Annotated in this window: 51 protein-coding genes and 2 pseudogenes (1 of these 53 running past the window's edge); 29 read left to right on the forward strand and 24 right to left on the reverse strand. The window is 44.9% G+C overall.

The genetic code is table 11. The features are described 5' to 3' along the window. The 11 genes and pseudogenes from TW84_RS24510 to cyoE form a co-directional block, all read left to right on the forward strand. A pseudogene (locus TW84_RS24510) lies at positions 1-609 on the forward strand (Tricorn protease domain-containing protein); the annotation flags it as partial. Beyond that, complete coding sequence (locus TW84_RS01945) at positions 606-5,351, forward strand: OmpA family protein (RefSeq protein ID WP_045973997.1); 4,746 nt, start codon at positions 606-608, stop codon at positions 5,349-5,351. The pseudogene TW84_RS24510 and the gene TW84_RS01945, both read left to right, overlap by 4 nt. A 505-nt stretch (positions 5,352-5,856) precedes the next feature. Continuing rightward, positions 5,857-6,411 (forward strand): GNAT family N-acetyltransferase, encoded by a 555-nt coding sequence (locus TW84_RS01950; RefSeq protein WP_045974074.1) that lies wholly within the window; start codon positions 5,857-5,859, stop codon positions 6,409-6,411. A gap of 41 nt (positions 6,412-6,452) precedes the next feature. Continuing rightward, entirely contained in the window at positions 6,453-6,968 is a 516-nt protein-coding gene (locus tag TW84_RS01955; protein WP_084720173.1) for a GNAT family N-acetyltransferase, read from the forward strand. 351 nt (positions 6,969-7,319) lie between these two features. After that, on the forward strand, positions 7,320-8,855 hold the full coding sequence (locus tag TW84_RS01960) for a methyl-accepting chemotaxis protein (protein ID WP_045973998.1): 1,536 nt from the start codon (positions 7,320-7,322) through the stop codon (positions 8,853-8,855). A gap of 22 nt (positions 8,856-8,877) precedes the next feature. Continuing rightward, a complete protein-coding gene (locus TW84_RS01965) occupies positions 8,878-9,606 on the forward strand; it encodes a transporter substrate-binding domain-containing protein (RefSeq protein ID WP_045973999.1) in 729 nt (242 codons plus the stop codon). A gap of 701 nt (positions 9,607-10,307) precedes the next feature. Beyond that, positions 10,308-11,195 carry a ubiquinol oxidase subunit II gene (gene cyoA / locus TW84_RS01970; RefSeq protein ID WP_084720174.1) on the forward strand — a complete coding sequence of 296 codons (888 nt, stop codon included), beginning with the start codon at positions 10,308-10,310 and terminating at the stop codon, positions 11,193-11,195. Next, on the forward strand, positions 11,195-13,231 hold the full coding sequence (gene cyoB, locus TW84_RS01975) for a cytochrome o ubiquinol oxidase subunit I (RefSeq protein ID WP_045974000.1): 2,037 nt from the start codon (positions 11,195-11,197) through the stop codon (positions 13,229-13,231). Before cyoA ends, cyoB begins: the two co-directional genes overlap by 1 nt. Next, positions 13,221-13,817 (forward strand): cytochrome o ubiquinol oxidase subunit III, encoded by a 597-nt coding sequence (gene cyoC / locus TW84_RS01980; RefSeq protein ID WP_045974001.1) that lies wholly within the window; start codon positions 13,221-13,223, stop codon positions 13,815-13,817. Before cyoB ends, cyoC begins: the two co-directional genes overlap by 11 nt. Further along, on the forward strand, positions 13,817-14,128 hold the full coding sequence (gene cyoD / locus TW84_RS01985) for a cytochrome o ubiquinol oxidase subunit IV (RefSeq protein WP_045974002.1): 312 nt from the start codon (positions 13,817-13,819) through the stop codon (positions 14,126-14,128). Before cyoC ends, cyoD begins: the two co-directional genes overlap by 1 nt. Before the next feature lie 8 nt (positions 14,129-14,136). Beyond that, a complete protein-coding gene (gene cyoE, locus TW84_RS01990) occupies positions 14,137-15,003 on the forward strand; it encodes a heme o synthase (RefSeq protein ID WP_045974003.1) in 867 nt (288 codons plus the stop codon). Between the two features lie 106 nt (positions 15,004-15,109). Here cyoE and TW84_RS01995 read toward each other — a convergent pair whose 3' ends face one another. The 8 genes from TW84_RS01995 to TW84_RS02035 all read right to left on the reverse strand — a co-directional run bounded on the left by TW84_RS01995 (position 15,110) and on the right by TW84_RS02035 (position 21,720). Beyond that, positions 15,110-15,586, reverse strand: a complete 477-nt coding sequence (locus TW84_RS01995) for a hypothetical protein (RefSeq protein ID WP_045974004.1) — start codon at positions 15,584-15,586, stop codon at positions 15,110-15,112. A 2-nt stretch (positions 15,587-15,588) separates the two neighbouring features. Beyond that, a complete protein-coding gene (locus TW84_RS02000; RefSeq protein ID WP_045974005.1) occupies positions 15,589-16,476 on the reverse strand; it encodes a hypothetical protein in 888 nt (295 codons plus the stop codon). 24 nt (positions 16,477-16,500) lie between these two features. After that, positions 16,501-18,042, reverse strand: coding sequence for a hypothetical protein (locus TW84_RS23705; protein ID WP_052707873.1), 1,542 nt, complete (start codon positions 18,040-18,042; stop codon positions 16,501-16,503). Between the two features lie 2 nt (positions 18,043-18,044). Then, positions 18,045-18,461 carry a hypothetical protein gene (locus TW84_RS02010; protein ID WP_045974006.1) on the reverse strand — a complete coding sequence of 139 codons (417 nt, stop codon included), beginning with the start codon at positions 18,459-18,461 and terminating at the stop codon, positions 18,045-18,047. 33 nt (positions 18,462-18,494) lie between these two features. Continuing rightward, positions 18,495-18,917, reverse strand: a complete 423-nt coding sequence (locus TW84_RS02015; protein ID WP_045974007.1) for a hypothetical protein — start codon at positions 18,915-18,917, stop codon at positions 18,495-18,497. A 322-nt stretch (positions 18,918-19,239) separates the two neighbouring features. After that, the gene (locus TW84_RS02025; RefSeq protein WP_045974009.1) at positions 19,240-19,800 is read right to left on the reverse strand and encodes a lysozyme inhibitor LprI family protein; all 561 of its coding nucleotides are present in this window, start codon (positions 19,798-19,800) and stop codon (positions 19,240-19,242) included. Positions 19,801-19,863: 63 nt separating this feature from the next. Further along, positions 19,864-20,604: a hypothetical protein gene (locus TW84_RS02030; protein ID WP_045974010.1), complete on the reverse strand. Its 741-nt coding sequence runs from the start codon at positions 20,602-20,604 to the stop codon at positions 19,864-19,866. Positions 20,605-20,682: 78 nt separating this feature from the next. After that, positions 20,683-21,720, reverse strand: a complete 1,038-nt coding sequence (locus TW84_RS02035; RefSeq protein ID WP_157633992.1) for a hypothetical protein — start codon at positions 21,718-21,720, stop codon at positions 20,683-20,685. A 419-nt stretch (positions 21,721-22,139) separates the two neighbouring features. Here TW84_RS02035 and TW84_RS25250 point away from each other — a divergent pair. From TW84_RS25250 to TW84_RS02050, 4 genes and pseudogenes are all read left to right on the forward strand, one after another. Further along, positions 22,140-22,346: pseudogene (locus TW84_RS25250) on the forward strand (AAA family ATPase); the annotation flags it as partial. A 323-nt stretch (positions 22,347-22,669) separates the two neighbouring features. Further along, positions 22,670-23,251, forward strand: a complete 582-nt coding sequence (locus TW84_RS25010) for an AAA family ATPase (protein ID WP_338061749.1) — start codon at positions 22,670-22,672, stop codon at positions 23,249-23,251. Between the two features lie 135 nt (positions 23,252-23,386). Continuing rightward, positions 23,387-24,142: an MBL fold metallo-hydrolase gene (locus TW84_RS02045; protein ID WP_045974012.1), complete on the forward strand. Its 756-nt coding sequence runs from the start codon at positions 23,387-23,389 to the stop codon at positions 24,140-24,142. Between the two features lie 118 nt (positions 24,143-24,260). Then, positions 24,261-25,628 carry an alkaline phosphatase family protein gene (locus TW84_RS02050; RefSeq protein ID WP_045974013.1) on the forward strand — a complete coding sequence of 456 codons (1,368 nt, stop codon included), beginning with the start codon at positions 24,261-24,263 and terminating at the stop codon, positions 25,626-25,628. A 66-nt stretch (positions 25,629-25,694) separates the two neighbouring features. On the opposite strand, the gene TW84_RS02055 is transcribed toward TW84_RS02050, so the two are convergent. After that, positions 25,695-26,582, reverse strand: coding sequence for a LysR family transcriptional regulator (locus TW84_RS02055; RefSeq protein WP_045974014.1), 888 nt, complete (start codon positions 26,580-26,582; stop codon positions 25,695-25,697). Between the two features lie 255 nt (positions 26,583-26,837). On the opposite strand from TW84_RS02055, the gene TW84_RS02060 reads away from it, so the two are divergent. Next, positions 26,838-28,286: a coniferyl aldehyde dehydrogenase gene (locus TW84_RS02060; RefSeq protein ID WP_045974015.1), complete on the forward strand. Its 1,449-nt coding sequence runs from the start codon at positions 26,838-26,840 to the stop codon at positions 28,284-28,286. A gap of 31 nt (positions 28,287-28,317) precedes the next feature. On the opposite strand, the gene TW84_RS02065 is transcribed toward TW84_RS02060, so the two are convergent. Together TW84_RS02065 and TW84_RS02070 are read right to left on the reverse strand one after the other, a co-directional pair. Then, a complete protein-coding gene (locus TW84_RS02065; protein ID WP_045974016.1) occupies positions 28,318-29,721 on the reverse strand; it encodes a sensor histidine kinase in 1,404 nt (467 codons plus the stop codon). Beyond that, positions 29,705-30,379 (reverse strand): response regulator, encoded by a 675-nt coding sequence (locus tag TW84_RS02070; RefSeq protein WP_045974017.1) that lies wholly within the window; start codon positions 30,377-30,379, stop codon positions 29,705-29,707. The genes TW84_RS02065 and TW84_RS02070 overlap by 17 nt, the downstream gene beginning before the upstream one ends. Before the next feature lie 171 nt (positions 30,380-30,550). Here TW84_RS02070 and TW84_RS02075 point away from each other — a divergent pair, with 171 nt between their 5' ends. Next, positions 30,551-31,051, forward strand: a complete 501-nt coding sequence (locus TW84_RS02075; RefSeq protein ID WP_045974018.1) for a GlcG/HbpS family heme-binding protein — start codon at positions 30,551-30,553, stop codon at positions 31,049-31,051. Between the two features lie 72 nt (positions 31,052-31,123). On the opposite strand, the gene TW84_RS02080 is transcribed toward TW84_RS02075, so the two are convergent. The 4 genes from TW84_RS02080 to uraH form a co-directional block, all read right to left on the reverse strand. Continuing rightward, the gene (locus TW84_RS02080) at positions 31,124-32,278 is read right to left on the reverse strand and encodes a winged helix-turn-helix domain-containing protein (RefSeq protein ID WP_045974019.1); all 1,155 of its coding nucleotides are present in this window, start codon (positions 32,276-32,278) and stop codon (positions 31,124-31,126) included. A gap of 154 nt (positions 32,279-32,432) precedes the next feature. Then, a complete protein-coding gene (locus tag TW84_RS02085) occupies positions 32,433-33,284 on the reverse strand; it encodes an alpha/beta fold hydrolase (RefSeq protein WP_045974020.1) in 852 nt (283 codons plus the stop codon). A gap of 399 nt (positions 33,285-33,683) precedes the next feature. Continuing rightward, positions 33,684-35,027: an NCS2 family permease gene (locus TW84_RS02090; protein WP_045974021.1), complete on the reverse strand. Its 1,344-nt coding sequence runs from the start codon at positions 35,025-35,027 to the stop codon at positions 33,684-33,686. Between the two features lie 131 nt (positions 35,028-35,158). Beyond that, positions 35,159-35,512 (reverse strand): hydroxyisourate hydrolase, encoded by a 354-nt coding sequence (uraH, locus tag TW84_RS02095; protein ID WP_045974022.1) that lies wholly within the window; start codon positions 35,510-35,512, stop codon positions 35,159-35,161. Between the two features lie 352 nt (positions 35,513-35,864). Between uraH and puuE the strand changes: the two genes are divergently transcribed. From puuE to TW84_RS02125, 6 genes are all read left to right on the forward strand, one after another. Further along, positions 35,865-36,788 carry an allantoinase PuuE gene (gene puuE / locus TW84_RS02100; RefSeq protein WP_045974023.1) on the forward strand — a complete coding sequence of 308 codons (924 nt, stop codon included), beginning with the start codon at positions 35,865-35,867 and terminating at the stop codon, positions 36,786-36,788. 1 nt (position 36,789) lies between these two features. Then, the gene (gene uraD, locus TW84_RS02105) at positions 36,790-37,305 is read left to right on the forward strand and encodes a 2-oxo-4-hydroxy-4-carboxy-5-ureidoimidazoline decarboxylase (RefSeq protein WP_045974024.1); all 516 of its coding nucleotides are present in this window, start codon (positions 36,790-36,792) and stop codon (positions 37,303-37,305) included. Between the two features lie 96 nt (positions 37,306-37,401). Further along, a complete protein-coding gene (alc, locus tag TW84_RS02110; RefSeq protein ID WP_045974025.1) occupies positions 37,402-38,388 on the forward strand; it encodes an allantoicase in 987 nt (328 codons plus the stop codon). A gap of 14 nt (positions 38,389-38,402) precedes the next feature. Beyond that, entirely contained in the window at positions 38,403-38,966 is a 564-nt protein-coding gene (locus TW84_RS02115; RefSeq protein WP_045974026.1) for an ureidoglycolate lyase, read from the forward strand. A 66-nt stretch (positions 38,967-39,032) separates the two neighbouring features. Next, positions 39,033-40,328, forward strand: coding sequence for a urate hydroxylase PuuD (locus tag TW84_RS02120; RefSeq protein ID WP_045974027.1), 1,296 nt, complete (start codon positions 39,033-39,035; stop codon positions 40,326-40,328). Between the two features lie 331 nt (positions 40,329-40,659). After that, positions 40,660-42,582 carry a methyl-accepting chemotaxis protein gene (locus TW84_RS02125; RefSeq protein WP_045974028.1) on the forward strand — a complete coding sequence of 641 codons (1,923 nt, stop codon included), beginning with the start codon at positions 40,660-40,662 and terminating at the stop codon, positions 42,580-42,582. 38 nt (positions 42,583-42,620) lie between these two features. On the opposite strand, the gene TW84_RS02130 is transcribed toward TW84_RS02125, so the two are convergent. Then, positions 42,621-43,286, reverse strand: a complete 666-nt coding sequence (locus TW84_RS02130) for a glutathione S-transferase family protein (RefSeq protein WP_045974029.1) — start codon at positions 43,284-43,286, stop codon at positions 42,621-42,623. A 122-nt stretch (positions 43,287-43,408) separates the two neighbouring features. Between TW84_RS02130 and TW84_RS02135 the strand changes: the two genes are divergently transcribed. From TW84_RS02135 to TW84_RS02145, 3 genes are all read left to right on the forward strand, one after another. Continuing rightward, positions 43,409-43,861, forward strand: coding sequence for an Lrp/AsnC family transcriptional regulator (locus TW84_RS02135; protein WP_045974030.1), 453 nt, complete (start codon positions 43,409-43,411; stop codon positions 43,859-43,861). A 123-nt stretch (positions 43,862-43,984) separates the two neighbouring features. Next, positions 43,985-44,485 (forward strand): putative pterin-binding protein, encoded by a 501-nt coding sequence (locus TW84_RS02140; RefSeq protein WP_045974031.1) that lies wholly within the window; start codon positions 43,985-43,987, stop codon positions 44,483-44,485. A 5-nt stretch (positions 44,486-44,490) separates the two neighbouring features. Next, positions 44,491-46,593 carry an ATP-binding protein gene (locus TW84_RS02145; RefSeq protein WP_045974032.1) on the forward strand — a complete coding sequence of 701 codons (2,103 nt, stop codon included), beginning with the start codon at positions 44,491-44,493 and terminating at the stop codon, positions 46,591-46,593. Positions 46,594-46,609: 16 nt separating this feature from the next. Here the strand turns inward: TW84_RS02145 and TW84_RS02150 are convergent, their stop codons facing one another. From TW84_RS02150 to TW84_RS02175, 6 genes are all read right to left on the reverse strand, one after another. Continuing rightward, a complete protein-coding gene (locus TW84_RS02150) occupies positions 46,610-47,338 on the reverse strand; it encodes a class I SAM-dependent methyltransferase (RefSeq protein ID WP_045974033.1) in 729 nt (242 codons plus the stop codon). A gap of 198 nt (positions 47,339-47,536) precedes the next feature. Beyond that, on the reverse strand, positions 47,537-48,874 hold the full coding sequence (gene guaD / locus TW84_RS02155) for a guanine deaminase (protein ID WP_045974034.1): 1,338 nt from the start codon (positions 48,872-48,874) through the stop codon (positions 47,537-47,539). Positions 48,875-48,904: 30 nt separating this feature from the next. After that, positions 48,905-49,756, reverse strand: coding sequence for a xanthine dehydrogenase accessory protein XdhC (gene xdhC / locus TW84_RS02160; RefSeq protein ID WP_045974035.1), 852 nt, complete (start codon positions 49,754-49,756; stop codon positions 48,905-48,907). Between the two features lie 37 nt (positions 49,757-49,793). Next, the gene (gene xdhB, locus TW84_RS02165) at positions 49,794-52,184 is read right to left on the reverse strand and encodes a xanthine dehydrogenase molybdopterin binding subunit (protein ID WP_045974036.1); all 2,391 of its coding nucleotides are present in this window, start codon (positions 52,182-52,184) and stop codon (positions 49,794-49,796) included. Next, positions 52,177-53,622, reverse strand: coding sequence for a xanthine dehydrogenase small subunit (xdhA, locus tag TW84_RS02170; protein ID WP_045974037.1), 1,446 nt, complete (start codon positions 53,620-53,622; stop codon positions 52,177-52,179). Before xdhA ends, xdhB begins: the two co-directional genes overlap by 8 nt. A gap of 307 nt (positions 53,623-53,929) precedes the next feature. Beyond that, the gene (locus TW84_RS02175) at positions 53,930-54,661 is read right to left on the reverse strand and encodes a GntR family transcriptional regulator (protein WP_045974038.1); all 732 of its coding nucleotides are present in this window, start codon (positions 54,659-54,661) and stop codon (positions 53,930-53,932) included. Between the two features lie 389 nt (positions 54,662-55,050). Between TW84_RS02175 and TW84_RS02180 the strand changes: the two genes are divergently transcribed. Beyond that, positions 55,051-55,527 carry a peroxiredoxin gene (locus tag TW84_RS02180; protein ID WP_045974039.1) on the forward strand — a complete coding sequence of 159 codons (477 nt, stop codon included), beginning with the start codon at positions 55,051-55,053 and terminating at the stop codon, positions 55,525-55,527. Positions 55,528-55,663: 136 nt separating this feature from the next. Here the strand turns inward: TW84_RS02180 and TW84_RS02185 are convergent, their stop codons facing one another. Continuing rightward, positions 55,664-55,879 (reverse strand): TIGR02450 family Trp-rich protein, encoded by a 216-nt coding sequence (locus TW84_RS02185; RefSeq protein WP_045974040.1) that lies wholly within the window; start codon positions 55,877-55,879, stop codon positions 55,664-55,666. Positions 55,880-56,043: 164 nt separating this feature from the next. Between TW84_RS02185 and TW84_RS02190 the strand changes: the two genes are divergently transcribed. Continuing rightward, positions 56,044-56,439 (forward strand): hypothetical protein, encoded by a 396-nt coding sequence (locus TW84_RS02190; RefSeq protein ID WP_045974041.1) that lies wholly within the window; start codon positions 56,044-56,046, stop codon positions 56,437-56,439. 57 nt (positions 56,440-56,496) lie between these two features. Here TW84_RS02190 and TW84_RS02195 read toward each other — a convergent pair whose 3' ends face one another. Continuing rightward, positions 56,497-57,090: a helix-turn-helix domain-containing protein gene (locus TW84_RS02195; RefSeq protein ID WP_045974042.1), complete on the reverse strand. Its 594-nt coding sequence runs from the start codon at positions 57,088-57,090 to the stop codon at positions 56,497-56,499. Between the two features lie 348 nt (positions 57,091-57,438). Between TW84_RS02195 and TW84_RS02200 the strand changes: the two genes are divergently transcribed. Then, positions 57,439-57,671 carry the 5' portion of a hypothetical protein gene (locus TW84_RS02200; protein WP_045974043.1) on the forward strand. It continues 97 nt past the right edge of the window, so 233 of the gene's 330 nt are visible here — the first part of the coding sequence; its start codon is at positions 57,439-57,441; its stop codon lies off the right edge, out of view.

The following is a 57,671-nucleotide window of genomic DNA, read 5'->3' on the forward strand; positions in this document are numbered from 1 at the left end:
GAGCTGGGCCGCTCACGGGGCTATCCAGAATTTTTATGGGCTGAAGACAGTAGCTACCTCTACTATGTCGACCAATTTAAAGACTGGAAATACACCTTAAACAGCGGTGAAAAGCAGCAAGTCGATACCGAGTTTAATGAGTACGCGACGATTTATAATGGTCGACGTGTGGTGGCTAATGAGTTTGGTGTAGCTGTCTATGATGAGGCCAAAGACCAATTTCTATTTGGTGTTGGAGTTAACGCAGACGAGGATAATCTTCAAGATTATGAGTTTCATAAAAGAAGTATTAGTCCTAACGGAAACTATGTCTGGGGTGAAAGCCGAAAATACCGTTTTTTAATTGATGTGAAAAATCAAACGTTTCAATCGGAAGAAATTATCCCTCGAGCGATGGGAGAACTCCGCTATTTCGAGATACTGGGTAAAGATGCTAACTATATCCGAGATGGGGCTGCCAGAGTTCTTTTAAGTAAACTTTCTCCAGATAAAAAACTGGTTACCTATCAGAAATGGAAGCAAATAGGTACAGGCCACCTATCTCAAGGGTCTTCTCTGTATAACGCTTTTGCCAATAATGGCGATTTTGTTAAAGGAGAGACATTATGAGCACTTCTCCAGTCGATAAAGCCATCCCATTGCCAGCCAATTACTATCTATTTGGTGTCTATTTTAAAGGAAAGCTGGATCAGAAAACTAACAAAACAACATACCCAACCTGGCATGCTGAAACCAGCTTAATCGAGAACCAAGAGATCACCAATGTGCGCCCGCTGGCTCGGGTGCCGCTGTTAAATGTCACCGATAGTGACAAGCCCGAGCTTTGGGCCACCCGGCATGACTTTAAACTCAGCCAAATTAACAATGGTCAGCCCGATGAGCACGGGGTATATGAAGCGCTTAAACCCGAATCACCGATTCATGTGCTAGGTTCCCCGATCGCTAAGAGCGAACAACGCCAATATCGCTTTCGCTTTCCGCCGCTGCCACTGCTCGCTTCACTGGCAGATTTAAGCGCCAAAGAGCTTAGTGCCAAAATCACTCAGCTGGGCAATGCGTTAGGTAACAGTGAGGCCGAACTGACCCTAACCGCGATTAGCCCAGCTCAGCTTGCACCGCCCTATAGCCGCGATGCCAGCGGCCAACTAACGGCCGATCAGCAAGCCTACAATGCCTGGCACCAAACAGTAAGCGCTGCCAAGCAGCCGCTTGAAGGGTTTGTTTTACCGGTAGTTGCCAGTTGCGCGGTGGTGTTTTCAGATAAAGGCTACGCCGGTGCTCTCGTCAGCCTGTATAAGTTTCAGGTTACCAAACAAGCGGGCACCGAAGTGGGGGAATATGTGCCAATTGGTCCGAGTGTTCAAGCCGCGCTGCCGAAAAATGAACTGGCTGAGGATGCTAAGCAATACCCATGCGCACTATTTCATCTAGACCCGGCTGAGTTTGAAGAAGGGCTATACAGCATTAGGATAGAATTCAACCCTAATCTAATGAAAGAGATTCCCGATTTTATTAAACGGGCAAATATAGAAAGTTATCAAGACGGTGCTGATACCATTTACACTTATGAACTGCGTGAAAAAATCACCTTTTCTTCCCAAACCCCTCTAGGTCAGTTTGCCATTGTGAGCGGTGATATGATCTCTCTTGAAGAGTCGCTGATGTATCAGTATCCGCAGTACTTTACCCATATGAAGCACTACCTAACGGGTAACGCCCAAGGCCAAGCGGCCACGACCCCAGCGGCGCGCAGCATCGCCCTGCTTAAAGACATCCGCGATGCATCGGTGGAGCTCGGCGCGGGGTTAATGAGCGGCAGTTTGCAACAAACCTTAGGCGAGGACGGAAGACAAGCAGTACTGAACAATGTCTCCAAGCTGTATTGGGACGCGGTCAAATCGGAGCTGCCCGATGCAATGCAAGCGGCTGGTGAGCTCTATTATGGTGTCTACAGTACCAAAGAGGCGTTAGATAACTTACGCAGTTTGCAAAACCCTGCCACTGCCAATGTGGGTTTGAAAGCCCTGTTTACCGCTAAGGTGTTTGATCAACAAACCGCCTTGGCACAAGGCTTATCGTCGGCGATTGAATCTCGGCTGGGTGCACGACGCGTGGTCGCTGGTCGAGTCGTAGAGGCTTGGTTGAGTGGCGGAGCCACATTAGGCCTTAACGTGATAGGGACCATCGGCAGCGTTGCTGATTTGTACACCAAGGGCAAAACGGTTGTTGAAATGGCGCAAAAGGCCAAAGAGACCAAGCAAGACATAGGCGAAGTCGCTTATGACTATTTGGACAAGATCCCGGTTTGGAACACCAGCCGCGACTATCAGCAACAAAAGATCGAGCAAGCGCTGGAAAAAGCTAGAGCGGGCAACAGTGATATTGCCGCGACCATGGTCAATAACCGTCGTGGTGCAGGGATTAAAATTGAGTTTAGTTTTAACTCCCGAAAAAGTGAGCTTGAACACAATGAGCCGGTGTTTGTTGAGCTCGCCAGCGCCTTGGCTGAGGTGCTGGAAAGTGAGTCTAACTTAAGGGTTGAAATTGAAGGCCACGCCTGTCAGGTTGACAGCGAAGAAGCCAATATGAAGGTCGCGGCGGAGCGGGCTAATTATGCCAAGCAGCTACTGGAGAAATCCGATGTGTTTAAAGATAGGATCTCTCTGGCTGTGTTTGGTGAGAGTGAGCCGATCTATATCCCGAAAAAAGGCGAAAGCATCGATCGCAATAACCCTAATCTGCGCCAAAACCGTCGCGTAGAGATTCGCATCTATATGTCATCATTGGATGTGGTGTTTCACCCGAGCCGCTATGGTTCACAAGCGATGGAGCGCTCTCGGTTGGCGGTGGAAAGCGCCATGACGGACGAAGACAAAGCCGAAGTTGAGTTGCGCAAGGCAATCTTTGAAGGGGTTGTTGATGTTGCTTCTTACCTTCCCGTTATTGCTCCCGTCGCGCGAGGCGTTTTGCTAATTACAGAAGCCAATAAGGCACTGACCTCGGCGATTAAGTTCATCGACAATGCCTTTTTAGATTCCTTCTTTACCGATCTCAACCAAAAGCACGATGTGGTTCGAGAGTTAGAGCGTTTGTCTAAGATTCATATGGAGTTGTTGGCAAAGCTGCGCAATACCAATATTGACCTAGAGTTCAGCTGTCACACTTATAAAGAGTTGGTTGCCTACCTTGATAGTGAGAAGGCACAGAAAGAGTTGTTAAAACGCTACCAACTCAGAGCATTGGCGATGAACGGCTTGATATTACTCTTGGCCGATCTCGGGGTGAGAGCGAAGCACCGTTCTGACGAAAGATTTGAAAACTTGGTTGAACGATACCAAGTTCAGCAATACATCGAGCACTATATACTTAGCGACAATTGGTCTGTGAACACCATCAAGGGCACCACCTTAGCGGCCGACTGGAAAAATCGTTGTGACGATGAGTACTATGATAAGCTGCTTAAGAATATGCCCGATGGCAGCAGAGGCATGCCACTGCCAAGGCGAAGCGACGCTTTAGCGGGTTTTCACCCCTACAGTTATAGCCCCCTAGCCAGTGATTCAAAAGCCTCGGGTGCTTTCAACCGTGTGTTCCCGGTGCAAACCACCCTCTACGACCATGCTGAAGAGTCTTTGTTTAAACACTTTTCTCAGTCGTTTAACCCGCAAGTGTATGAATTGAAGCAAGAGGCTATCGGTTACTGTCGAGTATTGATTCAATCGGCGGCCCAAACACCACAAGATAAGCCTGCGTGGTTAACCTATCGGGATTGGATTCAACAAGCCGAGCATGCGCATATTGGCCCATACGACAAAGTCAAAGTGCAGATAATACTCAAATCGGAATACGATACACCGTGTATGGTGACCATAGGTTACGATAGGGTCGACGGCTACAATATTCAGGGCCCTGCATTCAGTGATTGGATGTTGCCGATGAAGGCCAGTGACTTTGAGCTGAATGATGATATTAAACGCTATTATCGTGATCACCAGTTGGATGATGACGGAGTGCTTATTGCGATAGAGCATACGCCTTGTTATCGCTTCGGTGAAGTGATGCTTGATGGGCTCAAACCCATCACATCAAAAGCGCGATTGTTGTTGACCGATACGCTGCTTGGGCCCCTGACCTCTGGTCCTCACGCCGCGTTTAACTACGGTGATTCCGATTCCTTTACCCGCTATGTGGGGGCGGGTGGCTTCAGAAATATGCGTTACTCTATGGCAATCAGACAAAAAGATGGCAAGAGTGCGTTTTATCTTCCTCTGGTTTTTGAGCAAGGCGAAGCGAACAATGAAGAAAACGAAATTCAGGTGGGTGTGCTCACCACAGAGAAAAAATCTGTCTTGCTGCAAACCCGTGTCGGTGACAAGCACCTCAAGCTACTTGAAAGGGATTTACTGCTAGAAAGTTTTACTCTGCGCAGCGAGGAAGGCAGCAAAAATACTATCCCTGTGCTTCATGGCATTAAACAGCAGGTGGTGGCTATCGAAACCCAAGTCTCTGGGTTGAACTTTTTCAATGAGCCTAAGTGGTATCAATCCGCCGACAATATTATGCGTGATGGATTCAGGTGGGGAAATCGAGGTAAAGAAGATCCAGCCTCAATCTACATGCTGCTGTTGGGTGAAAACCACGAAAAAGACACCTACCAACGCCTCGAGATGGATTGGAAATCGGTGAATATGTGTATGCAAATGGAGCTCGATGGTTATGATGAGAAGGTGAAAGGGCCGATCTATTTTACCAAGATGCATCATGTTGGAGGGTTTACACACCATGCGGGGCAGTGGGCATTTAGCGCCTCAGCCGAAGTAGATAGCCTTAACGAGATGCCTTCTCTGCAAGGGTTTTTAGATCAAGCGATTAAGCGCTTAAAGGCAGAGAATGATTTGTCTCGGGGTAAAGACTATGTGGTGTATTGCATGCGTTTCGAACTCGGGTATGTTTCTCCCACTGGGCTTAATCTCAAGGGCTTAAGGCCGTTTGGTCAAGTGATTCAACCGAGCAACTCTATCTATAATAGTGGTTCTCCTGAGCTGTCGGTGGCTCACCTTAAACAGGTCGGTTTAGTGGGAGGCGAAGATTACGACAAACACCGTGATTTGGTGATTTGTGTTCCTTCTCTTGCCGAGATCGGGACGGCCGATGAACACTATTTTGGCGACATGCCGTGGTTAGTCAGCAAAGAATCTTGCAGTGATGGCGTCGATAAATCGGCGGCAGAAATATGGAAGAAATACGATCAAGACAAGCGTAAGCAGTGGGTTAGGGATTGGATTGAGAAGCAACCCACCCTAGTACTAGCGCCTAAACCACTAGAAAAATCGTTGGACGACCCAAACTAACCCAGAGCGGGTTGGTGAGGTAGCCTAAAGCCATTTCTGCGAAGAAATGGCTTTTTTATTCAGCACTCGAGATACAGCAAAAGCCCTGCTGGTTACAACATCGGCTGTATTGTCTCATTTGGAATGCACATTGCTCGCAACGACTCCGTTTGGTTCTTCCTTTAAGCACCTTCTGCTGTTGCCACACAACTTGCGGGCCCGTGTTTATTGATAAGACTTCCTACCTGAGGCACGTTTTTAACTCAACGAACTCGTGTTGTTGCATAGCGTCTGATACTGTCGCTTATCCTTAGCTCGTCCGTTAATTCATGTTGAGAGGAAGATGATTTGATCGAACTGGTCACCAGTGTGTCGCTTTGGGAGTTAGTGAGGATAGAACGCATTGCGAAAGAACTAGAGAGCTAGAGAGCTAGAGAAATAAGCAAAAACTGGGTTTTATACCCAGCCAAGAGGGCTTCAAACTGAAGCTATAACCGATTTACTTGCGAAAAATACCCAGATGCAGATATCCATTGTTCAGGCTGAAACGGCTGACTTACCTGACTTTTTTACTTACCTTGAACGTCAACTTAGAGAAAACGGTGTCAATGGCACGCCACTTTTTCAACCTTTATCTCGTAATAACACGACTATTCCGACTCAAACACAGCAGAAGTTTATCGACGGAGTGGGTGCTGAGTTTTCAGATATTGGGTGGAGGCCACTGTGGCTCGCGAAGGACGTACAGGGGAAGATTTGCGGCCACATTGACCTTCGACGCTATATGGAAGCGTATTGCTCCCATCGGGTTAGGCTGGGGATGGGCGTAGAGAAAGAGTGCCGAAAAATGGGACTCGGCAGTCGGTTAATCCAATCTGTGCTCGAGTTTTGTCAGCACCACGAGCAGATCATCTGGCTTGATTTAAATGTGCTATCAGTCAATCTTGCCGCCAAAAATCTTTATCTCAAACATGGCTTTCAAATTGTTGGCGAAATGACGGATTATTATCGAATTGATCAAGAGTCTATTTCTGAGCTCACTATGACTCTTAACACTCAAGTAGGGCTTGGTGAACAATAGCTTCACACTGGTCATTTTTACACTGTAAACCAAGGTATGTAATGCAACCTAATATAGAAACACACAGATTAGTACTAAGACCCTTTCGTTTATCAGACAGCGAGAGGGTTGCGCTCTTAGCGGGAGAAAAAGTCATCGCTGAGATGACGGCGAATATTCCTCACCCTTACGAATCGAATATGGCAGTGGAATGGATCAAGACCCATTGTCATCATTTTGCCGAGCAAACGGCCGTGGTTTTTGCCATCACGATCAAAGGGTGTGATGACATCATCGGTGCTGTCAGCCTTCCAACACTCAGACAAGGTGTTGGCATTCTGGGTTATTGGTTAGGCACACCTTATTGGGGCAAAGGCATTGCGTTTGAAGCCTCCCAAGCCTTAATTGAGTATGCCAAACAGCACCTGAATCTGGTCGAGATTGAAGTTCAGCATTTAGTGTGTAACCAGCGTTCAAAATCTGTAATTGAAAAACTGGGGATTGAGTACCGCGAAGACCGGATGGTTGAGATACACGGTGAACAACGTAAGGTTTGTGTCTACCGTTCATTGGTATAGCTCAGTGATTGTATTCAGTCAGGGTAGGATTAGATAAGGAGGTTAGATGATTAGCCATATTGACCACATTGTTCTTACTGTCTCAGATATTCAAGCCTCGGTTTAATTCTTGACCCTGATAGCAACCTGATTGAAGTCAGTAGCTATTCATCTAGACAAACTGATCATTGACAAGTGAGTCTAGGCATAATCAGGCTTGTCAGTTTTTCTGTTCTGACATTCAATTTTTACCGAATGACGATCTTTATATATGAAATAATGTGATTAGCATCTCATTTAAAGTTTAATTTGATAATTGATTAATCACTTACTACTTTTTTATTAACTGCCGAAAATCATAAGGGGCAAGTTTTGAAAAGGTTAAAGGTAGTATTTTTAGTCCAAGTTATTGTCGCTTTGACGCTGGTATTGCTGGTCTCAGCATTTATTAAATATCAAAACTTCAAAGGTAACTTGCATCAAGAGCTAGTGATTAATGTGCAAAACACTAGCCAACGGATGTCAATCAGTTTACCAAAAGCGGTGTGGGATTTTGATTTAGATACGGCAAAAGTGGCGATGTCGGCAGAGTTGGATCTGCCCGAGATATCTGCGATCAAACTCATTGATGCGCAAGGCAGTGAGCTGTTGTTTCTCACCCAGACGGGAGAAGGTGAGGATAAACAACTGATTGACGTGACCGACAAGCAGGCCTACACCGATGAAAACAGCCAAACGACGCCTCTAACGTTTGTCGATTACGGTGAAGAGAATAGCGTCGGCGAAGTCACCGTCTATTACGATACCCACGCCATGGATGCCAAATTAGCGGACTCTTTGCAAACCAACATCATTGAGTTGCTTGTTCTCGATATCATTATATCTATCGTCATTATAGTTGTGCTTTCGATTACCGTATTAAGGCCGATCTCCCAATTAACGGAGGTGATCAAGGATTTAGCGTCAGGAGATGGTGACCTCACCAACAAACTTGCCCCGGCCAAATATCGAGAATTCGACGCTATTACCAACGGCATCAACAGTTTTACTGAGTCTTTGAGAGTTATCGTTCAAGATGTCAATCAATCCTCAGAAGCGTTAGGAGAGAAGGCGTCGGCAAATGGTGCAACGGCACGCGCCAATGCCGAAAAGCTGAGCTCTCAAGAACACCAACTCGCCACGGTGGCAGCAGCGGCTACGGAGTTGAACCAATCAGTGGCGACGGTTGCTGACACGGCGTCAGAAACCGCTGATCAAGCACAGGCCGCCACAGGTTTAGCCGCCAGTGTTAATGAGGCGATCGAAAACTCAGCCAACGACATCATCAATATGCGTGAGGAAATGAACCATGTGAATGCTGAGATGCACATATTGATTGAAGAGGGCGACAAGATCACAACAGTATTGAACGTGATCAACGATATCTCTGAGCAAACCAACCTGCTGGCGCTGAATGCTGCCATAGAGGCGGCTCGTGCTGGCGAGCAGGGACGAGGATTCGCTGTGGTGGCGGATGAGGTGCGTAACTTGGCAGTGAAAACTAGCCAGTCTACCGAGCAGATTCAAAAGAACATTACCGCGTTAGGCGTCGCAACCAAATCGGTTGAGGATGAACTGACTCGGATTGCAACCTTGCTGGAGTCTACCGCTTCACGGGTTAGCGATTCTCAAAGCTCGGTTAGTGAAGTACAGAGTTTGATCACGATTATCTCGGACCGCAGTGGACAGATTTCTCAGGCAACCGATGAACAAAGAATGGCTGTAGAGGAAATCAGCCAAGCGATTGTAGAAGCATCGGAAGCGACCAATGAAGTGTCTTCTGGCGCGACCCAAAATGCACAAAGAACAGAAGAAGTTCTGGGCTTAAGTCAGAGTATCGCCAGCCATATGGCGAAATTCCGTACATAAGTTGTTTCAAAGAGGATTTGTTATGAGAAATTTGCTTTTACTGGCTTTCACAGCCCTATTTTCAATAACTGGCTACACGGCAACGATTACCGCAGCGCAGGACCCTTGGGCACCTTTTGTGCAGAAAGATAGCGCCAGCCCCGGGGTGTCAGTTGAAATTATTACTGAGGCATTTAAATCTCAAGGTCATGATGTTGATTTTAAGATCATGCCTTGGACGCGTGCACTCAATGAAGTGAAAGGCGGACGTATAGATGTGTTAGTCGCGACGTGGTTTACCAACGAAAGGACGTCTTATCTGCATTATAGCGGCCCCTATTTGGAAAACTCGCTGAAGTTCATTAAACGTAAAGGCGATGACTTCGAATACAACGGTATGGATAGCTTGTCGGGCAAAACGGTCGGTATCATTCGTAACTACGGTTATGGCGATGACTTTCTTGGCGCTTCTAACTTCAAGAAACCGGAAGCGAATGATTTAGTCTCCAACGCAAAAAAACTTATGGCGAAGCGAATCGATTTGACCTTGGAAGATGAGCTAGTGGCTAAGTCCACCTTGTCTGGAGCGGGTATGAACCTCGATGATTTTGAGTTCACCAGCAATGCGCTTTCGGTCAACCCATTGCATGTCACATCAGGTTTAGCCAATCCCAAACATGCAGAGATTATCGATGCGTTCAACAAGGGTTTAGCGGAAATTAAGTCTAACGGTACGTTCGATAAGATTCTCGCCAAGTATGGGATCAAGTAACATTTTGCCTGCTAAAGCCTCAGCAACTGCTGAGGCTTTTTTGTTTTCAGTCGCCGCGTTAGGGTAGGCGGTTTAACTGGCGTATTGTCTGTGAATTTCCCCGTCAGCTTTGCCTAAACGCAGGGGCTGACTATCTCTTCAATACCTGAACTCATTTCGTTTGGCCTGTCAGTTGGGTCAAAGTTATTTCTCGACGGAATGATCGGTTCGATTAATTGTTTTATCTATGAATACCATTTAAAAAATACGTGATCTCCATTGTTTGACTTTGATCACGTTTTGAGGCTTTTAGATCGCGCTGATTGAGGTGGTGGAGGCCATTCAATCAACCTACATTTCTCTGAGTGACAAACCTATAGCTATCCCTTACTTTTCAGGGCTTTCTTCTGTGGCACGTGATTGGTGTTGTGGAAGGTAATCCGCTGCAAACTCACGGTTCAATTTCATAAATGAAAGGTTAGTTTCCAAGTTCGACAGATGAGCTTGATTGTCGATCTAAGCATAATGCCCAGAATGTAACATTGTATTTCAAAGTGTAACAATTAAACCACGTTAATAGCATGGTTTTTTACAGGGTATCTGTTGATGATCTGGCACTTTGATTTTCGATGTTGCACATGCTCAACACATAAACATTCTAATGACTATAACAACCGGCCTTCAGGCATTGCCCTGCAACCGGACAAACATCGAGAAAGTTAATGGAAGCCTCAAGATATAAACGCATCTTGTCGAGGGCAAGTTTGGTGATCGCCATTCTGCTGCTCTCAGGATGCAATTCTGCTTTGCTTGACCCGAAAGGGGCTATTGGTGTCCAGGAAAAAGAGCTGATTATTACTGCTCTGTTGCTGATGTTGATCGTTGTGATCCCCGTGATTCTGATGACGATTTACTTCGCCTACCGATACCGAGCGACCAACACCGACGAAGAGTATGCGCCCGAATGGGCTCATTCGACCAAGATCGAAGTGGTGGTATGGACGATTCCGATCATCATCATCGGGATTCTTGCCACCATTACATGGCGTTCAACGCATGAACTGGAGCCTTCTAAGCCTCTGGTAAGTGATGTGAAACCCATGACGATTGAAGTGGTGTCACTCGACTGGAAATGGTTGTTCATCTATCCAGAAGAACACATTGCAACGGTTAACTATGTTGCGTTTCCAAAAGATGTGCCAGTCAATTTCAAACTGACGTCAGACAACATTATGAACGCGTTCTTTATCCCACGCCTCGGGACGCAGATCTACGCGATGCCGGGCATGGTGACCAAGCTCAACCTGATTGCTAACCATGAAGGCGATTACAAAGGTTTTGCTTCTAACTATAGCGGCGAAGGTTTCTCGCAGATGAAGTTTACTGCGTCGGCTATGCCTGATCGCGCCGCATTCCTGAACTGGGTGCAGAAGGTCAAAGCCAGCCCAGATCGCATCGAAGACTGGGAGCAATTCCGCTCTCTGGCAGCGCCAAGTGTCGCTGAGCCAGTGACGCTGTTCTCCAGTGTTCCGCCGTTTTTGTTTACTGATGTCGTGACCCAGCATCCTGGTTCAATGAACTGTTTGCCTGAAAACCAAGGACAATCGTAATGTTTGGAAGATTAACTCTCGATTCAATTCCATACCACGAACCCATCATTGTCATCACCTTAGCGATTGTTGCTCTGGTTGGCTTGGCAGTGGTTGGCGCGGTGACCAAAGCAGGGAAATGGCAGTACCTGTGGAACGAATGGTTTACGTCAGTAGACCACAAAAAGCTTGGCTTTATGTATATCGCAGTTGCGATGGTAATGCTGATACGCGGATTTGCCGATGCGGTGATGATGCGCAGTCAGCAGTTACTATCTTCTGCAGGAGAAGCGGGTTACCTACCGCCTCATCACTATGACCAGATTTTCACCGCGCACGGTGTGATCATGATTTTCTTCGTCGCGATGCCTCTGGTGATCGGCCTGATGAACATCATTGTTCCATTGCAGATTGGTGCTCGTGATGTCGCCTTCCCCTATTTGAACAACCTCAGTTTCTGGTTGTTTATTGTTGGTGTGATTCTGACCAATATGTCGCTTGGTTTAGGTGAATTTGGTCGTACTGGCTGGTTAGCGTATCCGCCTCTGTCGGGGATAGATGCTAGCCCAGGAGTTGGGGTCGATTATTGGATATGGGCTTTGCAGATATCTGGTGTTGGTACCACGCTGACAGGGGTGAACTTCTTCGCCACCATCTTGCGTATGCGTACTCCGTCTATGCCAATGATGAAGATGCCAGTGTTCACTTGGGCGTCTCTATGTGCCAACATCCTTATCATCATCTCGTTCCCAATCCTAACAGTCACGATTGCTTTGCTGACACTGGATCGATACCTCGGATTCCATTTCTTCACCAATGATCTTGGCGGCAACGTGATGATGTACGTCAACTTGATTTGGGCATGGGGTCACCCTGAGGTGTATATCCTGATCCTGCCAATTTTTGGTGTGTTCTCGGAAGTGACCGCGACTTTCTCTCGCAAGAAATTGTTTGGGTACACTTCATTGGTGTGGGCAACGGTAGTGATTACTATTCTGGCGTTTGTCGTATGGCTGCACCACTTCTTCACTATGGGATCGGGTGCGAACGTTAACGCCTTCTTCGGTATCGCAACCATGATCATTTCCATCCCAACTGGGGTGAAGATTTTCAACTGGTTGTTCACCATGTACAAAGGCCGCATCCGCTTTACTACACCAATGATGTGGACGGTGGGCTTCCTGATCACCTTTACTGTCGGTGGTATGACAGGCGTATTGATGGCAGTTCCGGGTGCTGACTTTGTTCTTCACAACTCAGTATTCCTGATCGCGCACTTCCATAACGTCATCATCGGTGGTGTGGTGTTTGGTTGCTTTGCGGCAATCACTTACTGGTTCCCTAAAGCGACGGGTTTCACGATGAACGAAGCGTGGGGCAAGCGGGCCTTCTATCTTTGGATTGTCGGTTTCCTGATGGCTTTCCTGCCATTGTACGCATTGGGCTTTATGGGTATGACTCGTCGTTTGAGCCAAGACATTAACCCAGAGTATTTCCCTCTATTGGCTGTTGCGGCGGCAGGTACTGCTGTGATTGCGATGGGTGTGGTATGCCAGTTCATTCAAATTTACGTCAGTATCCGTGATCGCGAACAGAATCGTGATCTGACCGGTGACCCATGGGGTGGCCGTACCTTTGAATGGGCGACGTCTTCACCTCCGCCATTCTACAACTTTGCGCATTTACCAAAAGGCGACGAGCTAGACGCATTCTGGTATCAGAAGCAGAGCGGTGAGTTCGACCCAACCAAAGAAGTGGAATACGAACGCATCCATATGCCGAAGAACACGCCAACAGGTATTTATGTGTCTGCATGGGCGCTGGTATTTGGTTTTGCGATGATTTGGTACATCTGGTGGCTGGCAGCAGCGAGTTTCGTCGGCATCATCGTGACCTGTATTCAACATAGCTACAACGATGACGTGGACTACTACGTTGAAGTCGAAGAGATAAAAGCGATTGAAGCTGAGCGCCGTGCTCAGTTTGAAGAAGCGAATAAAAAACCTGTGCAAGATGATAATAAGAAAGACGATCTGGAGGTGACGTATGCAAGCTAACATCGCCTCTCACGATCATGATCACCACGATACCAGCGGCAACAAACTGTTTGGTTTCTGGGTTTACCTGATGAGTGACTGCGTACTGTTTGCGACCCTGTTTGCGACTTACGCAGTACTAGAAAGCGGCTCGATTAGCGGGCCGACAGGTAAAGATATTTTCGAACTGCCATTTGTGTTCGTTGAAACCATGCTGCTGCTGTTCAGTAGTATCACATTTGGCTTTGGCATGATTGCGATGAAACGCAAAGATGTCGCGGGCTTAAAGCGTTGGTTGCAAGTGACGTTCTTGCTCGGGCTTGGCTTTATCGGCATGGAAGTGTACGAGTTCCATCACCTGATTGCTGAGGGCTACGGCCCACAGGCGAGCGCATTTTTGTCTGCGTTCTTCACGCTAGTGGGCACTCATGGCCTGCACGTGACGTTTGGTCTTATTTGGCTGGCGGTGTGCTATCACCAACTGGCGACGAAAGGCCTAAACGACAATATGGCGATGCGCTTTAACTGCCTGAGTCTGTTTTGGCACTTCCTAGACATTGTTTGGATCTGTGTCTTCACCATCGTTTATCTGTTGGGGGTTATGTAATGGATCAACATCTGGAAACGGGTGCGTCGGATTACGTTAAAGGTTTCGTTGCATCTCTGATTTTGACCGTGATTCCGTTCTACTTTGTTTGGACGCAATCGCTGCCTGACACGATGACATATGTTGTTCTGTTCGGCTGTGCTTTGGTACAAATCTTTGTGCACTTTAAGTACTTCCTACATATGGAAGTGAAAACTTCCGATGGTCGCTGGAACTTAGTGTCACTGATGTTTACTGCTATCGTTGTCTTGATTCTTATCGCCGGCTCGGTGTGGATCATCTACAACATGAACGTCAATATGAAGCTGTAGGCCAGAGTATGCTGAAAAGTTATTTGTCTATTACCAAACCGGGCATCATTTTCGGCAACCTGATATCTGTTGCGGCGGGGTTTTTCCTCGCCGCAAAAACAGAGCACGCCAGTCTGCATTTGTTACTGGCGACACTCGCTGGTGTCGGGCTTGTGATTGCTTCAGGCTGTGTTGTGAACAACATCTTTGACCGAGACATCGACCAAAAGATGAAGCGCACTCAGAATCGTGAAACGGTCAAAGGTAACATCAATATCGATATTGCTTTTGTCTACGCCTTGGTAATGCTGCTTGGCGGGACGGCCTTGTTGTTTCAGCTCGCCAACCCGCTATCGGCAGTGGTAGTACTACTGGGCTACGTGTTTTACGTGTTTTTCTACACCATGTGGTACAAGCGTACCTCTGTGTACGGCACGTTAGTGGGGAGCATTTCCGGTGCAGTACCACCACTAGTCGGCTATCTGGCAGTAACAAACTACATCAGCCTTGAAGCCATTCTGCTGTTTACTATGTTCTGCTTATGGCAAATGCCGCACTCGTACGCGATTGCGATGTTTCGTATGCAAGATTATCGCGACGCGGGCATTCCAGTTTTGCCAGTGAAAGAAGGTATAAACAAAGCTCATCGCCATATGAAGGCGTATGTTGTGGCTTTTGGTGCCGTCTCACTGGCTTTATTCCTATTAGGAGAGGCTGGCTATGAATACCTAGCGGTTGCCGCTGCGGTGTGCTTTATGTGGACGCAGGTGACGTTTCGCAAGGTTGACTACAGCAATTACGTCCAATGGTCGAAATCGGTGTTTAAAGTCTCTCTGCTGGTGGTGATGAGCATCAGCGGTGTACTGGGTCTGGAGCTGATTCCACTACCCATCTAACGAGTTGAGCGCTCCTTCCTCAACCTGCTAAGCCGATAACGGTTTTATGCCTGAGATATCCGATACCGGCATGTTTGTGTAAGCAGAGAAAGGACGGGGCGCTTTTTTATTGTTCGTAAGTAGATAACAGGTATTTTTTAACCTTTAGTAACGTATCGTATTTATACTCGCTTGTACTGCCATCAGAGTAGTATCCAGAAAAACCCTCTAAGTTGTTGTCCTGAGATATGTTGTTTTCACGTATCAGTGACCCATTTTCAAACTTGTACAGATAAGAAGTATATTGAGTCCCTTTTATATCGAAGTGGTTTACGTCCCAGAGTATTTGGACTAAAAGGTACGGGTTGTTTCTTAAGGATATCTCATCCATACCGTTGAAAATCGGCGGTCCTCCTTCAACAGTATATTGGTCTACTTTGGTGGTCTTACTTCCGGTAGTGATGGACAGAAAGTAGGGAGCGTACTCGTGATCCTGTGCGGAAATATCAATCCTATCCCCTTGTTCTGTTACCAATGTGGCAATTGAGAAAGCGGGAAATGCAGTGGCCATAGCGAATGCTACTAGGGTGTTTCTAATTTTCATGACTATTGAAAGCTCGCACCAAAATGAGGAGGAAATGGTTTGGAAACTGCTTTACATGTTCTAGAAAAGATGGATTTTCCGTTATGCTCCACGTCCAAAGCATAGGTATCTAGAAATTCAGCAGTAAGCAAATCTACAACATCTATTGAATAGCTGAGAGTGTAATTGTATTTTCCTCTGTTGAAGAATACTTCTTGCGTCAGGCTAGGGCCTTGAATTAAGCGCCAATCCAGAGGTTTTTCACCTTCATTTGGATATTCAAGCTCAATATTATCTTGAGTACCATATCGATAAATAAAACTAGATCCTATGCCACATAAAGATACCTTCTTATTGTTTTCTAAAGTGCATGAGAAAACTTCTTCTGTATCTTCATTACACATAGATAGCTTGCTTGGTTTTTTACTAGATTGAGAATACGTAGATAGTAGATATTCTTCTACTTGTGGTAGTTCTTTTAGTTGATATTGACCATTGCCACCTTCACCTTCGTTGTATATACCTTCGAAACCTTCTAGATTACGATCATTAGTGATTTTTTTGTTTATAGAAAGAATGCCATTTTCCAACGTATAAACGTAAGTTTTGTAAACCGTTCCTCTTAGTTCAGGGTTTGCAACATTCCAGTATACGAGAACGATAAGGTTGTTAGACTTTTCTAAGCTTACTATCTTCATTGAATCGATTATAGGTCTTGCGCCTTCATAGGAATATTCATCAACTTTGGTCGTCTTACCTCCATTGGTTATTGATAGAAAATAGGGAGCAAACTCGTCATCTTGTTCCGAAATATTAATCCTATACCCTTGTTCTGTCACTAGTGTGTCAATTGAGAAAGCAGGAAATGCAGTTGCCATAGCGAATGCTACTAGAGTGTTTTTTATTTTCATTCCGCAGTAAAGCCTCTAAGAGTGTCACTGACGCTCTATCTGATGAAGTGGTGGTAGTTCTACTTGCTCCCAGCTGCCCTTTTGCTCGGAGAAATAGATAAAAGAAGTCAAAATAGATTGTGTATTGTATAGGATGTAGTAGTTTTGGGACTCTACACTGCGTCCATTTATGGTCGCTTTCAACGTTGGTTTAGCTGCCATAAGATTGCCCAAAGATGAGTAGTTGATGGAAACATAGTTGTCACCATCTCGGTATTTTACGATCGTAATGGATAGTGGCTGCTTAACTTGACCATCAGCGGTTCTGGGTAAAGTATAATCTTCTTCCTCCCTGCTTACTTCAGAGATTAAGTACGAATAACTGTCCAATGCGTACCTCATATCGAGCTTTAGGCCGCAAATTGCATTCCTATTGAGTAAACCATTAAATTTGTTTTTACTGTTATTGTAAATGCAATTAATTTTGTCAGGATACATTGGGTGAAAGGTTAAATTAGCATTTCTTCCATTGCTATTGGTAACATCTAATGCAGGTTTGCCCTGGAAGTCAAAAAGGTTAACACTCGAAATATGAGAGACATCTAGTATGCCTGTATATAAGGTGTCATTTATCCAAAGTTGATTTTCGACACTTCTATAAACTGGTTTGGAGTGGGACACTGCTATCTTTGATGATAGGGGGCGTTCTACTATGCTATCTTTAAGGTGGTCAATTTTAAGATAGATGTACACTCTCTCAGGAATTTTATTAGATCGATTATTTTTTTTCATAAGTTCGTAATACATCTGGTAATTTTTTTTGGCCAGCTTGTTTTTCTTTAATGCCTGATATGAGTCTGCAAGGTTTAGGTAAGCGACAGTTCTATTGGGAACTATAGCGATTAGATCTTCCAGAATATCAATCGAAGACTGGTGATGCCCTGCCTTAGAGATATAATAAGCTATATTATTATAATAAACTTGATTTTCCTTTTTTATAGGATATAAAGTAATCAAAAGTCTCAATATATTTTGGCTTATAACTACTTCTTTTTGGCTAAATTTTCTTTCAATCTCTGATAAACCGTAGTCAGAATCAACATCGACGTGACAATAGTCATTAAAACTCTTGTTACCTTCCACTGATAGAAAAGGCTCTAAGTCAGACACCATCGCATCTTCTAATAATATGTTAGTGTCCTTCTGACATGTTTTGGTTACTAAAAAAATACCATCTGATACATAACTAATATATGACTTTGTTTTAGTTATAATAAACCTACCACTTTCATATTTTATATATATATCAAATTGTCCTGAAAAATCATTGCCTCTATTAGTTATAATAAATCCATCTGATGTGGTTTTTATTTCCTTGAAAACACTGTACCCATCGATAGTAAAGTTACTAGCTTTGACGAACAAACTATTTTCTTTATAGATAAAAAGGTCGTTTTCTATAGGATTGCTTTTTATTATAAAAGATGAGTTTTCAAAATTTGCGTGAAAATATTTATCCTCAAAAGCTAAGGACGATTTCATAAAAATTAACTGAAACAATACTAATATCACATAAATTGACTTCATTATTAATTGCACCTTTGTAGTTTCAATATACCTTTATCGATAGGTAAGGTATAAAAAGGGAGATCAATCTTTTTTCCATCGGAATCGATTAACCCAAACCAATTAAGCGCGATTCCACTTCTTATTTGGTTTATTTGTGCAATCGGATATGTAGAATCTATTTTGTCAAATGGTATATCAAAGCCTCCTAGTCCAATATCTGATGATTTATAATATAGTTGAAAACTATCATCTTGATTCAGGACTTGAGTTTTGATATATATTTGATTAGTTGCCAATTCAATCACTGCTTCCCCATTCTCGATTAATACTTTTCCAGAAGGTTCATGAAAACCATCACACTCTAATGAATAATACCCATCAAAATTTTCAGTGGCTATGAAGCTAGACATAAGCGTGAATGTAAACAGTAAATTCATTTTTTATTCCTGTCGGTTTATATCAATAATATATTAATTTACGCTCACGAGTAATGAATCTTTTTTTAGATAACCAATTGTATTATTATACTTTGCAAGTGCCCATTCAATATTGCCATCATAGTAATATTCGGTGATGTTAATTTCATCACCTTCAATAACGTAACTTCCGAGTCTGTTAAACTCTTTATCATAAAAATAGGAGCGATTGGTAGTGACTTTAGCATGGAGTCTTTGTCTTTTTAATATATCTTTCTCATGGCTAACTAAAAATTCTTCTTTCGAAGTTTTTCTCTTTATGTAAAAATCACCTACAATCTTGTCTTCATAACTTAGTAATAACTTTTCATTCTTTATTTTCCATACACTTTCATAAGTTTCTAAAGCTGAACTTCTATTACTATCAATAATATAGTCGTCGGACTGTTTTATATTACAGAGAGTAACTTCTTCCATGTTCTTATCCTTTATGTAAACGAAAGCATCTTTTGACTTGTTTAAGTGATATATTTTCCCACATTCATTGGCTCCGGAAAAGGTATCAGAGAGGTAGTAATAATTTTCATATGGAGTAGAGAATTTTTTATATCTATAAAGTCATTTAAGCCACTGTATTCTAAATAAATATTTCTACAAATTTCATTCTCGCATACTCTGACAGAGGCTATGTTATTGTTAAATTTCATCCCCATTTCTGACTCAGAAGCGTGTAAAATAGAGGAAGAAAAAATGAATGTTGTGAAAGTAATAGTAACTATGTTTCCAGTAACATTGCTAATCACAACGATATTTCCTTATAATAGAAATTTAATCTCATTTCGCAAGATGATCTATTATCTTTGTGTAGTTTTTTATTTATTCGACAACTTTTTTTTATATAATCATTCCATGATTTTAGCCTCTGTTCTACGTATGTATTATTATTTCCTCGACTGGATATTAAATAGGCCAATTCCACATTTTTATTTTCTATATAGTTAAACTCAATTAACCTTGCTTTGGTCACCCATGAATTGCATTCTGCGATTAAATACTTTGTCATTACGTCAGTAGTGGGTTCACCGCTAGGAAAAAACTCTGCTACAGAACAAGCTTGATTCTTATAATTTATCCATTCGATCTGGGACTCTTTGAAATCTTCGCCTAATTCGAATGTTCTCAACTTATTTTTGAGAGCTTTGTACCGAGTATTGAGCTCTGTGTCATATTGTTTATATTCTGACTGTCGCTGTTTGAGTTTTTCTGCATAGTTATTGTAAAAATCATACATCTGATAAGAAAACGAGTAGCCAGAGTATGTGATAATTATCAAAGTAAATATTCTTAATACTAAAATCATATAGTTACCATGATTGTTATTTTAAATTAATCTCTTAATCTGAATTAATTAAACTGATATTTACTAGTTAAGTGTTATATCTGATTCCAAAACATAGCCTTGAAAGCGGTCTGATTCCAGTTTATAGAACACGAAAAATTCAGACTCCATATACTCTTCTGTAGCACGAGTTACTATGATATCTTCATTTTCTTTGATAGATATCTCTTTTAATTTGGTAATGATTTTTTCTCCACTTTTTTCATTTTTAATATCATAAAGCCAAATTGTTTTTGAGTTTGATTTTATCGCTACTAACTTCCTCTTTCTAGGGTCTTCGTCATAGGATATCATCATTTCTTTATTGTCTAATATCGAATAGTAATTACCCAAATTATCACTAAAATACATGTTTTCTAGCTTTATTTCTTTTTTATTTAGCTTGAAAGAGTACTCTATGCGACCACCAAATCCCATTGGCTTATCATAAAGTAAAATAGTATTATCAAAATAGGAAATATCGCCACATAATGCGATCACGCTTTTGTCAGGAAGGCTTAAAATTCTTGCTTTATCGTGGTCAATTTTGGATAACACACCGCAATTATTTTCGTTTCGTATGTAGACATAACTATTGAAGGGAGACGAAAGCCTCTCTAACCGATAGTTTTGTTCTAGATACTCAGATACACCTCTTAGGTCGAGTTCATTTATCACCTTTTTTTGTGAACTTTGACTAGTGTATGGATAAAGAACTCCACAGATAAGAATTAATATAACTTTAATGACTGTGGTTGTTCTCCTTGTAGTATTAAATAATAGCATTTAAAGTTTATTTACTCCTTACGAATCAAATTAACGCTAGAATCATTATATAAATTGATTTAAAGTTCACTCGATAAATTACCAATCCCCATTCCAATACTCGGTTCTTTGGACTTCAGTAAAAAATTTGAGATCTGGAAATGATTCGTATCTCCCACGTTTTTTTAAATCTTCTCGCTTAAAAAATACCCTGTCCCATTTACCATTTGAATTCTTTTTTTCTGCTGATAGTATTATATTTGAAGTTACATTCTTATATAAGTATTTGTACTTTCCGATGTGAAAAAATATAGATTTATCGTTAACGGAACCGCCAGACTCATTAACATAGTAAAATTTTCTTCTAGAGCTTTCGCTAAAGGTCAATTCTACGTTGTCTATATTTCCGTATCTATATATAACATCCTGTTTATCAAGGCAAAATGATACTAAATTGTCATTCTCCAATACTACTGTTGATAGTACTAACTCATTTTTGTAGCAAAGTGATTGGCTATGAAATTCTAATTTTATTTTGTAATTGTTTTTTAGGTTATTTAATCTTTCATTTATGACGTTATAATCAGAAATCTTATTATTTTTCTTTAGAATCTTATTCGATATCTCCATATAGAAAGACTTATTTTCATCGGTGATTGGATAGCATGCCATGTAACTTTCGATTGTAAAATCGATATCTTGATAATCAATATCACTGACCATCAGTTTGGGAGGCAGTTGCTCAGAATGATTAGGTATATTTATTTCTCCATAGGATGTAAGTAGCTTGCTATCAGTAGACCAGTTTGCCCCGCATACCTCACCACTATAGGTACCAATTACACATCCTGAATCCACTCTTACTATGTCACAATAACCTTTTATCTCTTCTGATTCTTTTCCTGATTCATCAACGTATGAGCTAATAAGCGTTTTCTGTATGATTATATGTTTGCTGTCTGGTGACATTGATATCGAGTCTGGATATTTATCTATTAAAAATCTATTTACTTCAGGATATAGATTAAACTTATCACCACGAGTAGAAATGAATTCTATATTATCATTACCAAATTTTAATACTTTAGCATTCAAGAAATTCGGAAATAAAACTATAAGTAAGAATAATCTTATCAATGTGTCTTTCCTAATATTCAACATCGGACACCAACAAAAAATTTCTTTATTATTAAAAAGAAAAGTGTTAACTATATTATATATTTTTATAGATGTTCTTATAAAATTTCTTAACCAATTTAGAATATCAACAATTATATAAAACAAAGTCTGTATCGATCTAACCAAAAGACTAGTTAAAATGCCCGATTGGCTATACCAAGTCACTAAATTGATAGATTTGTGCTGGACGTCTCACAAAAAGGTTTGGGCCATACTGTGATGCTCTTCAATACGCGGTGTTTGCATGACATCCAAAACTGCGAATGTTACGGTTGTCTTTGTCCAAAAGTAACAGGTGTATCGCTTAGCTCAGATGAGAGGGGACTATGATTACCGCGTTGGCGATTAAAAACTATCGTTCAATTCTAAATCTGGTTATGCCACTAGGCAGATTGAATGTGATAACGGGAGCTAATGGTTCCGGTAAATCCAATTTATATAAAGCTCTGCGTTTGTTGGCTGATACCGCGCAAGGTGGTGTTGTATCTGCGCTAGCAACTGAAGGTGGCCTTGATTCAACATTTTGGGCAGGGCCGGAAAAGATAACCAACTCGATGAAGCGAGGTGAACACGCCGTTGAAGCCACGGTTAGGCAGAATGTTAAACGTCTCAAGCTTGGCTTCGCAACCGAAGAGTTTAGTTACGCGATTTCGTTGGGTTTACCAGCACCGACTATGTCAATGTTTGGTTTTGACCCTGAGATCAAACGAGAATGTATTTGGAATGGTCCGTTTTATCGACCTGCCAGTGCGTTAATAGACAGAAATGGCTCAGCAATTAAAGCGCGTGAAGGACGAAAATGGCAAGTCATTTCTAGCCATATTGCCACGTATCATAGCCTGTTTGATCAAATTGCCGACCCGATGGCCACGCCAGAGGCGTTTATGCTGCGAGAAACGATTCGCGGCTGGCGTTCTACGATCACTTCAGGACTGACAAAGACGCCCCAGCTAGGCAGCCTCAGCTTGGCACTCGCACTCCGGTTTTACATCATGATGGCCGTGATCTGGCTGCTGCCTTACAAACCATTATCGAAATTGGTGATAAAGAGGTGCTTTATAAAGCCATCGACTATGCTTTTCCTGGCGCTAGCATCCGCATCGTCAATCAGGTCGATGGTCGATTTTCATTGGAGTTTTCCCAGCACGGACTTTTAAGGCCATTAAGTGGTGCTGAGTTGTCCGATGGGACTTTACGTTACTTGCTATGGGTGGCCGCTCTTCTCACGCCTCGACCACCAAGTCTGATGATTCTCAATGAGCCTGAAACCAGTCTTCATCCCGATTTGTTGCCTGCTTTGGCGCGTTTGATTTCTCACGCGGCCGAGAATACTCAGGTCTGGGTTGTGTCTCATGCTCCACGTTTGATTGCGGCGTTGTCGGAGCATCCAGAATGTAATGCTATTCAACTGGACAAGGAGTTTGGTCAGACGATTATTCCGGGTTTGGACCCTCTTTCATCGCCAAATTGGTATTGGCCTGATTCTTAAACAGAAAAAATCGTAATGTAATTTTTCTCCCTAAAAAGGGAATCAAATAATGGTCTATGCACCTCTCGTTAAACGTCAATCGCGACTAAACTCAACGTTACGTTCAATCAAAAGCGGTCTTTCTGGGAGGGCATAATGACAACCCAAAATATTCAGCACTTTTTTCATCCTCAATCCGGTAGCCTGAGTTATGTTGTGGCAGATTCGGACACCAATGAGGCAATAGTCATTGATCCTGTTGCTGATTATGATGAGGAAAACTGTCAGATCAGTTTTGAATCCGCGCAGCAAATTATTGACCATATTGAACAAAATCAACTTCATGTCACCGCGATTCTTGAAACACATATTCATGCTGATCATTTGTCGGGTTCGTTCTATCTTAGTAAAGTACTACAAGCGCCAATCTACATTTCTGATCATGTCAAAGAGGTTTACGCTAGCTGCAAGGATGATCTGTCACTCACCGATCTTTATCACTTTGAGCATTTCTTACTGGAAAATGAGCAACTGGATTTTGGTCATTCGCATATAGAAATCTTGGAAACCCCAGGGCATCCGCCATCTGATCTAACCTTTAAGATTGGTGACGCATTGTTTGTGGGGGACTCACATTTGCATTCGCGAGAAGGGTCGTCGGTTGAAGCGACTGATCCGACGTATGAGTCATTGGCGAAGATATACGAGCTCAAAGATTCGACTCAAGTCTACCTATGTCACAATGAGCCAAGCGGTTCAGACGAGTTGATTTATAAGACGACACTAGGTGATGAATTACACCAACAGGGCTCTGTTCATCAGTCTAGTGCCACAAGGCCAAAACTTCCGACCCCGAAACTGATTAGCTCCGCGTTAGAGTACAATCTGACTGCAATGCGTCCACCTATGTAGTTCGCATACTGCTATCTTATTGAGTTTATTGCTTGTCAAAATTCATCACCAGATAACATTGATGTCATGAATGCTGTGTTAAATCGTCCGCGTGTTTAACTCCACAGGAATAACAATCATGACACAAGGACTAACAGCGTTTCGTTGGCTAATTCTGCTGCTTTTTATGTTTGCTACCTCTGCGCAGGCGAGCAATAAGAAGGTTTTACTGGTCGGTATTGATGGCATGCAGTTTGAACATATCGGTAAATTGTCGACCCCTGCTTTTGATCGTCTCCAGATAACGAAAGCTTATGCTGGAGGTGTCAAAGGGCGATTCAGTGAACAGAAGACCAGCAGCGGCCCAGGTTGGACGACGATTCTAACGGGTGTTTGGGTCAACAAACATGGCATATCGAGCAATAGTGTTGGCCCCGCTGATTCTGAATGGCCGAGTATCTTTCGTCAGGTTCACACTGCTAACGACCAAGCTCAGATGTATTCATTTTCGACCTGGGGAACGATTAATACACTGTATTTCCCTGCAGATATGCCTCTGTTGACAGCTCATTCTGAAGGGGGCGGTGACGATGACAGTGTAAATCGAACCTTGGATGTTCTGAACTCTCAAAGCCCTGATCTAATTTTTATTCATTTGGATGAGCCTGATAGTGCAGGTCATAGCCATGGCTGGGGTGACGAGTACGATAAATCAATTACAGACAGCGATGCTAGGCTGGGTAAACTGCTAGATGCGGTTGAGAAACGCCAGCTTGAAAAGAACGAGGATTGGTTAGTTCTGGTCACCACAGATCATGGCCGCAATGCTAGAACAGGCAGTGGTCATGGTAACCAGACTACGAGTGAAAAGACCATTTTTATTGCTTCCAACCAAACTTTGCACAACCATTATCAGTCTTATGTTTCGGTAGCGAACCAAGACTTTGACGGCCTGTATAACCTGCCAGCCCAAACCTTTATTGTGCCAACGATTTTAGAGTTTCTAGGTATCAAGCAAAATCGATTACGCCTTGATGGCTTTCCTCTTGTTGGCGATATAGAGGCGAAAAAAGCCTATGCCACGATTGAAAGTAAACGTTGCGGTTTGGAGTGGGATGCAGACAAGGGCTCTCCGATCGCGCTAGCCAGCTATGAGCATGTGGCAAAATTTGATTGTAATGGCTCAGCCGATCCTGTGCAGGTCGAAGACGGTTACATCTATGCCAATATTTACGGCTCTTCCTGCGGATTGCAATGGCATGCCGCCAAAGGCACACCAAGCCCAATGGGTAGTAATGAGCATATAGCCAAGTTTGATTGCAGCAATGACGGCGACCCGCTGTCTATTAGTAGCAGCTACATTTACAGCCTGATTGAGAGCAAGCAGTGCGGTTTTGAATGGAATGCGAAAAGTGGTGTACCGGTGACGTTAGGGGGGTACGAACATGTCGCTAAGTTTGATTGTGATGGCAACGCGGACCCACTCAGCTTCGAAGCAATGCGTTAACGAAACCATCTGATGATTTGGCCTGAGCAGCTGTGCTCAGGCCAGTTTTCGATAGGATGACACCACTTAGCTTGGGGTGAGCGCGTTAGCTTCCAGAATCTTAATGAATTTGTTGACTGCTGGAGTGTAGACCGCTTCTCGCCGCGCTATCCAAGATGACTGCCAGTAAATATTCGATTCTAGTGGAATCTCAGCCAGCTGTTGTTCTTGAATCTCGCGGGAAAAGAGCAGTTTCGGGCCCGCGGTGACAAAGTCTGATGTCTTGACCAGAGATTTCGATGTGGTGTAGTTATCGCAGGTGATCTGGACGAAGTCACTGTTGAACTGACTTGAGTGATGGCTTTTGAGTGTGTTACCCGCATCAGGCGCAATCACTGGGTACTGTTTAAGCTTATCCCAATTGGGTTTCTTGTCGCTAAACAATGGATGCTCTGGACGAGCGACAAACACTATAGGCGCACCTTGCACAGGGGCGGAAATCAGCTCATTGGGTAAGTCATCAATGTTAAATGGTCCTACAGCGACATCAAGGTGGCCATCCATTGTCATAGTGAGCAGTTCACTGGCATTCGCGGTTTTGAGTAACGTCTTGACCTGGCTGGTTTGCTCGACAAAACCCAATAGGACTTTGGGAAAGTATAGTTGCTCAATGATAGGCCCAACACCGATATTCAGCTTACCGCCTTCTAGAGAAGCAAGTCGTTCGACGTGTCGGCACATGGAATCCAATTTGGCCTGCACCAACTGTCCGTTTTTTATCAGGTAGTTAGTCACGTCAGTCGGTTGCATTCCTGAGCTATGACGGAAAAACAACTTTACATTCAGAGTCTGTTCCAGTCGTGAAATACGCTTGCTCAAAGTTGGCTGCGACATATAAAGCTCGTCAGCAGCCTTGTTGATACTGCCCAATTCTGTCACTTTCTGCAGTAGCTTTATATCCGAAACATCAAGCATAGTTCTTCTCTTCAATTGTCGACCACATAGCACATTAGCAAATGAGTCAGTGTGGGTTGGTTTCATGGCTATTGATTGTATGCCACTGGTAGAGTTTGGCTAATGAAGGATCTTTCCAACACCGACAAACTTTGTGCATAGCTCCAGTATAAACTTGGTTATTCCAATTTTTGGCAACGGGTAAGAAAAATATTCAATTATTTTATTGCCGTTCTCTTCGTATAATTTGTGTAAATCAGATTGGAGGACAGAATTATGACAGCCGTAATGATAGACCACTCACACTCTTCATTTGACAACCTAAGTCAGGTGCTTGACGTTCAGAAACAAGCATTTGCAGAAAACCCAATGCCAAATGCAGATGAGCGTATCGCTAAGCTGAAAAAGCTGAACTACGCGGTGTTGGACTACAAAGATAAGCTTATTGAGGCTGTCAGTGCTGACTTCAGTAACCGTAGTTCGGCGGAAACCATTATGGTGGAGATTCTTGCTGCATTGGAAGGTATTGCATACAACAAAAAGCATTTACGCAATTGGATGAAAGCGCAAAAACGCCATGTGCCTCTTTCCCTTAAGCCGTCTCGGGTTGAAGTTAGATATCAACCACTCGGTGTGATTGGCATCGTTGTCCCTTGGAACTTCCCGATTTTTCTGGGTTTATCACCGCTTATCGGTGCGCTTGCGGCAGGCAATCGAGCCATGATCAAAACATCAGAATTTGCCCCGAACACGTCTACGGTAATGAAAGAGATGTTGAGCTCTATTTTTGATGATAATGAAGTGGCAGTTGTGGAAGGCGATGTTGAGGTCAGCAGTGCGTTCACCAAGCTACCTTTTGACCATTTAGTGTTTACGGGTGCAACCAGCGTTGGAAAATTAGTGATGAAGTCTGCGGCAGAGAACCTTACGCCTGTAACACTGGAGCTTGGAGGGAAGTCGCCCGCTATTATTCACACTAGCTACTCTGCCAAAGAAGCGGCCAAACGTCTCGCATTTGGTAAGGCGATTAATGCGGGTCAGGTATGTGTGTCTCCTGACTATGTGTTCTGTCATCACTCTCAAGTGGAGGAGTTTTGCGAGGCATTTAGTGAAGTGTTCGCCAGCCGCTATCCAAGCATGAAAAACAATCACGACTACACTGCGATCATTAATGAACGCCAGCTACACCGACTTCAGCAGTATCTACAAGATGCACAGGACAAAGGCGCAACATTAATTGAGATAAACCCTGAAAATGAAGACTTTTCGGGCACTCGAAAAATGCCAATGACGCTTGTGCTTAATCCAACGACCGACATGTTGGTGTTGCAGGAAGAGATATTTGGTCCGATTCTTCCGGTTATCACCTATTCGGATATGTCGGAAGTGACTGAGTACGTTCAAGCGGGCGAGAGGCCACTAGCGCTGTACTACTTCGATGATGATCAGCGCCGGGCAAATCAGCTTCTTGATACGACTCATTCTGGCGGTGCTTGCATCAACGATTCTATGATTCATGTGATGGCAGATGATATTCCTTTTGGCGGCGTGGGTGCATCAGGAATGGGACATTACCACGGTAAAGAGGGTTTTCTGAATTTCAGCAAAGCAAAGGGCGTGGTGAAGAAAGGAAAAATCGATCTTGCGAGTATGATTGCTGCCCCATGGGACAATAAGATGTTTAATTTATTGGTTAAGTTCCGCTTATGGCGCTACAGTCGATGAGCTATGTAATACATGAAAAGGGGACTTTTTATCAATGACTGTTTGAGTTCGCGGTCAATGTAATCGTAAATGTACTGCCTTGATTCGGTTCAGACATCAGTTGAATGTTACCACCTAAGTTATCAACCATAGCGGCGGCAAGTGATAGGCCTAGCCCGTAACCTTCAATATTGCTGCGGCTCGCATCGATGCGATAGAGCCGTTCGAAAATCAAATCCTGATACTGTTTGTCGATACCAATGCCCGTATCTGAGACAAGAATCTCAACCTGATGATCACTTGTTTTAAGCGCTTTTAGGCTAACTTTACCGCCCATTTCGGTGTATTTAATTGCGTTATCGACTAAGTTAACCAGCGCCTGAGTGAGTTTTTCTGGGTCTGATTGAATGATGAGATTGTCGTCAGCCGTTGCCTGCAATTGAATCTGTTTGTCATCCGCTACGTCTTCATACCAGCTCACGACGGTTTTCAGCACCTCAGAGACATGGGTTGAGGTGCTTTGTTGATCACGTTTGCCAGTGACTTCATCGTTGAGCTTCATCAAAGCAGTAAGCATATTGCTGGCTTGCATGGCGTATTCAGCGCAATCAGATAAAGCGTGCTCCATTTTCTGGGTGTCTTTGTTGTCTAACAGTGCGGATTGTGAACTGAGCGTGATCCGTGATAAGGGAGTACGGATATCATGGGCAATAGCATCGACGGTCGTATTGAGTGTGGTGGTGACATGGTGCAGCCGGGCGATAGCGTCATGCACACTGGCACTGATGACGCTCAGTCCTTGTGGCATAGCCGCTGGCTTGTCCGTCATCTCTAATTTGCCTTGGCTGAGTTTATCCAGAGAATCTCCGAGTGTCACCAGTGGTGACATCGCACTGCGAATAATGCGGTGAGTGAACAAGGTCGTGATAGCAACCAACACAATCAACGCATACAAGGTCATCAGCCATTGTTTGTAGGCGATGGCGTAACGCGGTTGATTGTCGAGAACTAACCAAAAATCCAGTGCTTCTCCTTTAATCTGCAGCGATATATATGGGTTAAGAATGAAAGCCGTGAACCAGGATTTATCACCAGTGAGGTACTTATCGAGTTGGATGTCGGCTGGCAAGTTGCTATCACCAGCGACAAAGTTGGGGCTGGCAGCACGCTCTTTCGAAATAGAAAAGGCTGCGATATTGTTTTCAATCAGGCGATGCGGGTTTGCCGTCAAGACGTGAATCAGTTGATCGGCTGAATCGTAGGTAAGAATACGCTGGTATTCCGTGGCCATTGAGTTGAGGATTTTCTTCTCGGTGCGATATAAATCGAAGAAGAACATCACACCCACCACGACTTCAACCAGTATCAGGCACAGCAATAAGATCGCCATAAAACGCATCAGTAGTGTGTTGCGTGCCTTGGTCAGTGCCTGCTCAATGTTATGACTTGAGGACATAGCCAACCCCTCTGAGAGTATGAATTAATGGGCTATCAAAGCCTTTGTCCACTTTGCTGCGTAAACGACAGACTAGGACATCCACTACATTGGTCTGCGGATCAAACTGATGGCCCCAGACTTGCTCAAGAATAGCGGTTTTTGAAAGGACGGTTTCAGGGTTTTCCAGCATCAGTTTGATCAACATGAATTCTCGTTGATTGAGTTGAATCGAGGTGCCATTTCTTTCAAGTGAGTGCTTGAGCAGATCCAGAGATAATTCGCTATAGCTCAATTGATAACTTTGGGCAGTGTTCTGCTGACCTCGGCGGGCCAATGACTGACAGCGAGCTAGCAGTTCCGGAAAAGCGAATGGCTTAATGAGATAATCATCCGCCCCCGATTGCAGCCCTTTAACTCTTTCATCAACAGAGTGTTTTGCGCTGAGGATGAGAACCGGTGTTGTATAGCCTTCTCCTCTGAGTTGAGCTAAAACTTCAAAGCCATCTTTCTGTGGCAGCATGATGTCGAGCACAATCACATCGTAAGATTCGCTGATGGCTTGGTGTAACCCGTCAATGCCATTGGTGGCGTGTGTTATGGTACAGCTTTCCTGCTGGAAGCCATTGACAAGAAAGCGTGCAATGTGGGTGTCATCTTCAATCAACAGTATTTTCATCAGCGGTCCATTTCCTCACTCTCCCTAAACAGTCTTTCATACTCTACCAATAACCTTTCATGAATTTAACCAAGATTACAGTTTTGTAATGGTTGAGAAAGTCTTCAGTAATCGAGCCTTGGTTAGGATGTACCTGTTGAATCAAACAAGGTCTATCTCATAGGAGTGAATATGAAAACCATCAAACTTAGCGTACTAGTAGCGTCTTTTGGCTTCCTTTCCATGTCTTTTAATGCGTCAGCCGCAGATAAAGGTCACACCGTAGCAGTAACGCAAATTTCCTCTCAGTCCGCTTTCAATTTGGCAAAAGAAGCCGTTCACCAATGTGAAACGAAAGGCTATAAAGTATCAGCGACAGTGGTTGACCTATCGGGCAATGTACTGGCTCAACTTCGCTCAGATGGCGCAGGCATCCACACCTTAGACAGCTCACGAAAGAAAGCCTTTACTGTCGCCAGCATGAAACAGCCGTCAGGTAACCTGATGAAGTTGATTGCTGACAAGCCAATTTTAAAGCCTTTGCAAAACATGGACGATAACTTGCTATTCTTAGCGGGAGGCGTTCCTGTTCAGCTTGATGGAAACCTCATAGGGGCTGTTGGTGTAGGTGGAGCGCCAGGTGGTCACCTAGATGTGGAATGTGCCGATGCCGCGATCAAAAAAGTGTTCTAATTTGAGTTGATCATCGGCTTTCACTGCATTCAATGCCCCGATTGGTTGCCCTAGTCGGGGCTTGTTTAAATCTCAAGGTTTGGCGTGAATCTGCTGTATTTGAAACTGCTCACACTGATTGAATCGGGCAAAATCCGATAGCTCTTGTTCGAGAGCTGAGTGGAAGCCGTCTCGCTTTCTCAGTGTGGGTTCAATATGTAAGCTCAGCGCCTGAAGTGTTGAGGTTGGCTTGTCTACTTTGCAATCAATGCGAGCGACTAACTTTCCATCCCACATGACAGGTAGACAGAAGTAGCCAAACTGACGTTTATCCGCTGGCACATAGCATTCAAGAAGGTAATCGAAGTTGAAAATCTTCTGAGCACGTTTTCTCTGGATCAGTAAGTTATCGAACGGAGAGAGTATTTTGGCCTTCTGGCGATTGAGGCGCTTACTGAGTAAATCAAACGCTCCATGGAACGTGTAATAGGTGTGACCGTCGACCTTAAATGGAAAAATTTCACCTTGTTGGTACAATTGCGCCAACGTATTACTCACCAGCTGCTTGGTGTTTTTTAGTAGGTAATTGATTTCCGACAGATGACCAAAGCCGTGTGCTCTGAGGTAATTCATCACCAAATAGCGCCCATATTCTTCATCGCTTGGCATTGAGGTATCTATCCCTTGCGGCAGGACTCGCTCTGTCAGGTCGTATACCTTGTGGAAGTTGCGTCTTTCGGTGATCATTAAATCACCTTGCATGTAGAGATTCTCCAGCGCCTGCTTAGTGGGTTTGGTTCCCCAGCCCTGCTTTTTGACGCCCGCAGACTCAAAGTCTTTTGCCATTAATGGCCCTTCGTGCTCAATTCGACTCATGATGTCATTCATCAACTGGTTATCGCGGCGATACCAATGATTCTGGTCTCCGGATTTTATCGCCTGTTTACGTGGCAGAGTGAAGCGATAATCCCGCATGGGTAAATAAGCGGCAGCATGAGACCAGTATTCAAATACAGAACGATTTTTTACCAGCTTATCAAGGTGATTGGGTTGATACTTTGAATTGCGGCTCCACAAGGTGTGATGGTGGGCGCGTTGAACAACCGAGATAGTGTCGATTTGTACGTAACCGATACGCTCAAATGCTGAAAGCGTGTTTTGTAAGGCTCCGCCTGATTTCTGGCTTTGTGGCAAACCTTGCGACAGGACAGCGAGCTTCTGAGCCTGCGCAATCGAGAGTGTTTCCATACTAAGAGTGAATCCTATATTTACCGTACTATGAGCGTCTGATTTGCAGTGTAAATTTGATTCACCAGTATAATGAAAGTGCGAGCATTTTTCGGTGGGAAGGATCGTGTTATCAAGCAAAAAATAAGCCTCGGAGAGATTCCGAGGCCCAGTATTAGTGATTGACAAAGTCCCGTAAGATAGATATGAAATCGTCTGGCTGTTCCAGCATCGGTGTATGACCACACTCAGGTAAGCTGACGAGGTTTATGTTGGGGAAAGGCAGATGAATATCTGACCAAGCAGAAAGCGGCGCAATACTGAAATCTTGAAGGCCTCCCAGTGCCAGTACAGGTACCACAATAGATTGCGTGTAGGTGCTGATATCCAAATGAGCAAAGTCATTGCCCCAAAGTTTATCGAGCAAGGCAGTATGCATAGGAATGTCTTGCCACAAAGGGAGCTCATCGAAGTTTGGATTGAACCAGCGCATTGGACCTAATCGTCGGCAAAGGTGGGCAAACTTTCTATCAGGCTCAAGCTGAATATCACCTGCCAATAAAGCAATACTTTTCTCAAACGCCGTTTTGCGATCCTGACAGGCATGTCTTTGCCAATTAGCCATCTGCAGAGTTCGCATTTCCTCTGATAAGCTTGGCGCCGCGCCGATTAAAGCACACCCTTTTACACGAGTTGGAAATCGGTAGGCGAAGTCGAGAGCCATATATGCATGGCCAGAATGTCCCATCACCCAACAAGGTTCAATGTCGAGTTGACTGCAGGCTCGTTCAACATCCTTTGATATCTGTTCCAATGACACGTCATGTAAATGAACAGGCCTTTCGCAGTGCGCAAAACCTCTGTGATCAATGAATACGCAGTAAAAATGTTGATAGATGTCATTCGGCATAATGCGATAGTAGTAATCTGCACTGCCGATAATTAGGAGTGTTGGTCCTTGGCCTTGTTCAATGACTTTTAGCCTGAACCCATCCGCTTGAATAAAACTTGCCGTCTTGTTGTACATGTCGTTCCTTTTTCAGGTCGCAAGCGACCCCTTCAGATTTAACAAAGTGATTGTTGAGTTGGAAAAAGGAAAAAAACGTCAACGAATAAGTTTCATCGGCAAGCCATCATAATGGGAATTTGTCTATGGTATTAAAAACGTTGGCCTGATGCTAGGGGCAAGAGCGGTTATCTAACCAACCGACGTTTTGCTGTCAATCGACAGTTCTCAAACGGGATCTCTGCCGACCCAGTATTATTGATTTGAATTGAGAGAGTGGGCTTAGCTGGTTACCACTCCTTGAGTAGGGGCGTGTAAATCTAATAGGTGGCGGATGTCGACAAACGCCGGTGAGTGCAAGGGAATTGAGTTGTATGGGGCTCGCCTGAGTGGGTGCTCAGGCGAGAGGGTAGAGACGGATTAGATGTAAACCAGTTTGGCAACAAAGATGAGTGTCAGAATGTACATCGAGATAGAGACGTCCTTCGTTTTACCCGTGGCAACTTTGAGCACAGTGTAAGTAATGAAGCCTAATGCAATGCCGTTAGCAATTGAGAAGGTCAGTGGCATCATCAGTGCGGTAATCGCAGCGGGAGCACCATTGGTGAAGTCTTTCCAGTCGACGTGCTGCATGCTACTCATCATGACAAAGGCAACATAGATCAGTGCACCAGCCGTCGCATATGAAGGAATCATCCCCGCCAGAGGTGATAGAAATATAGCAGCGAGGAAAAGAACAGCAACGACAATGGCAGAAAGACCTGTTCGGGCACCTGCAGCCACTCCAGCGGCGCTTTCAACGTAGCTGGTGACCGGAGGGCATCCCACACACGCACCTGCAACACTGGAGATACTGTCTGCTTTTAATGCTTTGCTTAATCCCTCGATCTTACCTGTTTCTTTGTTTATGAGGTGAGCTCTTTCAGCCACTCCCATCAGGGTGCCTGCAGTATCGAACATATTGACGAACAAGAAGGCCAGAATCACACTCACCATCGATATGTTAAATGCCCCAGAAATATCCATTGCCATGAAGGTGGGAGCAATACTGGGTGGCGTAGAGAAGAATCCGTTGTAATGAACCAGCCCTAGCATCATACCGATCAGAGTGACACTCAGAATACCGATAAGAACTGCACCGAAGACTTTACGTTCGCTGAGCACAGCGATGATCAGGAATGCGATGGCAGCGAGCATAGCGTCTGGTTTTGTGAAATCACCCAATGAGACTAAAGTCGCTGGGTTTTCGACGACAATACCTGCAGTTTTAAGGCCAATCAGACCAAGAAATAGTCCGACACCTGCTGTCATCGAGAAGCGCAAGCTTTCCGGGATACTTTCGATGATCCACTGGCGGATCTTGTAGAAGCTCATCCCAACAAACAGGATACCAGAGAGGAACACCGCCCCGAGTGCCACTTCCCAGCTATAGCCCATTTCGCTAACAACGGTAAATGAGAAAAAGGCGTTGAGGCCCATACCTGGAGCCAGACCGACAGGCCAGTTAGCAAATAACCCCATTAACAGACAACCGATGGCTGCACCGATACAGGTTGCGACGAAGACAGCGCCTGAATCCATTCCAGAAGCGGCCATGATCTGAGGATTTACAAAAATGATGTACGCCATTGTGGCAAAGGTGGTGATACCCCCAATCATTTCATTCTTGACACTGGTTCCATGTGCTTTCAGTTTGAAAAAGCGTTCCAAAAAGCCACCAGATTCGCCTTTGGTGTTAAGCAGTTCTGTTTTGCTTTCATTCATGTCAGCAAGTCCTTTTGTTGGTGTTTCGTGAATTGAAGACAGCACTTCGCCGTACGTCTCTACCTCAGGCGAACTTCAATGGTTCTGATTGATGGGTGATGACACGGTTGGGTGATGCTTGTCGTTATTCGCTAGCTGCCCCGATAAGTCGAGAAGCTATAAGGTGAAACCAATAGCGGAACGTGATAGTGCGCATCTTTATCACCCAATCCAAAACGGATTACGACGTCATCGAGAAACGCAATATCGCCTAATTCAACTTCCTTACTGCGAAAATAATCGGCAACGTGAAAAACAAGCTGATACTTACCAAGCTCAAAATTTTCGCCTTCTAAAACCGGCTCGTCAGTCCGGCCATCAAAGTTCGTTGTGACGGTTTTAATCTTGGTTAGGTGGCTACCTTCCACTCTGAACAGTTCAACTTGTATGCCTGCACCAGGCAGACCATGCATTGTATCCAATACGTGTGTGGTTAGTTTTCCCATAATTCCTGTCCGCGCGTCGCGCTCTCCTTAGCTTTTTCGGGGGCTTTTAATTGTATACAAAGCTGTATAGTGATTTTGTTGGATATCTATATATGTACACAAAATTTTTATGTAGTAAAGCTTGTTGTTATAGAAATGTTATTAGTGAGGGAGTTGGAAAATGAATTATGTGAACTGAGATTTGGTGTTTATTGCAGGGTTTAAATTGTTAAGCCATTGATTAATAAAGATGTAGTTATAAGCATTAACGTTGAAAACAAAATCTTTACATAAAGATAATTTATTGTATACAATGAATTTGTAAAGTTGATGTGGCGTTGCAATCACGCCATGCTTTTTAAGGAGAGCCTGAATGGATAAGGATTATTCACGAGATCTGGTTGGCTATGGGGCAAATCCTCCGCATCCCAAATGGCCGGGCGATGCCCGTATTGCAGTGTCATTTGTATTGAATTACGAAGAAGGGGGGGAACGCTGTCTTCTACATGGAGATGACGAGTCTGAAGCTTTCCTCTCTGAGATTCCGGCGGCTCAACCTATCAAGGGTGGGCGACATATCAGTATGGAGTCTATCTATGAATACGGTAGCCGTGCTGGTGTGTGGCGTATCTTACGCCTGTTTGACGAATATGAAATTCCACTCACCGTTTTTGCTGTAGCTATGGCGATTGAGCGACACCCTGATGTGGCGGATGCCATGGTGCAAGCGGGACATGAAATTTGTAGTCACGGTTATCGTTGGATCGATTATCAGTATATGGATGAATCACAAGAGCGTGATCACATGACAAAAGCGATTGAAATCATCAAAACGATCACAGGTAGCCGACCTCTCGGTTGGTACACCGGACGCACTGGCCCAAATACTCGTCGTTTAGTGGCTGAAGAAGGTGGTTTTTTATACGACTCTGATGCCTATGATGATGATTTACCGTATTGGCACACCGAAGCGGGCCGGCCGCAATTGGTGATTCCATATACCTTGGATGTCAATGATATGCGTTTTTCTACCGCTCAAGGGTTCAACTCTGGCGAACAATTTTTCCAGTATCTGAAAGACACGTTCGACACTCTATATGAGGAAGGTGAATCCGCACCCAAAATGATGTCGGTTGGATTGCATTGCCGTCTAATTGGTCGACCTGGCCGTCTCGCTTCACTCAAGCGTTTTCTCGATTACGTTAAACAACATGATGATGTGTGGCTATGTCGACGCATTGATATTGCTCACCACTGGCATGAGCACCACCCATACACACTACAAGAGGAAAAGTAATATGACTGAATTTCGTACTTGCAAACCATCAGAGATGGCTCGCGCGGAATTTGTCTCTCATTTTGGTGATGTGTATGAGCATAGCCCATGGGTGGCTGAATCTGTGTTTGAGCAAGGGCTTGATACCGAAGACAACAAAATTGAAAACTTGCATCAGCGTATGGCTAAAACCTTGCTGGCTGCAGATAAAGCCCAACAACTGGATCTGATTAAGGCTCACCCAGACTTAGCTGGACGCGCTGCCGTTGATGGGGAACTGACCGCAGCTTCCAACGCTGAACAAGCTGGGGCTGGCATCGACCAATGCTCCGCGGATGAGTTCGAGACATTTACTACTTATAACAACCGCTACAAAAGTCGCTTCAATTTTCCCTTCATTATGGCTGTGAAAGGGGCCAATCGTTACCAAATTCTTGAGTCGTTCGAGATGCGATTAGGAAATGATAGTGAAACTGAGTTTGCTACTGCGATTCAGGAAATCAACAAGATTGCGCTGTTTCGCCTGCGAGATATGTAAGTCACAGAGTTGGCGACTATCCCGCTATTACGCTCTCCAGAGAGCAGATAACTGACTCACTTAACCTATTTTTGATTAATTGGAAGGATGAAGGAAATGTCCTTAGATTTTGAACAATACATAAACCTCGCTGATGAAAAACTGGGCGCTCAAGCTATTTACGCGACCGACGATTTCTTTGCTGATAAAAGCCGCCTTTTGCGCCGTGAAGTGCCAGAGTGGAAGGAAGGAGTTTATGATGACAATGGCAAATGGATGGATGGCTGGGAAAGTCGTCGCAAACGTGGCGAAGGCTACGACCACTGTGTGATTCGCCTAGGCCTAGCTGGCGTAATTGCAGGCGTTGATATCGATACCTCTTTCTTTACGGGCAACTTCCCACCGTCGGCATCAATTGATGCGTGTTACTCACCAGATGGCGACCCAACGGATGCGACTGAATGGCAAGAAATTCTGCCTTCAATGAGCTTGCAAGGCGATCATCATCACCTTGAGAAAATTGAAAGCGACGAAGTGTTCACTCACTTACGTCTTAACATCTATCCAGATGGCGGTGTGGCACGTCTTCGTGTTTACGGCCGACCAAGCGTAGATTGGGACCGCATTGATGCTCAGCAGAAAGTGGACTTAGCCGCTGTTGAAAATGGTGGTCGTGCGTTGGCATGTAGTGACGAGCACTATGGTAATAAATCAAACATTCTTGGCCCTGGCCGAGGCGAAAATATGGGTGATGGTTGGGAAACCGCACGTCGACGTACACCAGGGAATGACTGGGTGATCGTTGCGCTGGGCCATGCGGGTAATATTGACCGTGTTGTGGTCGATACTGCGCACTTTAAAGGCAATTTCCCAGACAGCTGCTCTATTCAGGCGGCCTACGTTAAAGGTGGCACGGATGACCAAGTGGCGACACAAAGCCTGTTCTGGCGTGAGCTTTTACCAGCACAGAAGCTCCAGGCACACGACATTCATGAGTTTGTCTCTGAAGTGAATCAACTGGGCGCTGTGACGCACGTTCGTCTGAATATCTTCCCAGATGGTGGTATCAGCCGTCTGCGTTTGTTCGGGACTAAAGCGGAATAAGCGAGGGAAGCGCAATGAGCAATGGAACTCGCCGATTAAAAATAGAGCCACTCACCAAAGAGACGTTTGCTGAATTTGGCGACGTTATTGAAGTCGAAAACAGCGACTACTTTATGATCAATAACGGCTCAACCCGTCGTTACCACAAGCTGGCGAGCACGGACGTACAAGATCAAGGTGGTGAAGCCATCATCAGTATCTTTCAGGCCACGCCGCTGAGCTACCCGTTAACGATTAAGATGCTGGAACGTCATCCGCTTGGTTCACAGGCTTTCGTTCCGTTGCTTGGGCAACCTTATTTAATTGTTGTTGCACCGAAAGGAGATCAGCCCCAGTTGTCGCAAAGCCGTGCCTTTATCAGCAATGGTCGGCAAGGCGTCAATTACCACAAAGGTGTTTGGCACCATCCGGTGTTGGCGTTGACCGAGCATGATCAGTTTTTGATCGTTGATCGAGGTGGTGACGGGCATAACTGTGATGAAGTGTTTTTCGACACCGATTTGGTCTCTGTGCATCTGGAAGATATTCCAGCCAACAGCAGCACGAATGAAGAGCAACGCATGGAACAAGCGTTGTAATGCTGGCACTGCCCATCACAGGGTTCCCTTGTGATGGAAAGCGCTGGCAGTAAATAGGAGTTTATTATGGATCCACATATCACGGAGTGGTTGAATCTGGCGATTCGCTGGGTTCACATGATAGTCGGGATCGCCTGGATTGGTGCATCGTTTTACTTTGTTTGGTTGGAGAACAACCTAAACCGCGTTAACCCGAAAACTGGCCTGTCAGGCGACTTGTGGGCAATTCATGGCGGTGGTATCTACCACCTTGAAAAGTACAAACTAGCGCCACCAGAAATGCCAGAGCACCTGCACTGGTTTAAATGGGAAGCATACTTCACTTGGATTACCGGTGTGTTGCTACTGGCGGTTGTTTATTACCTCAATGCAGAAATCTATCTGATTGCACCGGGCTCTGGCCTGTCACCTACTACTGCGATTGCGATTGGTGTGGGGGCGTTAGTCGCAGGCTGGTTCATTTACGATCTCTTGTGTGATTCGCCTTTAGGCAAAACCCCAATGCTGCTGGGACTGGTTCTGTTTGTGCTGCTTGTTGGAGCCACCTACGGATTGGCTCAGGTCTTTAGTGGTCGCGGTGCTTACATCCACGTTGGTGCCATCATAGGTACTATCATGGTGGGTAACGTTTTTCGCGTTATCATGCCTGCGCAGCGCAATCTGGTGAGTGCGATTGAAGAAAACCGCGAACCGGATCCGGCACTGCCAGCGAAAGGCTTACTGCGTTCTCGCCACAATAACTACCTGACATTGCCTGTACTGTTCATCATGATCAGTAACCACTTCCCGAGCACTTACGGTTCGGAGTACAACTGGGCGATTCTAGCGGGTCTGGCGATCTTCAGTATCCTAGTGCGACACTACTTCAACACACGTCATGGCAGTCAGAAATTTGCCTGGACGATCCCTGTGGCGGCTTTGGGTATGATCACGTTGGCATTTGTGACTTCTCCTTATGCGAACCGACCAGCAGCGCCAGTGGCGAAAGCACCGGTTGTACAACAGCAGGCTGCGCCTGTTGCTGAAGCTGGGGCAAAAACCGCATTGGCAGCAACCGCTGAGCAGGCTCCTCAGGGGCAAGCAGCATCTACAACAAGTGGTGTCAGCTTTGCCGAAGTGAACAAGGTCATTCAGGAGCGCTGCTCTGTATGTCACTCTGCTACGCCAACGCATGCAGCATTTGCGGTTGCGCCTGGAGGTGTTGTACTAGATACCCCTGAAGAGATCTTAACTAATGTCCCACGCATCATTTCTCAGTCCGTTGCGACTAAAGTGATGCCGCTGGGCAACCTGACTCAGATGACCGATGAGGAACGATCTCTTATCGGCGTTTGGGTGGAACAAGGTGCAGTTATCCAGTAACTGCGCTGCGGGACTGAATATCGGCCTGATTTCCTGCCGACTGATGCCGACTCCTCATTCCCGGCTGTCTCCAGACAGTGCATCTCCCTTTCCCCGGAACACGTTCCGGGGTTTTTTATAGTTGTTAAGAAGCAAGAAATGCAAGGTTGTTGAAGTTGTGATGTTTATCTTCAATCAACGCATGCAGAAATTTTGGCTGTGCTACGTTTACTACTAATAGGTAATGCATTAGTTGTAAATGAAAGGCTGAGAGCGACATTTCTACCTTCTTTCTCTTTTCGCGGGCTCATTAGATGGGCCCTATATTGGTCAATCATAAAAGGATTTAGATGTGACGAAATTAGCTATCAGCATAAGACACAAAACCATACTGGCGACAGTATTGGCAGTGGTTCTGGTGATCATCGTACTGATCAGTACTACTGTTAGCCAAGGTCGTAAGATCATTCTCGACCAAACCTATTCGCAGCAGCTTCCGGCTTCGTTGGGAGAAGTGAGTAATAAAATTAAGCTTGAGTTGGAGAAACCGCTGGTTATCGCAGATGTGATGTCTGAGCTTTCCCAACTGACTGAATTTGCAGGTGAGGGCAGTGAAGAAATCGTCGATGTCCTTAGCCGTATCAAGCAGCAGTTTGGTGCACTGACGGCATTCTACGTCAATACCGTTGATAGTGGCTACTACATTCCTACCGGAAAATTGAAAGACATGTCGGCACAGTCTAACGATGACCAATGGTTTTATGGTTTTCTCGCCAGTGGCAAGAAGGTCGAGCTATCGATTGATGTCGATGACTCTACTGGTGTAGCGACTGTGTTTGTTAACCATGTGGTGATGCAACAGGGCAAGCGTATTGGTGTTACTGGGATTGGCTTGTCGCTACAAAATATGGGGAAAACTGTCGCAAACTACTCGCTAGGTGAGCAAGGTCAACTGATGCTGGTCGACAATCAAGGAGTAGTGAAGATTCACGCAGATGCCAATCTGGTTGGTAAATCACTCAACGACTTACAGCTTCGAGAATTGGCAGCGGAGCTGGGAAAGCTCAGTGACACAGACTCACATATCATTGAAGCTGAAGTGAACGGCAGCGCCATGATTGTCGGGTTTATTGCTTTGCCAGAGCTCGGTTGGACACTAGTTTCTCTTCAGCCTCAAAGTGAAGTGCTGGCGGAGCTGAATCAGTTTATTCAGACCATGACCTACATCGGCGTGGTAGTGGCCTTACTATTTATCGTCATCAGTGCTTATATGACCAACACGCTGCTCAAGCCATTGTCGACCACGGCCGATTTGCTGTTGGAAATCGGTGGCGGCGGCGGTGACTTAACGCAAAGGCTTGATGAAAGCCGTAATGACGAAGTTGGTAGCATTGCCCGTGGTTACAACCAGTTTGTTGCTTATATGGGCAATGTCTTGCAAGAGATCGACCGCTCGCGCGCTGATTTGGTGGCAACCATTGATCATATTGATTCTCAAGCCAGTGAGATGAAACATCAGATCCAAGGGCAGGAGCAGAACATTGACCAAGTCGCGACAGCGATCCATGAAATGAGCGCTAGCTCGGAAGAGATCGCCAGCAATGCCAACAATACGTCAGACAATGTGCAGCAAGCGACAGTAGAAGTGAAACATGGCCTGTCATCGGTCAGTGACACATTTTCTCATACCGAAGCGATGAGCCGACAGTTGGATCAGAGTAGTCAGAGTATTGAGAAACTCTCCAATGACATCAACGCCATTGATACGGTACTGGATGTGATTAGTGGCGTGTCGGAGCAAACCAATTTGCTTGCACTCAATGCGGCGATAGAAGCTGCTCGTGCGGGAGATCAAGGAAGAGGGTTTGCTGTGGTAGCGGATGAAGTGCGCACATTAGCGTCACGTACGCAGGATTCAGCCAGTGAAATTCGCACCATTATCGAAAATCTTCAGGGCCTCAGCGATACAGTGGTGAAAGAAGTTGGCCAGAGTCACAGTACCGGTAAAGCGTGTTTAACCGCCGCTCAGGCTTCTGAGAAGCATTTAGAGTCGATCAATCAGTTTGTGGATGAGATTCACCAACTGAGTAGTCAGACCGCCACCGCGACCAATGAACAGTCTCAGGTTATCAATGAAATTGCTCCGCATGTTTCGAGTATTGCTGATGTGGCACGCAGCAACACTGAAATGGTCAATCAAACCTCCCATCATTGTGCCGATCTGAAAGACAATGTGAATTTTCTCAGCCAGCTGGTGGCCAAGTTCAAGTTCTAACTCGTAAGGCGGCCATAAGGCCGCTTTTTTATTGGAGGCTAGGGATCGTTACGGTAGCCGGGCAGATAGATGGGCTCCTGCTGGTAAGCCTCATCTAACCATTCTCTTACGTATGGGCGATTGAGCAGTTCACTGAACCAACGTTGGGTATAAGGCCATCGCTCATCGGCCTCAAGGTGAGAAGAAAAACGCACCACCGATGGCAGCAGCATAATGTCTGCGATGGAAAACGCTCCCACCAAGTACTGCCCACCGTACTCGTTAATGGTGTCGTTCCAGAGCTGATAAATGGCTTCAATTTGCGCCGTTTCATCTTGGCTCAGCGCTTTTTTGTCAGGATAAAATGCGCTCTCAAACGATAATGCTGAGCAGACACGGCCAAAAGTGGAATGCTGCCAGGAGGCAAACGATCTGGCTTTGGCTCGTGCGCTAATGTCTTCTGGCCACAAGCTACCTTCACCGAGTTCACTGGCGTATTCAGCGATCGCTAGTGAGTCAAAAATGATCAGGCCATCGTCATCCAGCACGGGCACTGCCGCTGGTGGAGAGAAGGTACCAATATGCTGCAGATTTTCCCAACGTTGCGGGCGGCGGATGTCGATAATCCGTTCTTCAAAAGGAATCCCCTGTTCTTTTAACGCCAACCAAGCCCTGAATGCCCAGCTAGAGGCATTACGATTGCCACTGTAGAGAATGCGTTTCATGCTGTGTCCTTTCTGATGATGATGACGCTATTATAAGATTGTTCCGCTGCTGATTCGCTTGAATATCGACATGTAAACGCCTATAAAAAAGCGTATATCTTAATTTTACGCGGAATAATTGCATGGATGCTTTTGATCATCACATTCTTCGAGCTCTTCAGAACAACAGTCGAATCAGTAGTGAAGTATTAGGTGCGGAGATTGGTTTATCCCCATCGGCTTGTCAGCGGCGAATCAAAAAACTCAAACAACATGGGGTGATCAAGCAAGAAGTGGCGGTGCTGGATGCTGGTCAACTTCCGGGATTCATCACTACATTGGTGGATATTACTCTGGAGCGCGGTGGAGAAACCGCGCTGGATGAGTTTATTCATGTACTAGAAGCCGAATCGCAGGTTCAGCAGTTTTATTATGTGGCGGGCGACGTGGATTTTGTTGTCATTGTGGTCACTCGGGATATGAAAGCTTATGATGCACTGTCGAGGCGTCTATTTATGTCCAACCAAAACATCAAAAAGTTTTCGACCAAAGTGGTGATCCAACCGGGTAAAGTTGGCCTTGGACTTCCTATCTGAAATGTGCAGCTTTTGTTTTGACTTCAAAGGGTTGAAAAGGCATTTAATCAATCCTTGTCTATACTGATTCTGAACACTGATAAATAGTGTGAATAATTGAAGCAGGATATTCGAGGGATAGCTATGCGCAAAACAACATGGTTTATTACGTTGGTGGTTGGTTTGATATTGGCCAATGTGGTTTACGCTCTGCCTACTCCAGAAGGTGACCCAGTTCTTTGGGTGTCGGGAGCGATCACCGAGTCCAACACTGCCGATGGTGCTGAGTTAGATTCTGCAATGATCAAGCAACTTGAGCAAGGAACGATCAAAACCAACAACCATGTCGTTTCCAATGTTGTCGAATACAAAGGACCGAAACTCAGTGCGTTGTTGGATTATGTCGGAGCACAAGGTTCAACGGTTAAAGTGATTGCTTGGGATGATTATGTGGTCAGTATTCCGATATCAGACATTAAAAAATACGGTGTTTTGTTGGCAACACATGAAGATGGCATCAAAATGACCATAGACGGTAAAGGTCCTTTCTTCGTTGTTTTCCCTTTCACTGATAACCCCGAGATCCAAAATGATCTGTTTTATAGCCTGTCAGTGTGGCAAGTTCGTGAGATTGTTATCGAGTAAACAGTATGGAACGGTTTTGGGATAGGGGACGTTACTTTGTTGTCACTATTTCGGCATTGTGTGCTTTGCTTCTAATGGTGATTGCTTACGTTTTTTATTCTGTAACTGAAATCAAAAATGTTTCCTCTGAGCCTTATGTTACGATAATCAATAACAATATTTCAGCGAAAACAAAACTGCTGTTCGTCAAATCTGAAGTACTCTCTTTCGCCGCCCTGCAAGATGAGAAGAGCCTGTCAAAACTTAGGTTCAAGTCCAGAATTTATAAGTCGAGTATCTTGCAGGATCTCCTCGCAGAGAGAACCAATCGTGTACATGCACAATTTGGTAATCTGAATGAGCTGCAACAAGTTGTTGGGGATATTCGGTCTGTTTTCGACTCGATAGACCAGCTTAGTCTTACCAATGTGGACGCCATCGATGCTGTGATAAATCGCATCGACGGCACTTATTCGAGGCTCAATGTTTATCTAGCTGACTTTGTTGCTGAGGTGCAACGCCAGCAGATCGAATTTCTCGACTTCAAAGAATCTTTCTACAACAAGCAGTATGTCTATTTAGGTATCATTTTGTTGTGTTCCATGCTGATGATTAGTGTGATTTCATGGATGTATCTACACCAGATTAGGCTAGGTAAAGATCTAGAGGAAAGAACCAAGGTGATGGAGGAGGCGAAGCGCAACGCTGAGCAAAGCTCTATCGCGAAAGCCCGATTCCTCGCCAACATGTCTCATGAAATGCGTACTCCTCTGAATGCCATTATTGGCTTGAGTCAGAAAGAGTATTACCAATCGTCTGATGAGCAAACCAGACACTTCCTTTCGATGATCAACAGCTCGGGGGAGCACCTTCTCAAATTGATCAATAACGTGTTAGATCTCAGCAAGATTGAGCAAGGTAAGTCCAAATTGGAGAGCGATGAGTTCTTTATCAGTGAGCTGATTGATGTCTCTAAAACCGTGTTTATTAACTTCGATAAGCAGCAAGGGGTTGATGTCTTTTTTTCAGTCTCTTTGGATCGAAACTACAAGATAAAATCAGACAAAACCAAGCTTGTGCAGATAATCAATAACTTAGGTTACAACGCACTCAAATTTACAGAATCCGGTCACGTCGAGATCCAAATATCACTCAGCTCAGAGTCTGGGATTTTCAATATCGTAGTGAGGGATACAGGGATTGGTATGACTCAAGAGCAGCTTGATAAGGTGTTTCAGGAGTTTACCCAAGCAGATGACTCGATTACCCGAAAGTATGGAGGCACAGGGCTGGGGTTGTCGATATGCCAGTCTTTAGTGAATTTGTTGGGGGGTTCTATCAGTGTAGAAAGTTCGCTGGGTGAGGGGAGTGAATTCACCATCAAAGTCCCTGTGAGTATTATTGATTCTGTGCCTTTAGTTGATGACAAGCAGGCGACCAGAGCAGTGAGAGTGCTTTCAGACAACCACTATGCGACTGAGTTGATTACCAAAGGTCTCAACAAGCTGGGGCTGCATGACGCTCATGGGGATGCGGTATTATGTTACCTGAGCAATGATGATGTTTTGGAAAGTACGCTCAAGCAAGCACACTGCCGTGACGACCAAACACTGATAGTGTATGGCAATATCAATACGACACTTCTGCCGAGCGAAAACATGACATTATTGAGTAAGCCGTACGATTTGTTCAGTTTGCTTGATTGTTTAAAAGCGCTGGCGAATACGGACTCACAACAAGAGTGCACCGTCGATGAGGCTGACGTTTCAGGCGTCTCCGTGATGTTGGTTGAAGACATTCGCATGAACCAAATTGTCGCGCAGAAAATGTTGGCCACCTTGGAAGCTGAAGTTACGACTGTGAATAACGGGCAGGAGTGTGTCAACCTACTCAGTCATGAGCAATTCGACATTATATTGATGGATATTCAAATGCCGATAATGGATGGCTTAGAAGCACTCAAACAGATAAAGCGTGACAACCTTGCGCCAGACACCGCTATCATTGCCCTGACCGCCAACACGTTTGAAAGTGATGTACAGAACTACCAAGAGCAAGGCTTTGATAACGTGCTTCCTAAACCATTTAAATTAGAGTGGTTGAAAGAGATGTTGGAGCAACACGTATGAGTGTGTCGTTCTAACCCTATTTCACGCCAACGATCATTCCCACTCTTTGATTTTCGATACCCAGCAGCCATTTTTTAATGGGATTTAAATTGCCAAAGTCGTAACAGTGGGCAGAGAAGACGCTATTAAAGCCTGCTTTGATAAGTTGCTCTCGCCAGAACAGCTCTGAATTAAAACACACTCCGATCCCGGCAGTATTTGATCCTAACTTGGCGACTAGGGTTTTAATCAGGGTAGAGGAGGTGAGTTGATAGATCCTTTTGCCTGGCACATTGGAGTGGTCAGCACCTTCATACAGATTTTCAAAAATCACCACGATGCCTTCTGGTGCTAGCATGTCGTAAGCATCTTTCAGCCCCTTTAACTGTAAGTCATGCGTCTTGGAGTAGCTTGGCGCGACAAAATGATTGAGTACCCAGTTGAACTGGACTAAATCGTATTTGAAGAAGCAGTCGAAGCTTTGGTAATGGGCTTGGATCAGGTTTTTGCGACTATTCGGATTGTTCTCGTTCAATGCATTCTCGTCAGGGTCAACGATAGTGACCTGGCAGCCTGGATATCGGCCGATGAGTTTGTCTGCGTAGCTACCCTCGCCTCCACCGACATCGAGAAAATGTGCTTGGTTAGGATTTGGTATGTAACGTTCAATAATATCTGAGACAAGGTGAAATAGCTCCTTGTCGATAATGTCTCCCTTGGATAAAACCATTTTATTTTGGCCAAAATATTTAGCTTGTTCACTCATATTCAACACCTCCACTGTTACGATGAAACTTAGCAGTTATTGTGCCGATATTTTTATTGTTTAAGTTGTTGTTTTATATGTTTTTATTTCAATCATTGTTGACGTTGTTATTTTGAGATTGATTTTGGGAATCAATAAGAGATATGAAATAAAAAAAACGCTCTTGCTTTGCAAGCGCGTTTTCACTAAAAGACTGAGTTAACTAGCAAACTTTTTTGCGGCGATACGTCCTTCCACATCATAGGCTTTCTCGCCATAAATATACGTCTGAGACACAGTGCGGTCATCGCCAAGGCTCATCAGCACAAACAGCTTTTCTTCCAAGGTTTTAGCCTGCTCCATTCGGAAACGCATCAGTTGCGTTGCGTGCAAATCCAGCACGACAAAGTCCGCTTCTTTACCCACTTCAAGGTTACCAATTTTGTCTTCAAGGTGGAGTGAACGTGCGCCGCCCAGCGTTGCTAAGAATAGGGATTTCAATGGGTGCAGTTTCTCTTGTTGAAGTTGCATGATCTTATACGCTTCACTCATCGTTTCGAGAATCGAAAAGCTGGTGCCAGCGCCGACATCGGTGCCCATACCGACGCGAACTCCATGTTCTTCCAGTTTAGGCAGTTTGAAGAGACCAGAGCCGAGGAACAGATTCGATGTTGGACAGAAGGCAATTGCCGATTCAGTTTCTGCCAAACGCTGACATTCACAATCAGAGAGATGAATGCCGTGAGCAAACACAGAGCGTTTATGCAGCAGACCGTAATGGTCATAGACATCCAGATAAGAGTCGCGTTCTGGAAACAGCTCAAGCACCCATTCAATCTCTTTCTTGTTCTCTGAAAGGTGGGTATGCATGTACACATCTGGGTATTCTTCCAGAAGTTTTCCTACAGTTGCTAGCTGCTCAGGTGTACTGGTTGGCGCAAAACGAGGTGTAACCGCATAAAGTAGTCGACCTTTGTTATGCCATTTTTCAATCAGCTCTTTAGATGCCTCGTAGCCAGATTCTGGCGTATCAGTTAAGTAGTCTGGTGCGTTGCGATCCATTAGCACTTTACCTGCGATCATACGCAAGTTGCGGCGCTGTGCCTCTTCAAAGAACACGTCGACCGACTCTTTATGTACTGTGCCAAACACCAATGCTGTGGTGGTACCGTTGCTTGCCAACTCATTGAAGAAAAGTTTTGCGACCTTATGCGCGTACACTGGATTTTTGAAACGCTTTTCTTCCGGGAAGGTGTAGTTTTCTAACCAGTCGAGCAATTGCTCACCGTAAGAGGCGATCATGCCGGTTTGCGGATAATGAATATGGGTGTCAATAAAACCTGATGTGATCAGCTTGTCTTCATATTCGGTGATATTAAGGTTCTTTGGCTGCCTTTTAAGCACCTCTTCTGTCTCACCGATATCGACGACGTGGCCGTCTTCTACCACGAGAAGACCGTCGTCGAAAAACTGATACGAGTTTTCCAGTCCGACGTCTTTGGGGTCAGCAATACTGTGCAGAAGGCTTGCACGATAAGCTTTACGTTGAGTTGTCATGTTTACTTCCTTTAAAGGCCCTCTTTGGGGCTAGGCGATTTTCTCTTCCAATGATGAATCGCTCAGTTGTTCTTCTTTACTGTGTGGCGTAGGGCGTTTTTCTTCAAGCGAAATTCCCTGATAGTGTGCGATTAATTCACCCGCAACCGATACCGCAATTTCAGCAGGATGCTTTCCATTCACCATGCTTATTCCAATTGGGCAAATCATCGTATTTATTTGTTGCTGGTTGTAGCCTCGTTGCGCCAAACGCATGTCGAATTTTTTGCGCTTGGTTAGTGAACCTATCATGCCGAAATACGCACTGTCGTCTCGATCTATGATGGCTTTTGCCAACTCAAAATCGAGCTGATGATTGTGCGTCATGACCAGATAGTAGCTATTCGGTGACATGTCGCGTACTTCAGCGACCGGATCATCGCTCACCAGCTTGGATACGTTACGAGGGAGTTCATCAGGGAATACGTCTTCACGCTCATCAATCCAAGTGACACGGAAAGGGAGCGTCGAGACAATATGTAAAAGTGCTTTGGCAACATGGCCAGCACCGAATACCACTAGATGTTTTTGCGCGGTGCCTATTGGCTCAAAGCTCAGTGTTGCCATTCCGCCACAACACTGACCTAAGCGAGCCCCGAGATTAAAGCGCTCCACTTTCAGTGAACGTTCACCCGCGAGCAGCATTTCACGCGCCATTTTGGTGGCGATGTGCTCCAGATGACCACCACCAATGGTGGCAATCAAACGGTCGCGAGTGACCAACATTTTTGTGCCCGCATCCCGTGGCACTGAGCCACGATCTTCCAATACGGTCACCATCACGCAAGGTTCACTGTTTTTCTCTAGCTGTGCCAGTTCATGAATCCAATTGTCCTTAAACATACGTCTCTCCTTGAACGGTAAACCCTTAAATAACCCCTTAAACCTCTTGCGTGTTCTGTTTTGCCACTTGTTGTTGCGTTTGCGTTACCTCATTGATTGCCATCAACACACGCTCTGGTGTTGCTGGCGTATCTAATTTAGGTATAGCACCTTCAACGGCAACTGAGGCAATGGCATCTTTCAGTGCACTCCACACGGACATGCCGAGCATGAATGGCGGCTCACCGACAGCCTTGGAGTTAAACACGGTATCTTCTGGGTTGGCTCGATTTTCCAGAAGGTGAGTGTGGAACTCGATAGGCATATCGGCGATCGCCGGAATCTTGTAGCTGGCGGGCCCGTTGGTCATCAGACGACCTTGTTCGTTCCAGATCAGCTCTTCTGTAGTCAGCCAGCCTACACCTTGCAGGAAGCCACCTTCGACCTGGCCAATATCAATGGCCGGGTTAAGAGAAGACCCTACATCGTGCAGGATATCTGCGCGCAGAATTTTGTATTCGCCTGTCAGGGTATCGACAATGACTTCTGAACAAGAGGCGCCGTACGCGAAGTAGTAGAACGGACGGCCACGCGCTTTTTCATGGTCATAGTAGATTTTTGGTGTGCGGTAGAAACCTGTACTCGATAGCGATACTTGGTTGAAATAGGCCAGCTGGACAAAGGCTTCGAAAGTCAGGATTTCATCACGAATCACGACCATACCGTTTTTGAACACCACTTCTTCTGCTGACACTTTGTAGTGACTGGCAGCGAAGTCGATCAGACGCTGTTTGATGGTCAGTGCGGCGTTCTGGGCGGCCTTACCGTTGAGGTCGGCGCCCGATGAGGCCGCGGTTGGTGATGTGTTCGGTACTTTGTCTGTGTTGGTAGCGGTGATTTGGATACGTTCAACATCTACTTGGAACTCCTCAGCAACGATTTGCGCCACCTTGATGTTCAGACCCTGACCCATTTCCGTACCACCGTGATTCAAATGAATACTACCATCGGTGTAAATATGGATGAGCGCACCAGCCTGATTCAGGAAAGTCGCAGTGAAAGAAATACCAAATTTCACTGGTGTGATCGCCAGACCTTTTTTAAGGATCGGGCTTTGCTTGTTGAACTCAGCGATGGCTTTACGACGGGCGTGATAGTCACTGCTTTGTTCAAGTTGCTCAGTGATTTCTGGCAGGAAGTTATCTTCAACTGTCTGGTAGTAATGAGTGACGTTACGCCCCTCACCACCGTAGTAATTCGCTTTACGGATTTCGAGGGGATCTTTACCCAGATAGCGGGCAATTTCATCCATGATATGCTCAATGGTCATCATCCCCTGCGGGCCACCAAATCCACGGTAAGCTGTATTCGACGCTATGTTGGTTTTGCAGCGGTGACCTGTCACGGTGGCATCACCTAGGTAATACGCGTTGTCTGAGTGGAACATGGCACGGTCAACAATCGAGCTCGACAGATCCGGAGAGTAACCACAGTTACCCGTTACGATGATATCAGCCCCTTCAATGACACCATCATCGTTAAATCCGATTTTGTACTGGTTGTAAAATGGGTGACGCTTGCCTGTCATGGTCATGTCTTCCATGCGAGGCAGACGCATCTTAGTTGGGCGTTTAGTTAGGTGTGCAATGACTGCCGCCATACACGCTGGCGCTGCGGCTTGCGTTTCTTTACCCCCGAAACCGCCACCCATGCGACGCATGTCTATTACGACTTTGTGCATCGCAATCCCAAGCACTTCGGCGACTAGCTTTTGTACTTCAGTTGGGTTTTGTGTCGAGGTATATACGATCATGCCGCCATCTTCGGTTGGCATCACGCTGCTGACCTGAGTTTCAAGGTAGAAGTGTTCTTGGCCACCAATCTCCAGATCGCCTTCAATCACGTGTTTTGCTTTGGCAAGTGCAGCCGCTGAGTCGCCACGTTTTTGCTGGTGGCTTTCAGTAACAAACAGTTCTTTCTCAAGCGCTTCTTTCACGTCGAGTACTGGCGGTAGGGCTTGGTATTCAACAATGGCGGCTTGCGCGGCTTTGCGTGCGGTTTCCATATCATCTGCGGCAACGGCAAGTACGGGTTGGCCATAGTATTGAACCAGGCCGTCAGCAAGCAGTGGATCACCTGGCAGAATGGCACCGATATCCAACTGGCCCGGTATGTCTTCGTGGGTGATAGCAATCGCAACGCCCTCAAATTCGTAACACGGCGAGACATCCAATTTGGTGATTTTAGCATGAGCTTGAGTGCTCATACGTGCATACACATGCAACTGGTTAGGGAATTCCAAACGGTCATCAATATAAACCGCTTCACCTGTCACCTGCTTCGGGGCGCTGTCGTGTTTTACGCTTTTACCAACGCCGGTTTTCAGATCCTGCTTTACGATGGCGACCATCTCTTCTTGAGTCATGGTCTGATGATGTGCGTTAGACATAAGACGTTACCCTTGTTTCGATCTGGTTGTTGTGATGAGTCTGCTCGATATAGAAGCGACGCAGCATGTTCGCTGCTGTCATAGAGCGATACTCTTTGCTGGCACGGAAGTCACTCAGTGGCTCAAAATCGTTATCGATTTCAGCCATCGCGGCATCAATGGTTGCTTGTGTCCATTGTTTGCCTAATAGCGCATTTTCACAGTGCGTTGCACGTTTTGGCGTTGCCGCCATACCACCGAAAGCGATGCGGGCATTGATGACTTTATTGTCTTCAATCTCAATATTGAATGCGCCACAAACCGCAGAAATATCGTCGTCTAGACGCTTGGAAAGCTTGTAAGCACGGAAGGTTTCGTTCGCTTTTGATTTAGGAATAATCACTTGCTCGATAAATTCACTTTCCTGCTGAGCGGTGACTTTATAGCTGATGAAGTAGTCTTCAATCGGCAAGATTCTGGTCTGCTTACCACGGCGCAATTTCACTTGTGCATTCAGTGCAATCAACAGCGGTGGCGCATCCCCGATAGGAGAGGCGTTACCAATGTTGCCACCCAATGTGCCCTGATTACGGACTTGCAGAGAAGCAAAGCGATGCAGCAGCTCACCAAAATCAGAGAAATGTTGAGTCAGAAGCTGGTACGCATCGCTGATCGCAACGTTAGCACCAATGTGCAGAGCATCGTTACTTTCTTCGCATACTTTCATGTCTTCGACCAGATTTACGCTGATCAAAGTTTCAATCTCGCGGTGGAATTGGGTGATTTCAAGCGCTAAATCAGTACCGCCAGCAACCAGCTTGGCCTTTGGATTTGCAGTGTAAATTTGTGCCAGTTCGTCAATGCTCCGAGGGATATATGCTGTTAGGTTACCTTGGCTCAGACTGGCGGGTTGTCCCTGAAGAGCTTCTAGCCGAGCAATGGTCTCTTTTTCCAGCTCGACAAACTGATCCATCAATGGTTCATCAGAAGCCAGAGATAAGGCGGCGTCAACAATAGGGCGGTATCCGGTACAGCGGCATAAGTTACCCGCCAGAGACTCCATGACATCTTCCTTATTCGCCGCAGGTTTGTTCTTGCTTAGAGCAAACATCGACATGATAAAACCTGGAGTACAATAGCCACATTGAGAACCGTGGAAATCGACCATCGCTTGCTGAGTTGGGTGAAGCTTGTTTTTGTTCTGTAAGTCTTCAACGGTGATCAGCTGCTTACCATGTAGTGCGGATACGAACGTCAGACAAGAATTCACTGAGCGATATTGAAGTTGGCCTTCGACCACTTCACCGAGTACCACGGTACAGGCACCACAGTCGCCTGAGCCACAGCCTTCTTTCGTACCTGTTTTTTGTACATGTGTTCTCAGGTACTGCAGCACTGTCATATTTGGTGACAGCTCACTCTCTTGTCTGAGTTCTTGATTGAGTAGGAAAGTAATCAAGAGACCTCCTTGTGCATTGACACTATTGTTCCAAAAATAATTTTCTGACCTCTGGGTCAATAATTGGATAGTTTGACCTCCTGGTCAACTTTAATTTTACAATATTGCAACATATAGAGGGGGGTAAAAAGGTCAAAGATACGATTTAATTCATTAAGTTTATGAAATTATTGAAATTTATTTCTATCGGCAGGTAGGGGGTTTAAGGAAAATAGAGTTAACCTTGTATTTTATTTTGTATACAATGAATGTGATTTGGAGAAAGCCTGGCACAGGAGCCGGGCTTAGATTATGAAGAATGAGTGGATTATTTGCTTTTCAGTAGTTCTGAGAACACGACATGGAGGTCATTTGACGCAGTATTGCTATCAAGGTTGAGCTTGGAACGAATATGAGACAAGTGCGCTTCCATTAAGCTGATTGCTTGCTCGGTATCACCAGATTCAATCGTATCCAGTAGCTGCGTATGCTCATCTTGCGAACAGTTTGAATGATTGCCAGTCTCGTACTGAGCAATCAGCAATGACGTTTGCGATACTAAGCTTCTCTGGAATGCGAGCAATGGGGCGTTGTTTGCCATTTCGGCCAGCTTAATGTGAAACTCACCAGACAGTCGAAGTCCTTTACCATAATCACCGTTATCGAAGGCTTCGTTTTCTTTCTCTACTAAACGTCGGCATTCATCTATTTTAGCTGTGGTGGTATGTTCAACGGCAAGCTCTACAATGGCAAGTTCCATGACTTCCCGCGCTTTGATGATTTGCTTGGCTTCTTCTTTGGTTGGTGCAGATACCATGGCACCGCGGTTTGGCCTGATGCTGACCACTTGTTCCATCGATAATCGAAGTAAAGCCCGGCGTATGATGGTTCGACTAACGCCGAATATTTCGGCCAAAGCTTCTTCATTCAACTTGGTTGCTGGTGGTAGGCGTTGTTCAAGTATTGCATCGAAGATATGGCAATAGACCACGTCATCTTGCGTTTGACCAGCGACTTTTGTTTTTATATTTTTCGCCACAGAATTTTTTAGATTTGCCATAGGCGGCTTGTCACCCTCAACCTATTTATTTCCTTGATAAAACAATGATACTTCACTTTGTATACATGTGGCTAGCTTTGGCAAAGCTAGCAAACACAGAAGTGAAACATATAGCGCAAAATTCCATCCATTGTCATAGCGTGATTGTTAAAAAAGTGTTTTTCAGACGGCTTAGATTCAGAACACAAAACAATGAGGTGTGATCAATACGACTACAAAAACCTAGTCATATCACCTTAAACACTAACGTCACATCAAGTTACTAATCTGCTTAAGTGGAGTGCTCTGCATCTTAGCTCGCCTCCAGTTCATACCCTGACTTTATGTAGGTGGTTCCGCTTTGCTTTGGCGGTTACACTGTTCCTGCAAACAAAACAAGGAATGCAGACATGATTCAGAAAGGCCAATCTATACCAACCGCAACCCTCAGTGAACTAAGCGCTGAGGGTATGATTACCCATAACACAGAGGAGCTTTTTGCAAACAAGCGAGTGGTGCTTTTTGCTGTTCCAGGCGCATTTACGCCAACCTGTTCAGAAGCTCATTTGCCCGGTTACGTCGTACTTGCCGACAGTATTAAAGCCAAGGGTATCGATATCATCGCATGTGTTTCAGTCAACGATGCTTTTGTTATGCAGGCGTGGGGAGAAGCGCAAAATGCTAATGAAATTATGATGTTGGGCGATGGTGATGCGAGCTTTACAAGATCGCTGGGACTCGAAATGGACACAGCGGCCTTCGGTGGGGTTCGTTCGCAGCGCTACGCTATGGTTATCGATAACGGTGTGGTGACTCAGTTAAATGTCGAAGAACCTAAGCAATTTGAAGTGAGCAAGGCTGAGACGATTCTAGCGGCTCTTGAGTAACCGATAACACTGCTAGGGGTTCAGGTTAATCTATTCTGAACCCTTATTGAAGAGGCTTGTGGGGCGAGAGTCGTGCAACTCACTCAATATCAGAGGTTGGAAATCTTACTTATAGTTTTGATAGATAAAACCGTATTCACTTCCAACCTTGAAGCCACTTAGCTTGGTGTTTCAACTCTTGCCAGTCAATAGAATATTCCTTTTTCGAGAGTATCGCTTCAATTTTGCAGGAGATCACTACACCATCGTCATCGAACTCAATGTCAGAAACCAAGAAGTGCTTTTCCCGATTAACCGGTTCTTTGGCAGTCCATTTGCTGTTAAGTAATTTAGCTGGGTTAATTCGATTCATATAAGTACAACACCGCTTAAAATAAGAAAAACAAGCCTTAGATACGCAGGTTCTATGGCATAAGTTCAGTCTCATTTTGCGTTTGATCAGACAGTAACGTCTAGCCTCTTGTTATGTTGTGAGTGAAAGGTACAATCGCCACTCCTCCATAAAGACGAGCTAGCATGCTATTTAACAACGATATCGATGAGATGATTGGGTATTTAGAGCGATTCTGCAAAGCGCCGCATGTCCAAGCATTAGATAGTGTTTCAGATGAGCAGATCAACTTACTACTCGACTTCTTAGCACTCGCTAATAAGTTGAAATGTGATATCTACCCAACGAGAAACATCAACAGCGCACACTTTATTGGCGTCGGCGTCTTCGCTCTTACGCAGGAGAGAGCCCCTCAGGGCAACCTGTTTGTTAAAATTGAACAAAACCGAATTCACCTAGCATTTGAACTCGATCCTTGTCATGAAGACAACTTGTTAACGCCTATCCGAGTGATTGACGCACTTACTTATCTTGCTGAGCATTCAGGCGACGTTCTTCTGCCCGAAGACTACTGCCAGTAAATCCATGCAGCGCTTGTTCTGTGTCTAGGGCTATCCATCGACAATGGTTTCAGTATTCTACCCCAGTGGTAACGGACGAAGCTCCGCGTAGTCGGTAGTAATTTTAATCCCTTTATCGACTTTGATAAGAACACCATCACCGACGACTAATGTCGCATCCTCTAGCACTACCTTTACGCTTCCTGTTACAACGGAAGCGGCTTCTGTCCCCCACAGTTCATCTGACTCGACTTCAAACGTCAAATCTTCAGGTACAAATATTTCTACATTGCCACTGAAGATCTGAGAGTCGTTTGCATCAGATTGTTCTATCTGATCTGCGTTGATTTCAATCCCTGAAGCCATTGTAGGCTGAACAAAAAATAGTAGAGCGCTGACAAAAAAAACGACAATTGAAGAGCACAAAGCGGTGAGTTTCGTTTTGACATTTATCTTGGATGAGTTTTTAGGAGGCGCTTCGGGTAGCAGAAGTTGATTAACGTCTAATGCAAAACTTGCCGCCAATGCTTTTACTGTTTCCGGTGAACCTGTTCCTTCCTTCTCAACTCTTTGAATGGTTCTTAAACTTAAAGCACTGACATCAGCGAGATGTTGTTGGCTCCATGCCCTTGATTTACGTTCACTTGATATTTTTTTAGTGTTCACTTTCATGGTATGTCCAATATCGAATGGTTGAGACAAAAGCCTATAATTAAATTAGCATTTCTGATACGACAGTTTAATGCCAATCATGCGCCAAAGGGGTGACAAACGCTCTGGCTGAGCAACTGTCAGCATAAATCTCGTCATTGAACGCTATATCTCTTTACTCTGCTTTGCACATACAAGGCTGGGACATTTTGCCCTGAATATGGAGGTTTTTGCAAAAGCGGAGGGCCAATTTATGTTGGGATGTTTCCGTCCTAGGTTTTTTATTGAAGTGGAGTACAGAGAACCCTTTACAGAGCAGAATGCAGGCAACTAGAATGCGTTCAAACATATCAATCTATAGGATAACAGATGAGATTTACTATTAATTTGGTACTGATTGTAGCGACTGCATTTATCTCGAATGCGTTTGCTTGGGATGGAACGGTAAATGGCAGGGTAACCAAAGTAGAAATCGCTCCTGCCTCTGAATTAAAATACAGAATCTTCTTAGATGGAGGTGTCAAAATTTGCGATACGTCTTCAGATAAAGCAAGCTTTGCATACATCAATCCAACTGACCCAACTTATCAAGCGGTTGTCAG

Source organism: Vibrio neptunius (assembly GCF_000967495.1).
GTDB lineage: Bacteria > Pseudomonadota > Gammaproteobacteria > Enterobacterales > Vibrionaceae > Vibrio > Vibrio neptunius.

Excerpts from the sequence above, each read along its gene's own strand:
- TW84_RS02000 (WP_045974005.1), bottom strand. The coding sequence starts at position 16,476 with ATGAAAATAAAAAACACTCTAGTAGCATTCGCTATGGCAACTGCATTT.
- uraD (WP_045974024.1), top strand. The coding sequence starts at position 36,790 with ATGACTGAATTTCGTACTTGCAAACCATCAGAGATGGCTCGCGCGGAA.
- xdhB (WP_045974036.1), bottom strand. The coding sequence starts at position 52,184 with ATGTCTAACGCACATCATCAGACCATGACTCAAGAAGAGATGGTCGCC.
- cyoE (WP_045974003.1), top strand. The coding sequence starts at position 14,137 with ATGCTGAAAAGTTATTTGTCTATTACCAAACCGGGCATCATTTTCGGC.
- TW84_RS02090 (WP_045974021.1), bottom strand. The coding sequence starts at position 35,027 with ATGAATGAAAGCAAAACAGAACTGCTTAACACCAAAGGCGAATCTGGT.
- cyoA (WP_084720174.1), top strand. The coding sequence starts at position 10,308 with ATGGAAGCCTCAAGATATAAACGCATCTTGTCGAGGGCAAGTTTGGTG.
- TW84_RS02030 (WP_045974010.1), bottom strand. The coding sequence starts at position 20,604 with ATGCTATTATTTAATACTACAAGGAGAACAACCACAGTCATTAAAGTT.
- puuE (WP_045974023.1), top strand. The coding sequence starts at position 35,865 with ATGGATAAGGATTATTCACGAGATCTGGTTGGCTATGGGGCAAATCCT.
- cyoD (WP_045974002.1), top strand. The coding sequence starts at position 13,817 with ATGGATCAACATCTGGAAACGGGTGCGTCGGATTACGTTAAAGGTTTC.
- TW84_RS02075 (WP_045974018.1), top strand. The coding sequence starts at position 30,551 with ATGAAAACCATCAAACTTAGCGTACTAGTAGCGTCTTTTGGCTTCCTT.
- TW84_RS02025 (WP_045974009.1), bottom strand. The coding sequence starts at position 19,800 with ATGATTTTAGTATTAAGAATATTTACTTTGATAATTATCACATACTCT.
- TW84_RS02010 (WP_045974006.1), bottom strand. The coding sequence starts at position 18,461 with ATGAATTTACTGTTTACATTCACGCTTATGTCTAGCTTCATAGCCACT.
- TW84_RS02050 (WP_045974013.1), top strand. The coding sequence starts at position 24,261 with ATGACACAAGGACTAACAGCGTTTCGTTGGCTAATTCTGCTGCTTTTT.
- cyoC (WP_045974001.1), top strand. The coding sequence starts at position 13,221 with ATGCAAGCTAACATCGCCTCTCACGATCATGATCACCACGATACCAGC.
- TW84_RS02175 (WP_045974038.1), bottom strand. The coding sequence starts at position 54,661 with ATGGCAAATCTAAAAAATTCTGTGGCGAAAAATATAAAAACAAAAGTC.
- TW84_RS02130 (WP_045974029.1), bottom strand. The coding sequence starts at position 43,286 with ATGAAACGCATTCTCTACAGTGGCAATCGTAATGCCTCTAGCTGGGCA.
- TW84_RS02135 (WP_045974030.1), top strand. The coding sequence starts at position 43,409 with ATGGATGCTTTTGATCATCACATTCTTCGAGCTCTTCAGAACAACAGT.
- TW84_RS23705 (WP_052707873.1), bottom strand. The coding sequence starts at position 18,042 with ATGAAGTCAATTTATGTGATATTAGTATTGTTTCAGTTAATTTTTATG.
- TW84_RS02120 (WP_045974027.1), top strand. The coding sequence starts at position 39,033 with ATGGATCCACATATCACGGAGTGGTTGAATCTGGCGATTCGCTGGGTT.
- guaD (WP_045974034.1), bottom strand. The coding sequence starts at position 48,874 with ATGACAACTCAACGTAAAGCTTATCGTGCAAGCCTTCTGCACAGTATT.
- TW84_RS02055 (WP_045974014.1), bottom strand. The coding sequence starts at position 26,582 with ATGCTTGATGTTTCGGATATAAAGCTACTGCAGAAAGTGACAGAATTG.
- uraH (WP_045974022.1), bottom strand. The coding sequence starts at position 35,512 with ATGGGAAAACTAACCACACACGTATTGGATACAATGCATGGTCTGCCT.
- TW84_RS02045 (WP_045974012.1), top strand. The coding sequence starts at position 23,387 with ATGACAACCCAAAATATTCAGCACTTTTTTCATCCTCAATCCGGTAGC.
- TW84_RS01945 (WP_045973997.1), top strand. The coding sequence starts at position 606 with ATGAGCACTTCTCCAGTCGATAAAGCCATCCCATTGCCAGCCAATTAC.
- TW84_RS02015 (WP_045974007.1), bottom strand. The coding sequence starts at position 18,917 with ATGGAAGAAGTTACTCTCTGTAATATAAAACAGTCCGACGACTATATT.
- cyoB (WP_045974000.1), top strand. The coding sequence starts at position 11,195 with ATGTTTGGAAGATTAACTCTCGATTCAATTCCATACCACGAACCCATC.
- TW84_RS02150 (WP_045974033.1), bottom strand. The coding sequence starts at position 47,338 with ATGAGTGAACAAGCTAAATATTTTGGCCAAAATAAAATGGTTTTATCC.
- TW84_RS02065 (WP_045974016.1), bottom strand. The coding sequence starts at position 29,721 with ATGTCCTCAAGTCATAACATTGAGCAGGCACTGACCAAGGCACGCAAC.
- TW84_RS02195 (WP_045974042.1), bottom strand. The coding sequence starts at position 57,090 with ATGAAAGTGAACACTAAAAAAATATCAAGTGAACGTAAATCAAGGGCA.
- xdhC (WP_045974035.1), bottom strand. The coding sequence starts at position 49,756 with ATGTTTAAGGACAATTGGATTCATGAACTGGCACAGCTAGAGAAAAAC.
- TW84_RS02140 (WP_045974031.1), top strand. The coding sequence starts at position 43,985 with ATGCGCAAAACAACATGGTTTATTACGTTGGTGGTTGGTTTGATATTG.
- TW84_RS02190 (WP_045974041.1), top strand. The coding sequence starts at position 56,044 with ATGCTATTTAACAACGATATCGATGAGATGATTGGGTATTTAGAGCGA.
- TW84_RS01995 (WP_045974004.1), bottom strand. The coding sequence starts at position 15,586 with ATGAAAATTAGAAACACCCTAGTAGCATTCGCTATGGCCACTGCATTT.
- TW84_RS02145 (WP_045974032.1), top strand. The coding sequence starts at position 44,491 with ATGGAACGGTTTTGGGATAGGGGACGTTACTTTGTTGTCACTATTTCG.
- TW84_RS02085 (WP_045974020.1), bottom strand. The coding sequence starts at position 33,284 with ATGTACAACAAGACGGCAAGTTTTATTCAAGCGGATGGGTTCAGGCTA.
- TW84_RS02180 (WP_045974039.1), top strand. The coding sequence starts at position 55,051 with ATGATTCAGAAAGGCCAATCTATACCAACCGCAACCCTCAGTGAACTA.
- TW84_RS01965 (WP_045973999.1), top strand. The coding sequence starts at position 8,878 with ATGAGAAATTTGCTTTTACTGGCTTTCACAGCCCTATTTTCAATAACT.
- TW84_RS02115 (WP_045974026.1), top strand. The coding sequence starts at position 38,403 with ATGAGCAATGGAACTCGCCGATTAAAAATAGAGCCACTCACCAAAGAG.
- TW84_RS02185 (WP_045974040.1), bottom strand. The coding sequence starts at position 55,879 with ATGAATCGAATTAACCCAGCTAAATTACTTAACAGCAAATGGACTGCC.
- TW84_RS02070 (WP_045974017.1), bottom strand. The coding sequence starts at position 30,379 with ATGAAAATACTGTTGATTGAAGATGACACCCACATTGCACGCTTTCTT.
- TW84_RS02060 (WP_045974015.1), top strand. The coding sequence starts at position 26,838 with ATGACAGCCGTAATGATAGACCACTCACACTCTTCATTTGACAACCTA.
- alc (WP_045974025.1), top strand. The coding sequence starts at position 37,402 with ATGTCCTTAGATTTTGAACAATACATAAACCTCGCTGATGAAAAACTG.
- TW84_RS02080 (WP_045974019.1), bottom strand. The coding sequence starts at position 32,278 with ATGGAAACACTCTCGATTGCGCAGGCTCAGAAGCTCGCTGTCCTGTCG.
- TW84_RS01955 (WP_084720173.1), top strand. The coding sequence starts at position 6,453 with ATGCAACCTAATATAGAAACACACAGATTAGTACTAAGACCCTTTCGT.